Source organism: Lacibacterium aquatile (assembly GCF_042683105.1).
Lineage (GTDB): Bacteria > Pseudomonadota > Alphaproteobacteria > Elsterales > Elsteraceae > Lacibacterium > Lacibacterium aquatile.
Window position 1 is genome coordinate 70,436 of the sequence record NZ_JBHUIP010000005.1, and the last position, 55,371, is coordinate 125,806.

The following is a 55,371-nucleotide window of genomic DNA, read 5'->3' on the forward strand; positions in this document are numbered from 1 at the left end:
TCTTGTCCAGCTGGTCGCCGGTGTTGGTCAGGATGCGGGCAGCGGTCATTGCCGACAGGTTGGTATTAACGGAAATGGGCATTCTTGCCTCCAGTCAATTGCATACTTGCGATAAGACTTGCTACTTCATGTAGCCTTCCGACTATGCCTTTAGGGTATGGATGCGTCAACAGGATTCATGGAAGAATCCTTTGAACCTGTAAGAATCTGCAGAATAGAGATTACAAAGCGTTAAATAAAAAAACCCGCCCATTGTGGGCGGGTTTTCTCAGCAGGGTCCGGAAGGAACTGCGATATCGACAAAGCGCTCTTCGACTGCACCGTATTCTACCGCACGTCGAAACTACTTCACCCAATAGAGACAGTAGGCCTGAATAACCGCTCCGGCGGGAGGCGCGCGCTTTTAGCGCGCTTGCCCCGCCGGGACCAGATCCTTAGCCGCCAAAGAGGCTGAGCAGGATCTGCGGACGCTGGTTGGCGATCGACAGCGACTGCGACGACAGCTGCTGCTTAATCTGCAACGAGGTCAGGGTGGCCGATTCAACGGTCAGGTCGGCATCGATCAGCGAGGACAGACCAGCCTTGAACGCATCTTCGATGCCTTCGTTGTAGCGGATCTGATCGCTCAGACGCATGTTCAGGACGCCGATGCGGTTCAGCGCTGTGCCGATGTTCGATTCGGCAGTCGCGAACGACAGGGTCTGGTTCAGCATCGAAGCGGCCGACGTGAAACCGCCGGTGACGGCGATCGACAGGGCCGAGAAGGCTGCAACGACCTGGGTCGCAACGGCGGTGATCGCCAGCTGGTTGCCCAGAGCATCGCGGATGATCGAGTAGTTGGTGCCGTTGCTGACCAGGTTGGTACCGTTATAGTCGGCAGCATGGGCGAAGTTCACCAGCGACTGCATCTGTTCGGAATACTGCAGTTCGAGCTGGGTGCGGGTGTCGCCAGCGACGTTACCGTCGGCCAGCTGGGTCAGGGTCTTGCGCATGTCAGCCATCTTGTTCGAGATGCTGTTCACGGCAGTATTTGCGACCTGGATCGCACCCAGACCACCACCGAGCTGGCCATTGACGGCCGAAATGCCCGAAAGGTCAGAGCGAACATTCTGGGCGATCGCATAGATCGCGCCATTGTCGAATGCGTCGGCGATGGTGAAACCCGACGAAACGCGCTTCTGCGTCTTATCGAGAGAATCGTTGGTGTTCGTCAGAATACGAGCGGCGGTAAGCGCCGACAGGTTGGTATTAACCGAAATGGCCATTCTTGCCTCCAATTAGCGACGTCCGCTTTGGGACGGTTTGGTCTCTAACGCAACTCAGACAACATAAGTTAACGTAGCGCTTTAAGTTCGTCAAATAAAAATCCCGGTTCTCTTGACTTATCCCAGCGTATTACTTGTCTTACACTGGAGTTTCGCTTCGGACACGCGGGTCTTTATGGACGAACACCTTCTTCATTCTAAAGAAGGCTTAGAACTCAGCGAGCCAGCCCTGCCAAAGTGGCATACATGCTGTCCGCAGTAGTGATGATCTTGGAGTTCGCGTTATACGAACTCTGGATCACGATCATGTTCGAGAATTCTTCAGCCAGTTCGACCGTCGAATACTCCAGGGCTTCGGACTTCAAAAGTCCGGCGCCATTCTCTTCAGGATTGGTGACAACGGCCGCGCCAGACGCATCGGTCACGGAGAAAGTCGTCCCAGTCACAGCTTCAAGACCGGTCGGGTTGATCACATTGACCAACGGCACACGGCCGATCACATCGGTATAGCCACCCTGGAAGGTCTGACGCAGCACGCCATCCTCACCCAGCGCGACACCGGTCGGCTGCAGTTCGGGGTGGCCATTGCTCGAGGTGTTATACGGAGCAAAAGCCTGACCCAACTGAGTCATGTTCAAGGTTACGGCCGGAGACAGGACCCCACCGGTACCCGGCAAAGTCGCGGTACCCGGAGTAACCGCTGCCGGCGGAACCGGCGAAGTCACCTGGCCTTCGTCATTGAAAGTGACGGCAACCGGCGTGCTGGTCACGGTCGCGCCCGTCACCGGCGACCCATTCTGCGAAACACCAGCCAACTGAACGGTCCAGGAATTTGCAGCGGTCTTGGTGAAAGTGTATCGCAGGCCATAGCTGCCGCCTTCGGCAGAATATGCCGGGCCGGTCAGATCGAAGGTATCACCCACTGCGGCATTCGCAGGCAGGTTAGCCCCCATGTTCATGGTCGTCGTCGATGTCGGCGGCAGGGTCCGCGAGAGATCAATCCGCAGGGGCTGCAGGGAGTCATACCCTGCCCCATTGCCACTCGCCGCTGCGCCCATGACCCCCAGCAAGGTCATGCCTGCCGAATTCACCAGGAAGCCGTCCTTGTCGGTCACGAAATCGCCGGCGCGGGTCAAAAGCCGCTCCGCCGTGCCCGAAAGCCCCGTGGTGGTGACATCTGTGCGGGGAGCGACGGCAAAGAAGCCCCGCCCCTGCACCGCCATGTCGGTCGACCGCTGGGCCGAGATCAGCAGGCCCTGTGCGTCGCTGCGCAGCTGTGCCCGCGCCTCGACGCCACCCCAACCATAGCCGCTGGGGCCGGCCGGGTTGTTGGCGACGAGGGTAGCAAAGCGATTGACGCTGTCCTTGTAGCCGACAGTACCGGCGTTCGCGATGTTGTTCGACACCACGCCCATGGCAAATGACTGGGCAGTCATGCCTGTCACGCCGGTAATAAGGGTGCCGTTCAAGCTCATCTCTAAACCTTTCGCACGTATCGACTACAAGTTCAACGGGTTAGCGCTTCAGATTGATAACTTCGGCGAGCATTTCATCCGAAGTCGTAATCGTGCGCGCGTTGGCGCTGTAGGTACGCTGAGTGACGATCATGTCCGAGAACTCTTCGGCCAGATCGACGGTCGAGCCTTCAACCGCGTTCGGGGTGATCGAACCGACGCCGCCCTGGTAGGCGAAGTTGGTGGTCGCCGAGCCGCTGTCGTCCGTTTCGGCATAAACGTTGCCGGTACGGGCCTGAAGGGCGTTCATGTTGGCGAAGTTGACCAGCGGGATCTTGGCGACAGCCAGGCGCTGACCATTGTCGAACACTGCACGGACCACGCCGAACTCGTCGATCACGACGCCGGTGCGATAACCGAACTTGATGCCGTCCTGGTTGACGAAGGCAACCGCGAAGTCATCGGAGTTCTGGGTCACACCCGACTTGGTCCCGGCGATACCGAAGCTGATGTCCGGGTTGAAGTTAGCAGCACCGGTCGAGCCCAGGCCGTTCAGCGGAACACCAGCGGTGGCGCTGGCGGGATTGAGGATCGAGTCGCCATCCATCGTGAAGTTCGAGAAGGAACCATCGGTCGTGAAGCCCAGGCTGCCAAGGCGGGCGCTAAGGCCGGTGCCGGCGACGCTGCCCAGCGCGGTGGTATCGGTCTTCAGCGTACCGTCAGCATTCACAAAGCTGTTGGTGCTGGTGCCGCTGATCGAGTCGACCGGCAGACCATCCGAACCGACCTTACCGGCAATCGTCATCTTGGTGATGAAGACGTCCCAGTTGTTGGCCGAGGTCTTGACGAAGGCCAGCTCGACATTGTGAGCGACGCCCAGGGTATCATAGATCAGAACTGAGGTGCTGCGAGCCGCCTGCAGACCACCAGTGGTGCTGGACAGATCGAGGCGCGCATTCGTCGAGTTCGAAGCGGCGGTGCCGGTCGAGTTCGACATGCGGATGCCGGTAACGAGGTTGTTCGCCACGGTCGGCGCGGTGGTTTCGACGTAGGTCGCGGCCGGAACACCGGCACCAGCGACGATCACACCTTCGTGCGAACCGGCGAACTGCACGCTGCCGACGCCGCCGGCGAACTGCACCGTTGCCGAGAAGTCGAAGTTCGTGGCGATACCGTCCTGCGGGGTGAACGTGCCCAGCGCCACTTCGGCCGGACCGGTATAAGCCGGAGCGGTACCGGTCGCGGTGATGTTGGCGATGACGGCTTCATAACCCGTTGCCGTGTTACGGGTCAGGATGTTCGCCGTATAGACATCGCCGTTCTGCAGGGTGATCGAGATCGCCTGCGTGTCTTCGACGACACCGGCAGCCTGCTTATCGGTATCCATCGTGAATTCATAGACGCCGCCGGTAACGGTAGCAGCGCCGGTCGGGGACACGAGGTCGGTCGCAGGCAGGTTGGCGCCCAGCGAGATGGTGGAGGTGCCACGGGCCGAGCCGGTGATCGAGCCGACGTTGATCGCACGCAGTTCAGCGGTCGGCAGCAGTGCGACGGTCGCGGGATCCACACCGGTATCGACCGGCACACCCAGCAGATAGCCACCGGCGGTGTTGGTCAGATTGCCCGACTTGTCGATGGTGAACGAACCGGCACGGGTATAGAGACGCTCAACGCCCAAGGGCGGACGGCCGTCGGCATCGATGGCGGCGGCGGTTGCGAAGAAGCCGCGGCCGGTGATCGCCAGATCGGTACCCGAGGCCGAAGCCTGCAGCAGGCCCTGGCGGTCGATGTTCTGCACGGTCGTGGCCAGCACGCCGCCCGGCGAGTAGGAACCGCGCGAGGGCGGAGCCGTCACGAGGGTCGAGAAGGCGGCCGAATTGCCCTTGTAACCGACAGTGTTCGCATTCGAGATATTGTCGGAAATGATGCCCATGCTGGTGGACTGAGCCTTGAGGCCAGACACCGCAGAGTAGAGTGCACCGTAAACGCTCATCTTGGTTCTCCTAACTCAGGCTGGGCAATCAGCCGCGAATTGCAATGACATCGGCCAGCGTAACGTATGTCTCGCGGCCGATCTTGAGCAGGGCGCCATCAGACGAATTGCTGACGTCGCGCACTCGGTTAACTGTGGAAATCGCGGCTTCGATGGCTTCACCGCTGGTGTTCTTCGCTTCGGCACCGGCTTCGGTGAAGGCCTTGATCTGGACCTTGTATTCACCGGCGGCGACGCGGTTCCCGGAGGCATCCTTGCCATCCCAGGTCAGTTCATGGCGACCGGTTGACGGATCACCGGTCATGGTACGGATCGCAACGCCATCCTTGTCGAGGATCTTGATCTCGGCCTTGAAGGGCGCTTCGCTGAAGGCATAGGCAAAGCGCGGATTGCTCGGCTCGATCAGTTGCACTCTGTCGGTCGGCACATCGACGCTGATCGCGGTCGAGCTTTCGTCGGCAGCAGTGATCTGAAGCTTGTACGATCCAACAGGCATCAGCACGCCGGCATTGTTACGACCGTTCCAGGTCATCGTATGCTCGCCCTTGGTCTTATCGCCGGCGGCAACATCCAGGCTGCGGATCTCGGTGCCCGAACCATCGACGATCTTGACGTTCATGGTCTTGGCGGCCGAGGGCAGAGTGTAGGTAAATTCTGCCGGGGCATTTAGGCTCAGCATGGTCGAGGAAGCTTCGACTTCCTTGTCGAGGTAGCTTGCAGCAGAGAGCAGCTCGTTCGACTTCTGGAAGGCCAGCATGTCATCCAACTTGGAGTTCATGTTGATCTGTTGTTCGACCTGGCTGAAGAGCACCAGCTGATTGGTGAACTCCGCGCTTTCCATCGGGGAAAGCGGATCCTGGTTCTTCAGCTGCGTCGTGAGCAGCGTCAGGAAGTTATCGAAGGTCTTGGCGATCGAAGCGGCGGACTCGGCAGTTTTACCGCCGGTCGAACCACTTAGAGCATTCAGAGCTGCGACATCCATTTTCTTTTCCTTCGGCTCGCCGTCAGATCGTTACGTCAACTCGCCCCATGCTGGCGCGGGAGCGCCGGGCAACGGGGGCTTCATCCTCGACCACCGGGCTCAGGATATTTTCAGGATTGGCGCGATCGCCCCTACCCTGACCATTTCCTTCACCCTTGCCGCCTTGCCCATGATCCCGAAGGGAGAAGCTAAGCGACTGGTGATCCATCTTATATCCAGCCTCTTGCAAAGACCGTTCCAGTTGCGGCGCGTCTTTACGTAATACTTCAAGAGCCGTCGGATTTTCGGCCTGAATGCTGGCTTTCAGCTGCCCATCCTTCGTCGCTTCGACCTCGATGGTCACGCGGCCGAGGTTCTTGGGCATCAATTCCAGGGAAAGCTTGGACGGCGCGCCGTTATCGACCGCGCGGGCCAGGCCGATACGGACCTGTTCCAGCACCGGCATCAGACGCACGGTCGGACGTTCCGCCCCAGCCTGAGCGGCGTTGGTCGCCTCGGCGCTGGATCGGTGAACGATCTCGACAACCGTCACATCCGCGGCCTTGGTGACAGCCGTTTCTGCCGCCAACTCGGCAACATTCACGCTGACCGCAGCCGGAGCGGAAAAATCTGCCGGGCCAATATCGCCGCGTTCTTTTTCAGCCGGACGTGCACGCACCGGCTGCGGAGCGGCCTGGAGCTTCTCGCCTTCGCCACTTGCGGCCACATGCAACGGATTGACAGGAGCATCGCCCTCGCCGACCAGTGCATTTCCGGCATCGGCGGCAGGAGCGTCGGCAGCCTCTTCTTCGACGACGACACCGGCCATCAGACCAGCCGTCGAGGTCACGGGCGGCACGGTGCCCGACTGGGCTAGGGCTGCCTGCTGGGTCTGAACGATCACGGCAGGCGCATCAGCCTTCGCCGCACCGGCGGCAGCCTGCTTTACCTGGGGAGCCGAGCCTTCAGCCTGCGCGGCGGCATCAGCGGCCGTAGCGGCGATTTGAGCATCAAGGGCCGCCTGATCGGTAGCAGCCTGAGTATCGGCCTTATGCTTGGGCGCAGCAGCGGCGGCAATCGGGGCCTGCACCTGCGCTTGAACCTGATCCTGCGGCTCTGCTTCGACGACAGCGGCCAGAGCACTAGCCATATCCTGCTGAGCTTCAGAAGTCTGGACACCGCCAGCCAGGGTGAGGGCCGGAAGGCTCATCTCACCATCGCCGAACAGCGCAGAAGCAACATCCCCCTCCGCATTCACCGCAGGAGGCACAACCGCGTCTGCAACCGGCGGAACCACAACGGCTTCTTCTGCTGCGACAGCCACTGCGACCGGGGCAACCACCGGAGGCGGAACGGGTGTCGGCGCCGGAACAACCACAGGCTCGGCAGCCTGGGTCTTAGCCTCTTCCGGCTTCTCCACAGCAGCCTTGCCAGCCTCGGCACCTTCGGCCGCCGGATCGTTCTCGGGCTTCTTTTCGGTCTTATTGATCTCATCGATCAGCTTGTTGAACTGACCCTTATCAGCAGTATTCGCATCCGAGGCGACAGGCCCGGCATCGCGCGCCGCAGGCGGCGTCGCGGGGGCAGTCAAAACTAGCGGATCGAAACCAGAAACAGGCATGACGATACTCGGATGTTGGAAGCCACCCACACTTAAGCAGAATCCATGCCAGGATATTTTTCAAATTAAATCAATGAATTATAGGGAAACAAAAATGCCGCCCCTTCATTGGGGCGGCACTCGTTAACCATCACTTCGACCGAGCGGCAAGTTTTGCCTTCGGCGTCTTACCCTCACGCCACCCCTGGGCCGAATCGATCCCAGAAAGCCCGGTCGGCCCAGGGATCATATCGCTCGAAACGCTTTTCAGGGCAGTTCGGAATATAGACTTCCTTATCGTCGTCGCCCAGCAAGGCCCCCATGCGCGAGAAAGAGCTGTTGCACATGGCGAGCACCTTGGCACGGCGCATCACATGGAAATCAACCAGGAACGAGAAGGCAGGCTCCACCAACTGGGTTACCGGCGCGATCAACGGATTATACTCCGCAAAGCGCGGCGGAATATTCTCAGGATCGTCGGTCGCCACATAGAGCACCGGCTTTTCGATAGTGGACAGAACGCCCGGCAGCCATTCCAGGTACCATTCGACCGGGATGGCACGGAACCAGGGCGAATCGCCGTAGTTCAGATAGTCCCCCCGGCGCACATGCAGAGCCACCAGGGTCGATCCTGCCGGAACTTCCTCCGCCAGCCACTCGTTGATCGCCCCGGTGTAATAACCGCTGGGGGTCAGCAGGCGCCGTATAAAAGCCTTATGCCGGGTATGCTGGCTGGTCAGTTCCTGGAAGTAGGCAAAGAAATCCACCCCGATCATGGGATCGTCGAGATGCAGCAGATGTCGCTCGCTCCCATGGAACGGCGCGAAGGTCTGCTGGGGTAAGACCTCTGAGGGCGCGGGTAAAGCGACCGGGAACAGTTCCGCCTCTTCCCAGGCGGGAATTTCCACCCGGCAGCAACTGCGCAGACGATAGAGAATTAGATTCGAATACATGAACATGCGGTTCGCAAACCGCCCAAGATTCCGAAAGTAGGAAATCTGGACCACCGCATCTTCAGGCGGGTTGGCAAGCCAATCGAGACGCACCAGCAGGTCGGATCGGACATAAAGCGTCCCCTGCCCGGCCTCAGCACCTGCAGCCTCGGCAAATTCCGGCTTCAAGCGGATATAGCCAAGGTCGAACAGCTCGCGGTCGAACAGGGCCAATTCCGGCAGACGCCGACGTCCACCATCGAAGCCGTGCGGCACAAGAATTGCCGACGCTCCCCGCGCCGCAGCAGCCTTAGCCACATCGAAACTGTCGATGATCTCTCCCGCCGGCAGCCGTTCGATGCTGGCCGCCAGTACATCCCAACCCACCTGGTTCATCGCAGGACTAACCGTTTGTCTTCTGACTGGTGATGTGCTGCTGCACGAACTGGTTTTGGCGAATGTTGAAGCCAGTAACTCGGTTCGCTTCCTCCTGCCACTGCGCCTCGGGCTTCGAGAGAATATGCTCGCATAGCACCTCGGCCATCAGGTCGCGCTTGGAGGTGGCGAAGATATACATCACGTCGTCATTGATATAGACGCTCATCGGGTGGTGAGTCGAAATTGCCCGCATGATCTCGCCCATATCCGGCCATTGCTTGTAATCGTTGGGCGGCAGCGGGAAATCGAGGAACAGCCGGGCATCGTCGATCAGGATGAAATGCTGATCGGCATAAGGAGCGATCAGTTCCAGTTCCTTGATGAGCGGGCACTGATCGAATTCGCCAGCGGTATCGAACGTGCAGTAGTGCGCATCGAGCCAGAACAGCGTCGGCGGCAGAGTGTCGACCAGTTCTTCCATCACGCCACGTGAATCGCCCAGCAATGCCGTTACGGTCGGGCGGTCGCCGATGTTCGCAATCGACTGATTATAGCAGCTTTCCGAAAGCTCGACGGTAATCACGCGGGGAAACCTGTCGGCCGCCCAAATAGTGGTCTGGCCCCGGAAAGTACCGGTTTCGAAGAAGACTTCGAAGCCCACGCGCTGCTGCAGACGTTCGATCAGCGCGGTTGGAGCGCCAAAATTCACAATACCCATGGTCAGTCCTCTTTATTTCGGCCGTTAGGCAGCCGCCTTGGCCTCTTTATTTCGGCTGTTCAGGCAGCCTGCTTGGCGCACCAGTCATGCCACATCTTGATCAGTGCCTGTTCGAAATTCTCGGCGAACCGATCCGGATCGCAGAGCGGCGATGCCGCCATACGTTCCCGAATGCCGTAGCGGAAGTTGGCGAGCCGCTCTAGATCGTCGGCAAAGCCCTTGGCGATGGCGACATATTCCTCTTCGCTCGATGCGATACATTCGCTCGCCCCGGCGTTAGAGAGATGGCTGTAGGAATGACGACTGCAGAAACGATCCCCCGGCAAGGTTATGACCGGCGTCCCCATCCACAAAGCCTCACAGGTCGTAAGACCGCCAGAATAGGGCATGGTGTCGAGGCAGATATCGACCTTGTGATAGCCGAACAACATATCCATGGGCGACCCTCCCTCTTCCAGAATCAGCCGGTCGCGGGAGATGCCGTGCGCCTCGAAAGCGGCGCCGAGGCGCTTTATGTTCACATCCGACGCCATGCCTTTGTATTTCAGGAACAGCTTGGAATCTGGCACGGCCTTCAACACCCGTGCAAACAGGGCAACGCAGGCTGCGCTGAGCTTGCGGACGTTATTGAAGCTGCCGAAGGTCACATACCCATTGCCGAGTGCAGGCAGCGGACCAACCGTTGGCGAGCGCGGATTGGGCTCGTAGCAAATATAACCATCGGGCATACGCATGATGCGTTCTCGATGGGTGTGCTCCAATTCGGGAGGGATATGGTAACGGTCAGCGATGATCCAATCCATTTCGGCCATGCCGGTTGTCCCGACATAACCTGCCCATGTCGCCTGCACCGGCGCCGGACGCAAAGCCAGAACCTCCAAACGGTTACCTGCCGTGTGCCCGGACAAATCGAAGGCAATATCGATCTTGTCATCCAGGATGCGCTGACAGAGTTCCATCTGAAGCATACGGTCGGTCCGGATCCAGTGGTCGGCCGCGTACCGGATTTCCTTTGTGATATGATCTTCCCGGCGACGACCGGAATAAGCGAACACCTCGAACCGGTCGCGATTATGCCGCGCGAGCCAGGATAAGGTGAAGAAGCCGACCGGATGATGAGCAAGATCGGCCGTCACAAGGCCGATACGGATCTTACGGTTCGGATCTGGGACATTGGCGAACTCGCGCTTCAAGTCCGGATCGTAATTGGCGACGACCTGATGGAAGCCTTCATGACGGGCGCGCAGATCAAGCGCGGTCAAGGACGGATCATATTGCGAGGTGAAGAGGTAGTTGCTGTAAAGGATCGGTTCCTTGGCGGCAATCGATGCCTCGCGCATGTGCTCGGACCCGCGGGCAAAATCGCCCGTTTCAACCAACAGCGCCCCCAAGGAGTTACGCAGGGACGGATTTTCCGGCGAGGCTTCGGCTGCCCGCTCCAGGCTCTCAATCGCTTCGGCGGCCCGCCCGGCCCCTTCGAGCGCTCGGGCATAGAGATAGAGCACCACCGGCTCGTACCCCATGTCCTCCTTGTCGATCCAGGGCTTGAGAACCTCGAGCATCATCGGGAACTGACGCTTACCATCGAGCAGCCGGCAATACTGCAGGGCAATCTCGATATCGTCCGGATACCGTTGCCAGGCCGCCTGCAATTTGGGGATGGCCTGGTCGAACTGTTCCAGCACGATCACGCTGTCGGTGTAAGCCAGCAGCAGGCGACGATCATCGGGCCAGCGCTCTAGTGCCTCACGCGCGGCCGACATCGCACTGTCGATCTGCCCGGTCAGATTATAGGCCTCGATCAGCAGGACATGCAGATCGAAGTCGTCCGGGAAAAGCTTTAAGGCATCCTGCGCAGCCTCCAGCGCCTCATGCGGGATCTTGAAGGCCAGCAGCATCAGGGCTTTCTTGCGATGTGCCTCGATATAGAGCGGCGTATCCTTGATAATGCCGTTCAGGACCTCATAGACGCCCTTAGCCCGCCCCAGACGTTCCAGGCACAATGCCCAGTGATAACGGACCGTCGGATCGTTGGGCGCAAGTTCAAGCGCCCGCAGGAACAGCCCTTCGGCCTCCTCGGGCTGTTCGCGCTGAAGATGGATTAGCCCCAGATACTGCAGAGCATCCGGATTATCCGGATTGATCCCTAGCAGAGTCTCATAGGCATCAACGGCCTGATCAAGTTGGCCGGCCCGATGGTGAAGCTGCGCGATCTGGAACAGGGCAACGGCAGGATCCTGGTGTGTGGTCATCAACTCGCCATCTTCAAATATCGTTGTGTTCGTCTGGCCGGGATGTATCGACCGTGACGACGGCTCCGCTTTGGGTATAGCGGGTCATCTGCAAGCTCGCCTTACGCAGAGCTTTCAGGAAATTACGGATCTTGAACTGCTTAACATGGTAGGAGGCTGCAACCGTCTGCTCGAGGGTCTGCGCCTCCCCGCTCAACCCCTGAAGCGCCACCAGCACTTCGACCACGCCAAGATCTTCAAGTTCTTCAAAAGTCGGCCGGTCGCGCAGAATTGCCCGCAGCAAAGTATTGGCGCGATGCAGTCCTGGCAGAACACGCTCCTTGATACGCTCGATCTCGGCAACGGCTTCCATGTCACCCTGCTCGACCGCTGCGGCCTGCTCGGCGGTCAACTCGCTCAAGTCGAGAATCTGCTCGTGCAGCTCGTCCAGTTCGTCCAGAAGTTCGGTCCAGACTTCACTCATACCCGACGGGGTCCAATCTTATTAGTGTGCGCGCACGCCTTTAACTAGTAACGCGAGTGTATCGGAACGACCCCAATCGGTCCACACGGCGTTCCTGCCGGGGAGCTGGGAAAATCTGTTCCCCTGACCCGGCAATATCTGCCAAGCTGCGGCGACATCGCTCCACAAATCGCTGTTTTTCAAGGAAAGTTCCCTTGGCATTGGTCTTGCAGGATCTTATTCGCCTAATCATGTTTGCCGTCCGCCCCGACCGGGACGGGTCCGGCGATGAAGCGAGGGTATAGAGGGTATGCAACAGGTCACGGGCTACACATCGGCGCATTCGGTACCAGAGCCGCGCTCGATCGATGAACTGGGGATCGATATCGTCGCCTTTGTCGAGCAGGTCGACCTGCTGATCGAGCTGACGGAAATCGAGACCCAGGCCGTTGAGGCGCAGAGCTGGGAACAGATTGCCGAGGTGGCGGAAGCCAAGCGGCTGCTCCTGCCTTTGATCCAGGAGCTCTCGGGACTCTGGCCCGAGATGCGTACCCGCATGGACTGGCTCAATGGCCGCCCGCCCTCGCAACTCGACGAGAACGACCAATTAGAGCGCGACGGCCTGTCGCTGCTGCACGGCGTTCTAATCGATCTGGATGAGACCCTCGAGCGTAACGAAGCCGCCCTCTGGCGTGCCCACAGTGCCAATAAGCAGACGCTGGAAACCCTGGTCCGCATCTTCTCGGTTACCGGCGACTCGCCCGACCTCTACACCCGCAATGGCGCCCCGCCCGCGCCGCCGTCCGGCGTTTCGATCGTCGGCCAGACGGTCAGCATCTGACGCGCGGGAAGGAATTTAGGACATGACCTCACTTTTCGGCACACTTGGCGTCTCGCTCTCGGGTCTCAATTCGACCCAGAAGCTGCTGTCCACGACGACCCGTAACGTCGCTAATGCGCAGACGGTTGGCTACGTCAAGAAGCAGCAGCAGCTTCTCACCAATTTCGCGACCGGCGGCGTCAAGACCAGCGACGTGCTGCGTTACGTCGACGAAGGCTATCAGTTCAAGCTGCGCACCAACCGGGGTCAGTTGACCTATCAGGCGACCCTGTCGGATAAGATGTCGGGGCTGGACGGTCTGGCGGGCGACCCGACCAAGGGCACGACGGTTGCCAGCAAGATGGAAGCCCTGGCCAAGGCCTTCCAGGAACTGACGACCCGCCCGACCGACTCGACCGTGGCCCAGCAGATCATCGACCGTGCGAACGATCTGGCAGACAGCTTCAACGATCAGTTCACCGCGATCGAGAAGATGCGACGCGATACCGCGCTGCAGATCGAAGACACCGTTTCTGAAGTGAACCTCAAGCTGCGTGAGATTTCGGACCTTAACCGCAAGGTTCTGGAAGCCAACAGCATGGGGACGGATTCCACCGATCTGCAGGACGCACGCGACCGGGCCGTGACCGATCTTTCCGGCATGATCGATGTGCGCGCCTTCATCGATGATCGCGGCGTGCTGAACGTCTATAGCGGAACCTACAAGTTTCTGGCTGGCGAATATGCCGAGGTCCTGAGCGTCGATCCGACGACCAGCGATCTGGTTGGCGTCAACGGCTACATCGGCCCGGCCGGTGGCAAGCTCGGCGGCTTGCAGTCCTTTATCAAGGAAGAAGCCCCCCGCTACATGATGCAGCTGTCGGAAATCACCAAGAAGGTCGCCCGCACCTTCGCGACGACGCTCGACCTTGACCTCTTCATCGATGAAGCGACCGGCGCCCCGCCCACCACCGGTAACGCGCCCTATGATACGCCGGACTATTTTGCCGGTAACATCCGCGTCAACCCGGCCTACAACTCGTCGAATCCGGCTTCCTGGGAAGCGCTGCGTGTCGGCGACACCATTGCCAATACCTCCGCAGGTCTCGATAGCCAGCCGCAGGACATTCAGAATGCCCAGACCATTCAGGATTGGCTCCTGAACGGCACCCTGACCTTCGACACTACCTACACGACCTCGGGTACCAGCCCCTATACGCTCTCGAGCAATATCGCAGGCACCCGCACGATCCGCGATGCCGCCTCGACGATGACGGTCCGCACGGCACAGGTGGTCTCGCGTTCTGAAAGCAAGGCGAAGGAATTGACGACCTACGACACACAGTTCCAACAGGCATTGGCGTCGACGTCGGAAGTCAATATCGACGAAGAATTCCAGCAGATCATCACTCTGCAAAACCTCTATCAGGCAAATGCGCGCGTCGTTCAAACGACCCAGGCGCTGCTTGATGAACTTATAAACCTGGTGCGTTAGGGGATTTGAATCATGACGGCCATCAATAGCCTGTCCCAGGTCAACTACATCCGGAACCTGATCAATTCGCAGCACGACAAGCTGAACGAACTGACCCGTCAGTCCGCCAGCGGATACAAGTCCGAGCGGTTCTCGGGCCTGACGATCAACGACAGCCGCGTCTCGATCGCGACCCGTACCGAAATGCTGCGGGCCGAAGCTTATAAGAGCACGATCACTGCCGTGACCCCGCGCATCCAGCAGGCTGCGACCACTCTCGACAGCATCGAAGGCTCGCTGGTCGAGATCCGCGACACGCTGCTGGAGCTGAACTTCGAAGACGGCAACGTCGACGGCGCCCAGATCCGCGTCGCGGCGGAAGCTCGTTTCCGTCAGCTGGTCGACCGCCTGAACACCAAGGTCGATGGTGTGCAGATCTTTGCCGGTCGCGCAGGCGGCACCACGGGCGTCGGCGCCGACTACCCTATCCGCAATGCCGATACGCTGATCGCCAACTTCCAGGCAGCATTAGGCGGCCCGTTCGCCAATACGGCGGCTTTGAATACGGCCGTGGACGGCTTCTTCGGCACCACCGGCGCCGCCCTGACCAACTGGTTCCTGCCCGGCGCCGTCAATGGCCAGACCGCCGATCCGATCAAGATCGCCGACGGCCAGACTATTGAAACCGGCCTGACCGCCTTGCCCGATGCTAGCGAACCGAACGGCACCACGGCCTTCCGCGATGCTCTGGCCTCGCTGGCGGCCATCATGACCGTCGAGCCGGCCGATTTCAGCACCGGCGGTGAATACAATCGTTTCCTCGTCGATCAGATCACCAAGCTGAATGGGGCCATCGAGGGCGTCAATACCGTCGTCGCCAAGGTCGGTGAGATCGGCGAAGTTCTAACCGAACAGAAAACCATGTATGCCGACAATGATGTGAACTTGAAAAAAGCCTTGGCCTCGGCCGAGGAAGTAGACCACGTACAAGTTCTCTCTGATCTCGAAGCTCGGACTACTCAGTTGGAAGCAACCTACAAGGTTACCTCCCAGACACGCGGCCTTAATTTGTTCAATTTTATCTAAAAATTAACTCGGCATCAGAGCATAGGTTTACGCTCTGCGGTGTGTTACAGTGGTTTATGGCAGGGGCGGACCTTCAGAAGAAGGTCCGCCAATCTGTCAGGTGTGACATACGAGATGTCACTGTAAAAGTGGTGGGCCCGAGAACGGAGATGCATCATGGCTGGTATTAATAGTATGACCCTGAGCCTGCTGAGCGGTGGACGCGCAGGCAAGCTCACGGCCGAAAATATGATTACGCTCGATACGACTTCGCTCCTGTCGGGCGGGTCCGTCGGCAATGCGATGTCGACCTACCAGCTGTATCAGAAGAACAATGCCAAGCTGCGCGAGAACGCTCTTAAGGACCCGATGGTCAAGAGTGAGGTCGCCTATTTCAAGTCGCTGATGAATGCCGGCCTTAAGGACACGGCAAGCCTCGACAAGGAAACTGCCTATTTCTACGAGAAGATGCCCGGCATCAAGACCGTGGATCAGCTTTTCCAGGACAAGCGTCTGACCGATTACATCGCCCAGGCGATGGGCATCGGTTACATGAAGGACAATGTGGCCGCCCTGAAGCAGGTGCTGACGACGAAACCGGTCATTGTCGGCGGCAACGTTTCGGTTGCCGGTCCCTTGAGCGAGATTGTCAACAGCGCGGGCGGCACCACGGCGACCGTGACGAAGATCGTCACCGGCAAGGTCACCAATATCGTGACCGATCCCGTCACCGGGACCATGGTCGGCACCATTGACGACCCCCTGCTCGGCAAGATTACCGGCACCATCAGTGGCGCGACGACGGACCCGGTCACTTTCGTGACCACGGGTTCCCTGACCGCGCGCATCAACGGCACCGTGACCGACAAGAAGGAGACCTCACCGGGGGTCTTCACCGGTACCGTGACCGGAACGGCCAATGGCATCATTACCCGCGTCCAGACCGGCCCGGTCTACGGCGGCGTCACCGGCAAGCTGACCGTCAATCTGTCGGGCCCCGTGACCGGCGTGCTGACCGACGTCTATACCGACCCCGTGACCTCAGTCACGACGGGCAAATATACCGATCCCGTGACCGGGCTTGTGGTTGTCGGGACGGTTACCGGCCAGTCGACCAACCCGATCACGAAGAAGATCACCGGCACCATCACGGCGGCGACCGGTACCATCTCGAACGAGACGATCAATAATCTGGCGGGCGGCGCACCGCTGACCGGTTCGGTCACCAAGACCCTCACCGGCACCTTGACGGGCCAGACCACCGATCCGATCACCAACATTACGACCGCGACGATCAACGACCCGGTCCTGGGTCCGATCACCGGCGTTGTCACCGGCGCAAACTCGATCCTTGGCGTCATCAACGGCGAAGTGACCGGCGAAGTGCGCGGCACGACCCGCACCGACTTTATCGGGACGATTTCCGGCACCTTCACGGGCGAATTCTTCAGCAGCGGCGTCAGCTCCGGCACGATCACCGACCCGACCACCGGGGCGGCTATCACAGGCAAGCTCGTCAACAAGCGGTTTGACCCGCTGACCGGTAAGATGATTGCCGATATCGTCGGCACCGCGATGGATCCTGCAAAGGCGTCCGTCACTGGCGTGCTGTCGGGGATCACAGTCGATCCTGTGACTTTCGCCGTCACCGCGACCTCCACCTCGACGGAATATCGTCCGGCGAATTCGAGCATGGTAGATGACGGTAGCGACCCGTTCGCCAAGGAAGTGGCCCGCAGCCTCGTGCTCTACGAAGGGCTGACGGTGGTGCAGAACTCCGCCCAGATGGCGAAGTTCAAGACCGAATATTATCAGGCGCTCGCCACCGATACGAAGGTGCGCGATGAGGTCGATTATTTCGAGCGCAAGATCCTGACCCTCACATCCGTCGATGATCTCTTCAAGGATCAGCGGATGGTCGATTATCTGGTCGGCGCCTATGGTCTCGATGCCTACAAGAACAATCCGCAGGCCCTGAAAGCCGCGCTGATGACGCCGCCGAAGTCGGTCAATCCCGATGATCCGTTCAATTTTGCGGGCATCATCGTCGACCCGAAGCTGCGCAAGGCAACCGAAGATCTGAAGCTCTATACAGGCACCCTTGGCGCCATCAAGACCACCACCACCATCGATAAGCTGGAAAATGCCTATCTGGCAGCCAATGACAAGAGCACGATCAAGAAGGTCGACGATATCTTCAACAACCGTCGTCTCTTCAATTTCGTCCTCACCTCGCTTGGCCTGGAAGATCAGCAGAACAGCTTCGCGCTGGTGAAGAAGGCCCTGCTGAGCGATCCGAAGGATCCGACATCGCTTTCGGCCAAACTGTCGGATACGCGTTTCAAAGATGCTGCCGGTACGATCCAACTCTATAGCGGTGTTGAGGTCTTCAAGTCGCCCGAGATGGTTGCCCAACTGGTCGCGGGTTACGAGAACGTGTCCTACGAAGGCAAGATCGCCCAAGAAAACGAGGCCGTCTTCTACGCCCGTTATGCCGAACAGCGCCTTGGCAAGATCACGAATGTCTACGAGCTACTGTCGGACAAGAACCTGCGTACTCTGGTCAGCGGCGCCTTTGGCATCCCGACGCAGATCGTCAACCAGGGCATCGAAACCCAGGCAGCCTACTTCACGCAGCGTATTAAGTTCGACCAGCTGAAAGATCCGAACTACGTTAAGAAGATCATCAGCAACTACCTGACCAAGAGCGACCTGGGTCAGATCGTGTAACGAACAGTGGGACAAAGATGGGACTGAAGCTTAATTTGAAGGCAGGCGAACGGGTCATCATCAACGGCGCCGTGATTACGGCCGAGAAGGCGACCTCCATCATCTTGCACAACATGGCTTCAGTCCTATCTGAACGTCACGTTATCCGGCCAGACGAGGCCACAACTCCGGCACGGCGTCTCTATTACGCCATCCAATGCAGCTATGTTTCGACCCCGGATGAGCTTCCCGCCTATCTGCGTGATGTCGAAATCCTGCTGAACGATTATGAAGCGGCGACCACCATCGCTGAGACCCACGCAAACCTGCGTGCCATGCGTTCGATGGTTGAGGGTCACCGATATTATGATGCGATGCGGCTCTGCCGCGACCTCATAAAATATGAGGATATCATTCTGGGCATGTCGACAAAGCAGAAGCCAGCTCACAGCTTTATGCCCGATTAGGTTCTCCTCTTCTTTGGATCCTCGGATCCAGGCAGAGATGTAATACAGCCGAAATCGAATGTTTCGGCCCTTGTGCACCGAAAGCGTGCCAATTCGCGCCCAATAATGTTGACATATTATGGGCTTGGTGCAATTTGTTGAGATGTCATCTGATTTGGCGCTGCCAGATCGATCCGACAATAGAGAAACGGGGCACCCGTGATGAGTGAAGCGATGTCGAATCCCGATCCGCGTTTGGTCCGTGCATACGGAAAGACGAAAGAAGCAACCACCACGCCGCGTAGCGGTGAGCGCGATGTGATGGCGTTGGTTACGCGTCGTCTGCGTGCCGCCCTGGCGGACCCCAGCGATACCATGCTGTTCACCCGTTCGATCTCGGACAATATGACCCTCTGGTCCGTCCTTGTGTCCGACGTGATGATGCCGGAAAACGCATTGCCCGAAGAATTGAAGGGTCATATTGCGTCGGTTGGTCTGGCCGTGATCCGCGAATGCCGCAAGGTTTCGAGCACGACCGAAAAGGTCAATGTTCAAGCGCTGATCACGATCAACGAGTCGATCATCGACGGCTTGAACTGATCGCTGGATCTAGTGGCAGCCCTTTACCGTGAACACACCATACAATCTCGTCTCCATGACGCTCCGACCGAACGTCTCGGTTGTTCACTATGGGCCTATCGACAATCAATTCGTCGATACGCTTGAGAAGGGGATCAGTGTTTTCAGTGAAACACCCCCTTCGGCTGGGGGCGCCACTCCAGACACCCTGTATCGGACCAAAAAGCTTCAGCATGTAGCGCTGCTGACCATCGCGTCCATTTCGGATGTTCCCGAAGTGGCCGAAGGCTGCAAAAGCCTGCTGAAGCATGCCCGGATTGACTGGCTCCTCCTCCCGGATGCCTGTTATCTGCCGGGTATTCTTCCCGATCCCACAGCTCAACTACTCCATCAGAATTTTGTGCGCGTCACGGTCGACCCTAATGGTGGCCTCCTGGCGATGAATCGGATGTTCGATCCTCTGATCGCGGGTCACCATATTCTGGTCAATACGCGCATAGCCATTCTGCTCCATAGCCCGGAAACACGGCTGGCGCAGCGCCCGATCCTTGATGAGGTCATGGAGGCCTACGGGCTGAAACCCACTGGGGTCATGCATGTGGGCGCCAACATGGGTCAGGAAGTCAGCTATTATCGTGATCGCAACTATGGTCCGGTTGTGCTGATTGAAGCCAACCCGGATCTGGCGGGCTATTTGTTGGACAAAGTTAAGTCCGATGCCGGTTACTATGCCGTGAATGTGGCTGCAACCGATCAAGACGGCCCGATCACCCTGAATATCACCGGCAACTCGCAAGGCAGTTCGATCCTCGCGCCATCGGCCGAAGGCATTGCCGAATGGGGCCAGGATTTCAATGTCCAGCGCCAGGTTACCGTACCCGGCCGCCGCCTTGACGGGGTCGTGGACGACCTCAAGCTCGAACTCGGCGCCTTCAGCCTTTTGCATTTGGATATCCAGGGCGCCGAAGGCATGGCGCTGCGTGGCTCGAAAGCTCTTCTGCAGCATGTCGAGGTTGTTCTTTCCGAGATCAACTTCACCGAAAATTACGAGGGCTGTTCTCAGATCGAGGAAATCGATGACCTACTGGAGGCCGCCGGCTTTACCAGAGTTGCCATCGACTGCACTTACAGCGCGTCCTGGGGAGACGGGATCTATGTCCGCAACTCCCTCCTCCCGGCCTGATCCAAGCCCCTATCGATAGAAAGTCAGGGATATGTCGCAAGCACCCGCCCCCACTCCCGCTCAGCCCGCCGAACGTCGCGCGGCAAGCCATGTCGCGGTCGCAAAACTGCTCAAGCGCCAACGCCGGTATGCGCAGTCACTTGTGGAATGGAATTCGGCCATCGCCCTCAAGGACGATGAGACGGACTGGAAAGCCGAGCGCGCTGAAGTTCTGCTTGCATTGGGCGATATCAATGGCGCCCTTGCCGACATCACGGAATGCGTCCTGAGCGATACGGATAATGCCTCCTACGCCTTGACGTTGGGCAAGGCACTCGTCAAGGCACGCCGCTTCGATGAGGCTATCGTTACCTTGGCGGATATGTTGCGCCGCAACCCCAGCAACCTCGATACCTATCTGGCTCTGGCCGAGGCGTTTGAAGGTTCGGGTCAGATGGATGCTGCGCTTCAGGTTTATGATAGCTTAGTCGAAGCCATGCCCGAGGACACCTTCAGCCATGGTGAACGTCTGCGTCTGCTGGTCCTTCTGGGCCAGTTCGATGCCGCTATCGCCGCTGGTGAACAGGCCTATAACGCACTTGGCAAAAGCGCCTTGGGTCTTCGCCTCTACCTGAACACCTTGATTGCCGCCGGCAATAACGAGAGCGCCAAGGAGCTGGTGGAAAAAAGCCTATCTAGCGCGCCGGATGACGCCTATCTCCAGCATATGGTCAAGGCGCTTGGTGGAGCAGACATCGATCGCGTCGACCCAGCTGCCTCGAGCGCTTATTTCGACGGTATCGCCGCGACCTACAATACGCTGATGCCGACGCATTATAACTATCGCGCCCCGGTGCTTGTGGCCTCGGCTATCTACGAGGCCCGCCCGCGTCTTTGGCCGGAGCATCCGAACCGGCAGACGGCGAGCCTTCTGCTCGACCTGGGTTCGGGCGGCGGTCTTGTCGGCGTCATGCTTTATGGCATCTCGTTCGAGATGGTCGGCGTCGATGTCTCCAAGGAAATGAACCGCGCAGCCGAACAGCTGCAGGCTTATTCTGCCCTGGCAACCGACGATGTCATGAAGTTCTTCAGCCAGGATCGTCGCCTCTATGAAGTCATCACCGCCAGCCAGCTGCTGCCGTATTTCGGCGACCTGAAGCCGGTGCTGGAAGCCGTCTACGCGCATCTGCTGCCCACCGGCGTCTTCAGCTTCACGGTCGAGACCACGGATGCCGCCGGTTCGAAGGGCTACCAGTTGGATCCGATCGGCCGCTTCCGTCACAGCGGCGATTATGTCCGCGAACAGCTGAAGCAGATTGGCTTCAACGTGGTTTCCTCGCAGGAAGAAACCTTGCAGAATGACGATCACGGCCGCCCGGTGAAGGGTCTGGTCATCGTCGCCGAGAAGCCCGAAAAGAAATAACGCCGACCATACTTCAACCAAGTTGAAGGCTGAAGACAGAGGCGAGATGTCATAGAGACATCTCGCCTCTCGCGTTTCAGTACCGCATTTGGATAGAGTGCCGCCATGACCGCACCGACCGCCGCTTCCCTTGCTTTCAGGTTGGCACAGATTGCCGATGCCGATGTGATTGCGCGCATCCAGACCGATGGTTGGCGCGATGCCTATCGCGGCCTTATGCCTGACAGGCTTCTGGACGGCCCGCTTCTGGAAGATCACTGCCTGCTCTGGCGGCGCCTGCTGGCCAGCGGCAGCGATCCGATGCCGCTGCTGGCTCTGGGGGGGGGGGCTGAGGTCGGCTTCTGCGCCATGGGCAAGTCCCGCTCTGGCCTGCCCTATGAGACAGAGGTTTTTGCGCTCTATATCGACACCGCCTGGCACCGCGTCGGCGTTGGCCGCCGTCTGATGCGGGCCAGCGCCATCCGGGCGCGCGAAGCCGGATCCGGCTCCCTGATGCTCTGGACCCTGGCCCGGAATGCCCGGGCGCGCGCCTTCTATCAGCGCTTAGGCGGAATTGCCGTTGGTGAAGAGGAGCATTGCTTCGGCGGCACCTGGCTGACCGAAGTCGCCTATGCCTGGGCCGACATCGACCGTCTGATCACCCATGCGACCCGGCCCGAGGATACTCCATGAGCCTGACCCTCTCCCGCCCTACCCTTGCCGATTGCGCGATGATCTGCGCCGATCTGCATATCGCCAGCTGGAATTCGGCCTATCGCGGCATTCTGGCGGATACATGGTTGGATGAGGAGATGCCAGAGAACCGGCGCCAGCATTGGCGTGCCGCCCTGGTCTCAGACCAACCTCGCCACGTCATCCTGGCCAACATCAATGGCGTGCCGGCTGGCTTCCTGTGTCTCGCTCCGAAAATGGAACCGGAATGGGGCGGTTATATCGACAATCTCCACGTCCGCCCGGACGTCAAGGGCCAAGGTATCGGCCGACGCTTAATGGCCGAATGCGCCAAGGACTGGCTCGCCAGGGGCGAAACCCAGCCACTCCATCTCGGGGTCTTTGCGAATAACGCCCCTGCCCGCGCCTTTTATGAGCGCATCGGCGGCAAGCTGGTCGCCGAATGGGACGAAGACTTCTATGGAAACCCGGCCAAGGCTGTCCGCTATCAATGGCAGGACGTCCATGCACTCAGCGCATCTTGCGATGTTGCGTCGGTTTCACCATGATCCGCCCCCAATTCCGCAGCCTCAACTGCCCCGCTTCCAACTGATCGAGTTGCCATGACCGCCGATTTGCACGCCGAAAAGATCCTGATCCTTGATTTCGGGAGCCAGGTGACCCAGCTCATCGCCCGCCGCGTCCGTGAGGCTGGCGTCTATTGCGAGGTTCACCCCTTCAACAGCGATCCGGCGAAGCTGAAGGCCTTCAATGCCAAGGGCATCATTCTTTCAGGCGGCCCGGCATCGGTCACCGGCATCGATACCCCGCGCGCACCGACCTTCGTCTATGACGCGGGCGTGCCCGTGTTCGGCATCTGCTATGGCGAGCAGACCATGTGCGAGCAACTCGGGGGCAAGGTCGAAAGCGGCCATCACCGCGAGTTCGGCCGCGCGCAGATCGAGATCAAGAAGGGTTCGGCCCTGTTCGACGGCGTCTGGGAAGCAGGCAAATCCTATGAAGTCTGGATGAGCCACGGCGACCGCGTCACCGCCCTGCCGGACGGGTTCGAGGTGGTGGGCGTGTCGGGCAATGCTCCCTATGCCGCAATTGCCGACGAGAAGCGTCGCTTCTATGCCGTGCAGTTTCACCCGGAAGTCGTCCATACCCCCGATGGCGCCAAGCTACTGGAAAACTTCGTGCGCAAGATCGCGGGCTGCCATGGGCAATGGACCATGGCGGCGTTCCGCGAGCGCATGATCGCCGATATCCGCGCCCAGGTTGGCGACGGCAAGGTGATCTGCGGGCTTTCGGGCGGTGTCGACAGCTCGGTTGCTGCCGTGCTGATCCATGAAGCCATCGGCGACCAGCTGACCTGCGTCTTCGTCGATCACGGCCTGCTGCGTATGGGCGAGGCCGAGCAGGTCGTATCGCTCTTCCGTGACAGCTACAATATTCCGCTGATCCATCGTGATGCGTCGGACATGTTCCTGAGTGCGCTGGCGGGCGAGATCGACCCGGAAGTGAAGCGCAAGACCATCGGCAAGCTGTTCATCGATGTGTTCGAGGAAGAGGCAAAGAAGGTCGGCGGCGCGCAGTTCCTGGCGCAAGGCACGCTCTATCCCGACGTCATCGAAAGCGTCAGCTTCACCGGCGGCCCGTCTGTCACCATCAAGTCGCACCACAATGTCGGCGGTCTGCCCGCCCGCATGAACATGAAGCTGGTCGAACCCCTGCGCGAGCTGTTCAAGGACGAGGTCCGGGCTCTGGGCCGCGAGCTTGGCCTTCCGGAAAGCCTCGTCGGTCGCCACCCCTTCCCCGGCCCCGGCCTTGCCATCCGCATTCCCGGCCAGGAGATCACCCGCGAGAAGCTGGATATCCTGCGCGCCGCCGATGCCGTCTATCTGGACGAAATCCGCAAGTCGGGCCTTTACGACAAGATCTGGCAGGCCTTTGCCGTGCTGCTGCCGGTGCGCACCGTCGGCGTGATGGGCGACGGGCGCACCTATGATTTTGCCTGCGCCCTGCGCGCCGTCACCTCGACCGACGGCATGACCGCCGACTACTTCCCCTTCCCCCACGACTTCCTGGGCCGGGTTGCCACCCGCATCATCAACGAAGTGCGCGGCATCAACCGCGTCACCTACGACATCACCAGCAAGCCGCCTGGGACGATCGAGTGGGAATGAGTGTAATGAGGGGCGCCATCTGGCGCCCCTTTCGTTTCAGGCAGTCACCTGCCGATGTAAGCCGCCGGACCGATGAATAGGCTTGGCGGCTATTCGCTGCCATCCCCTGCTGGGCTGACGGACCAGCCGCCGACATGGCTGTAGATGGCGTCCCGCAGGTGCCTGACATCCCGATTGAGATCCCCCAATTGCCGGGGCGATTGGCCTGAGGCGGCGAGCAGGGAGTCGCCCAGGCACCCGGCCTGCGGTTTCACATTCCGGCCCTGCTCGGTCAGTTCGACGATCACCTGGCGTTCGTTTTCAGGATTGCGCGTGCGCCGGACCAGCCCACCAGCCTCCAACCGCTTAAGCAGCGGCGTCAGCGTGCTCGATTCCAACGCCAGACGATCCGCGATGCTGCCCACCGTCTGACCGTCCTTATTCCACAGCACATTCAGCACGAGATACTGCGGATAGGTCAGGCCCAACCCATCCAGCAGCGGCTTATAGACCCGTTGGATGGCGATGCCCGCCGAATAGATCGCATAACAAAGCTGATCATCGAGGGGCACCGGCCCCCTGCTCTCTTCCGACATGGCGATATCCCTCTCTTAAGGTCCAACCAAGAGCGCGATTTTCATCGCCTCCTCGCAAAAACAATTATCGCGATAATTTTTTTCTGGACAAGCCCGTCGACTCGAATTATCAAACATATATCGCGATAACAATTATCGCGAAATCAAAACAACCTTTGAGAGGAGCCATCAAATGTCCAACAGCATCCGCACATCCATCGCCGCCGCCGCTGCCGCCACGCTGATCTCCGGCGCCGCCCTCGCCCAAGCGCCGCAAGCCGTGAAGAATGTCGTGCTGGTCCATGGGGCCTTCGCCGATGGTTCGGGCTGGCGCGGCGTCTATGACGATCTGACCAAGCGCGGCTACCGCGTCACCATCGTGCAGAATCCGCTGACCTCGCTAGCTGACGATGTCGCGGCAACCAAGCGGGCGCTGGATCGCCAGGATGGCTCGACAATCCTGGTTGGCCACTCCTGGGGCGGCACTGTCATCACCGAGGCAGGCGTGCATCCGAAGGTTTCCGGGCTGGTCTATGTCTCCGCCCTGTCGCCCGATGCCGGTGAGACGACGGCACAGCAATATGACGGCTTCACGACCCCGCCGGAATTTGTGATCGACGCCCATTCGGATGGCTATGGGTTCGTGCTGCCGGAGAAGTTCAAGGCCGGTTTTGCCGCCGATACCAGCGACGCCGATGCCGCTTTCATGCGGGACTCGCAGGTCCCCATCAACCTGTCGACCTTCGCAACCAAGCTGGAAAACGCCGCTTGGCGCAGCAAGCCCAGCTGGGCGGTGATCGCAACCGAGGACAAGGCTTTCGATCAGAAGATGCTGCAGTCGATGGCCAAGCGTATCGGCGCGAAAGTCACGAATGTGAAGGCCAGCCACGCGCTGTTAATGACCCAGCCCAAGGTGGTGTCCGACGTGATCGACAGCGCGGCCCGTGAGGTCGCAACCAAGAAGAACTAGGGTTGAACATTATCGAAGGCGGCAGGAACCATCGCCCCTGCCGCCTTCGCGCTATTTCAGCGGCAGAAATAGCTCCGCCACCGCTTCGTGTTCCGGTACTTCCGGGAAGAAGCTCAAGCGCTGGCAATAAAGCGGGAAATCGCGCGCTTCCTCGCCGCTGGCCGGGAGCCAGTCGCGGTAGAGATAGAGGGCGGCGGGCTCCAGATTGTCGGTATGGCCAACCACCCGCAGTACCGCGCAACGCCCGCCCGGAATCTCTCCGACCTTGATCTGCTCGCCGTTCGCGTCAATCGGCCGGTCGGTGCCGACACAGAGATCGATGGAGTAATCGGCTGGTGAGGTGGGGCGCCGCTCGGACCGCCAGACATTGAAGGTCGGGCTTGTTTTGGGATGAAGGCCCGCCGCTTTGCGCCAGGCGATGAAGCGCTGGATGGTGGCGCCCAGCATCGCCGGTTCGCCCCGATGTTCCAGGATCGCCACCCGCGTTGTGGGCACATCGCGGATGATCACATCGTCACTCGTAAAACGCGTCTGCATAAGCTTGCTCCTCGCACTGTCGAGAGGCCCGAAGGCCGCAAGCCACGGCTCCCAATCGGGAGATTTCCGGAAGGACGACGGCGATTGCCCGAACCTTTGCCGAAAGGCGCGGGCAAAGGCATCGGGCGCCTCGTAACCGGCATCCATCGCGATATCCGTGACGCGCTCGCCATCCCGATAGGCCAGCCGATAGGATGCGCGCTTCAGGCGGGCAAGCTGGATATAGCGATAAACCGACAGACCAAAAGCCGCCGTGAACTGCCGGTGGAAATGGAACTTCGAGAAGGCCGCGACACCGCTCAAACCATCAAGATCGAGATCGTCATTGAGGTGCCGGTCGATATACTCCAGCACCCGCTGCATCCGCTCATGATAGGTCCGAAGCGCTGCGGTCATTCGTCTAGGTCTCCCGTGGCCCGCTCAACCTAGGTCTGTTAGTCACCGCAGCGCTCGACCGATCTTGCGCTTCTGCTAAGCCTCCCCCACCTGCGGCACCAGCGCCCGCTGGTAGAGCGCCATCAACTCCGGCGGATGATCATAGATGATCCGCTTCCCATCGCGCAGATCGCGGCGCATCAGCCGCACCATGCGCTTGGTCACCTCATCCGGGAAATTGCTGGCCGGTTGGCCGGTTACTTCGGCAAGGCGCCCAGCGATCACGGCCGGATCGCTGACGACCGGACAGATGCGATAGCGGTAGGTACCGCCGATAGCCTCGGGCGTCAGATCCATGAAGCGGTCCGGTACCTGCCGGAAGAAGCTGAGCGGCAGCCGGTAGGCATTATGGCCCAGGATCGGCAGATCGTCCGGAACCTGTTCGATCTCATCCAGGACCTGGAAGCCGGTCGCGAGCGGCAGCAGCCGGTCCAGCTTATAGTCGTTCATATGCGGATTGCCGACGCGCACGAGGTTCGAGATCAGCTCGCCCAGGGAGGCATGACCGATGATCGCTGCGCGCTTGGCCAGGCCACCCCAGGCACCGTCGGCACCATTTAGCAATGCCTCGATGACGCTGGAATTCTCGAAGCCGCCACCACTGTGCATATGCACCAGCAGTTTGAAGGGTGGCGGCAGGAACTGGCGCGCTGCCGCCACATAGGCCCCGACCTGGAACGGCATATAGGTGCCGCGGTCATCCTCGAAGCTGATGCCTTCGATGAGCTGCTGCGCCAGGAGGGCCAGGATCTCGAAAGTCCGGTCGGGGTTCTGGGCGAAGGCATCGCAGCCATCGACGATATTGATCAGAATGCGCGGCTTGCCGCCCTGCTCGCCTTGGATGTTATCCATCAGCCATTGGATGCTGACCGGCAGGCTGCGGCGCAACTCCTCGAAGCTATATTGGCCATCCATGCCGAAGTCGCTGAGATATATCTCATGCAGGGTGTTCGGCACCTTATAGTCCCGCAGCTTCTGCATGGAGGTGCTGGGCTGGAACGTGCCGTCCGTGCCTACAAGACCGATATCGGTGAAAGCAAAGCAGCCGGTCATATCGTAGTTCTGATCGCGCAGCAGCATCATGAAGTCGTCGTCGACCTCCAGCGCTTCGGGCTGGGAATAGTCGAGCGTGCCCAGCAGGATATTCTGGAAACCGAAGTCCCGGACCTGCGGCAGGATCGCCAGCTTATCGGCCAGAGTCTGCCCGACGCGCGCGCCCACCGGATTTTCCCGCAGCGACAGATCGATGAAAAACGGCTCGATATTTTGCAGATACGCGATCTTGCTGTCCGCCGTGGCGAGATGGGCACGGGCGGCAGCCATGGAGTCAGGGACTGAACTCATCGATCAAAGGCTCCCTCGGGATGCAAGCGGATGCGAGAAGCGGTTTTGACCGCCTAGCCAGGATGCTACCGAAGCTCGCCCGGGAGTGCCACTGCTTGCCCCGCGAAATCGATTCGCTGCCTAGTTCGCGCAGTGCTTAGTCCGCGGATTAGCCGGGCCGGTCGATATCCACGATCAGCCCGGCTGAAGCGGCTGTCAGCCAAACTCTCACCCCGTCAGGCGGGGCATATCAAGCCGCCGTAGATGACCGAGGCAATATGGGGCACGACATCACGGCGGTTGCGGCCAAAGGGAACACACAGAAAATACTAACGCGATATTCCTCGATCTATAAAGTATCCCAGTAGGAAATAAGGCCTGCGCAATAGGTCTTCCCGCGTGGAACGGCTCCCGTGCCGCCCACTGCTTTTTTAAGGTCAGCGGCCCGTTGTCCCACTGCAACAGACTTTTCCTTCGGCCATTGGTGACGCGCATAAAAGCGCACAGGCTCAAAATCCCCTATGTGATTCGCCAAAAGATGCCGATCCAGTTCCCGAGCAACTCGCCCTGCGGTAGCTTTGAGACGAATAGCTCTCTCATGGCTAACTCTTTCAATAGGGATGACTTCCCGCAGCCCGTGTTCTCGAGCAGCGTCAATGTCGCGACCAAATGCGTGACCAAATCGGTTCCTGATCTGCCGCATGGCCTCCAAGTCCGATAATCGGGAGAAAATAACAGGGGGCAATGGGCTAAACAGACGTTGCAACGCAGCAAGGCGACTATTCCAATCTCCCCGCGTACAAGCCATTACATAAGTTTGATAATCAATTCTTGAAGATCTATTTTTTAAGAGTGTGCCTCCATCAACCGCCTTGGGGGCGCCGACCACGACGCCAGGATCGGACTCGATAGCAAGAACAACGACCGCAGCCAGATACGTTTCGAGATTCGAAGCAACAGTCAGAACAGTGCTTAAATTAATCCAATTATCAAATTGATGATAAGTATCGGACCAGTGTTTCAAATCTTTAAAATAATTAAAAAATTGATTACTTACCCCCATTGCCGACCTAGCATTATCGGACCATTTTGCACCATTCGCACCAAGCATCCGATATGTATATTCTAGAGCTCCTTGATGAGCGGTCCCCATAATACCCAGCTCACTATCGTAACGATTAAAAATCTGCAGCGACCATGTCGACGGCTCGTGCGCCACCCAGCGGTTAAAATTTGTGGTGCTTCTAACCATTACCCCTCCGAATAGGAAAATAGGACACAATCAAAAATTACGACAAAAAGGAGAATATAAAACCCATAATCCACAACCTGAAGCTACAAACAGCTATTGAAATCGCATGGTGGTATTGCCACCGGTCGAAATTTCACTCCTAAGATTTTTCGTATTTCCGAATCACAGGATCTACCCTCGCATCCCTTTCCAAGTCGCGCTAAAAGACCCAGCATCTCCCTCTGCCCGCGCCCAATGAAAGGCCCCACCATGACCGCCACTGCCAAGATCCTGCTGCTCGGTTCGGGCGAGTTGGGGCGTGAATTTGTGATCTCCGCCAAGCGTCTGGGGGCCCATGTGGTCGCCTGTGACGCCTATGCAGGGGCGCCTGCGATGCAGGTGGCGGATGAGTTCGAGGTCTTCTCGATGCTCGACGGCGAGGCACTTGGTGTCGCCATCGATAAACATAAGCCGGACTTCATCGTGCCGGAGGTCGAGGCGATCCGTACCGAGGTCCTGAAGGAGTATGAGGATCGCGGCCAGAATGTCGTCCCCTCGGCCCGCGCCACCATCATGACCATGAACCGCGACCGTATCCGTGAGGTGGCGGCCAGCGAGCTTGGCCTGCCGACCTCGAAGTACCTCTATGCCGAAACGCTCGAAGAGATGCGGGCAGCGGTCGAAAAGGTCGGCATTCCCTGTGTGGTGAAGCCGGTCATGTCCTCCTCGGGCAAAGGGCAGAGCACGGTCAAGGCGCAAGCCGATGTGGATACTGCCTGGAATTATGCCGTCGCCGGCATGCGCGGGGATCGCAAGCGTGTGATCGTCGAAGCCTTCATCGCCTTCGATTACGAAATCACCCTGCTGACCATCCGTACCCGCCAGGGCGTCATCTTCTGCGATCCCATCGGCCACCGACAGGAACGCGGCGACTATCAGGAAAGCTGGCAGCCCACCGCCATGGCACCCGCCGCCGTTGCCGAAGCACAGCGCCAAGCCAAGGCCGTCGTCGATAACCTCGGCGGCTACGGCCTGTTCGGGGTCGAGTTCTTCGTGAAGGGCGAGGATGTAATCTTCTCCGAGCTGTCTCCCCGCCCCCATGACACGGGCATGGTGACGCTGATCTCGCAGAATCTGACCGAATTCGATCTGCATGCCCGCGCGATCCTGGGTCTGCCGATCCCCAGCATTACGCAGTTCGGCGCCAGTGCCTCCGCCGTCGTGCTGGCCGACCGCGACTCCAGCGATTTTGTGGTGGAAGGTGTGGCCGAGGCTTTGCAAGCCCCGGCATCCGACATCGATATCGACGTGCGTGTCTTCAACAAGCCGACCACCCGCCCCTACCGCCGCATGGGCGTGACCCTGGCATTGGCGCGCAATGGCGATACGGACCAGGCACGCGAGGCTGCCCGCGCCGCCGCCGCCAAAATCAAGATCACCTACCGGGACTGAGGCGCGCCATGAGCTATAAAAACAGCCTGCCTTCGTTGGAGCGCCGCGTCAGGCGCCTTGCCGTCCGCCAGGGCTTGAACCTCCTCACGCCCCAGAAGCCGACCAAGCAGGTCTTGGCCCATGGCGGCTATATGCTGCGCGATGTGGCGAGCTTCGCCATCGTCTTCGGTGATGCCGACTATCAATTTTCGGCAACATTGGACGAGGTGGAAGAGTTTCTCTTGAAGCAAATCGAACAGCCAGAAGAGTAAATACCCGGCGCCCTCCGAAAACTATTATTTAACCAAACCCAGCTTTATGACTGAGCTTTTTTTAAGCAAAACCGCACTGACATAATACTGTAACCTAACAGACACATTGCGCTGTTATGCAAATCACAGAAATGTCATTGCGGTGCTTCCGTGCGCGACGGTTGCCCCGACCTCAAGGGGATTTGCATGAAGTTTTCCAAGTCTGCACCGGCGATCCTGATCACCTCGATCATCGTCGTCGTCGCCACCATCTCGATCATCAGCAACATCATCTCTCACCGCATGGCCGCTTCGTTCGAAGAAGGCACCTTCGCGATGATGAGCGAGATCGTGCAGTCAAAACTTCGTGAGGCCGAGAATAAGGCCATCGCATCGGCCGAAATCATCGCGGCCATGCCAGACGTGAAACGCGCTTTTGCCGCCCACGACAAGGCGGCTCTCGTGGCCGCGACCAAGGACGCCTACACCATCCAGGAGGAAAAATACGGCATCAGCCAGGCACAGTTCCATCTGGCGCCCGCGACCTCCTTCCTGCGTGTCCATAACCCGGATCGCCCCGCCGAGGATCTGTCGAAATATCGTCAGATCGTGCTGGAGGTGAACCGTACCGGCGCTATCCGCAAGGGCATCGAAGTCACCACCTCGGGCATCGGTATCTTCGGCACACTGCCAATGACCGATGAGACCGGCAAAGCCACCGGCAGCTTCGAAATGGCGCTGGAATTCGGCCCGCTGCTCGACGAGACCAAGAAGGCCTATGGCTTCGAGATGGGCCTCTATATCGAAGAATCGATTCTTCGCGATACAGCGACCTCCCTGAAGGCCGAATTCTACAGCGACCAGAACCGTGTCGGGAAATTCATCAAATTTCATGCGACCCACGAGGCGCTGATGCGCACCTTGGTGACCAGTGACACCATCAACATCACCGACGAAGCGACGTACCTGCGCGAGGCGGGCGACACCCCGTACGGTGTACTTCTGCAGCCTGTCTATAATTACGCAGGCAAGCAGATCGGCGTTCTCGCCATCGCCAAGAACTTCAGCGATACCCGCTCCGCTGATGGACAGGCAATGATCCTGCAGGCACTGCTGGGCTTCATCTCCGTCGTCCTGCTGATCGGCATTGTGCTGATGGTGGTGCGCGGCCTGTTGCTGCGTCCGCTCCAGGCCCTGACCGCGCGCATGGAAGCCGGTGAAAGCACCGAGGATCTGGCGACCGTCAGCACCGAAGTCCAACAGATTGCCGACTATTATGAACAGCGGCGCCCCACTAAAGGTCGCGACACGGAAGGTGCAGCATGACCGGCGGCTCGTTTCTGCGGACTGCCTGCCTCACCCTACTTATGGGGTTGGGCCTGTTTAATGCCCAGGCACAGGACCTGACCTCCATCCCCACCGGCAAAGGTCTGCCGGTCGTTGTTCGGGCCGCGGTTTACTATAACGAGGTCGCTTCCTTCGGGGAGAATGAGGAGCAGTTCGAAGCCACCACCGACCTGCGCCTGACCTGGGAAGACCCCCGCCTGCGTTACCCGCGCGAGGAAGGCCTGCACGGCTACAAGGAATGGACGATGTCAGCGGCGGAGGCCGAGATCGCCAAACTCTGGATGCCGAAGATCCGCGTCGTCAACCGGGTCGGCGAGCCTTCTTATGCGGTCCGGCGCCTGCGGATTTATCCCGATGGCCGGGTCGAGACGATGACCCGCACGACGGCTGCCTATAAGACGCCGGTCGATGTGGCGAAATTCCCCTTCGATCATCAGTCGCTGGAAATCCAGATCGCGGTCGAGGAAGACATCATCGAGAATGTCGATCTGGATTTCTCCAGCCAGGATGTCGAATTCAGCCGGGCTGCCGCGAATGCCAAACTGGGCGGCTGGACGCTGGGTTTCGTCAACCTGAAGCGCGACATTATCAAGGGCTGGAACGGCGACCGCTACGCCACGCTGACCGCAGCCCTCGACGTCAAGCGGGTGGCCATCGGCACGCTCGCAACGATCTTCATTCCGCTCTTTGCCTCGCTGCTGATCCCCTTCTTCGCCACCTGGCTGAACAAGGTGGAAGACGGCGAGTTCGCGGTGGATAGCTTCGAGCTGGCCAATATCATCATCGGCGGCCTGTTCGCGGTCATCGCCCTCAGCTTTACCGTCAGTTCCTCCTATCCGATCCTGGCGGAGGGGGATAATACCGTCACTCGACTGATCGGCCTCAACTACATCGCCTTGAGTGTCGGTCTGCTGATCACCGTCGGGCTCTATCGCTACAATATCCCGAAGCGGATCTTCGGGCCCTATGTACAGGAGCAGATGTTCCTGTTCCTGATGTGGGCCTTCCCCCTGGTGTTTATTGTCAGCGGGATCGCCTTCGTGTTCCTCGCGGCGGTCTAAGGATATCGAAGGGCATCCGTTAAGGCGCGATGCCCTTCGGCCTTTTTAAATCTCAGCTTCCACTAGCGCCGCCAACTGCGCCGCGACGGTTCCCCAGCCATCGTGGAAGCCCATCTCCTCGTGCGATTTCCGGTCAGCGTCGGTCTTATGCATGACATGGGCCGAATATTCCGTCCCCTGCGGATGATCCTGGAAGCTGAGGATCGCGGTCATGAAGGATTGTTGCGCCGGTCGCCAACCAGCCCTCAATGCATCGGTCACGACCAGTCGGCTGCCCTCTTCCACCGCCAGATAACAGAAATCGACGTGAGGAAGGAACGGACCGCCGTTCTCGCTCATATGGGTCACCAATGAGCCGCCCGGGCGCACCTCCATCCGCTCCACCCGGCAGAGGGCGGGCGCCGGAATCCACCATTTTTCGAACCGGGCAGGATCCGTCCAGGCCTTCCAGACAGACATGCGAGGGGCTTTGATGATCCGCGAAATAGTCAGATCGCGGGCCGGGTCGAAGGAAGCGCTCATGACTCTTGTCCTGTTTCCTGAAAACTGGTGACGAACTGTTCCAGCCGGTCGGTGCGTTCCTCCCACAGGGTCCGCTGCTCTGCCAGCCAGGATTCGGCAGCGGCAAGCCGCACCTTATCGAGGGTGCAGGTCCGCACACGGCCTTGCTTCTGCGTGCGGATCAGGCCGCTCTCCTCCAGGAAGCGGATGTGCTTTATGAAGGACGGCAGCGCCATCTCGAAAGGCGCCGCGAGATCGCTGACACTGGCCGCCCCCCGCCCAAGCCGCCGCAGGACGGCACGCCGCGTGGGATCGCCCAGCGCCAGGAAAGTTCGGTCGAGCTGATGTTGATACTGATCCATAAGGCTAAGTATCACGGCACGATACTTAGCTCAATGGATAAGTTTTTATCAGAGGCTTTTGCTGAGGTACTTCATTCCCGTGTCGCACATTACCGTCACGATGGTGGCGTCCGCCCCCAAGTGCTCGGCCAGCCGTAGAGCCGCAACGACATTGGCACCGGTGGAAGTTCCGGCGAACAGGCCTTCTTCCCGCGCCAGTCGCTTGGCCATGGAAGCGGCCTCTTCGGTTGAAACAGGCTCGATCGAGTCGGCGATCTCCGGCTGCCAGAGCGGCACCACATAACCAGCACCGATGCCGTCGATCTTATGGGCGCCGCTGATCCCGCCGGACAGCACCGCGGATTCCGCCGGCTCCACGGCACAGATATGGATCGCGTCGTGATGGCGGCGCAAACCGTTGGCGACACCCCGTATCGAGGCGGCTGTGCCGACACTCTGCACAAAGCCATCGATCCGCCCGCCAGTCTGATCCCAGATCTCGTCAGCCATGGCGTGATAGGCCGCCAACTGATCACGGTTATTCATCTGATCGGCCCAGAAGCTGCCGGTCTCGCGAGCGATTTCCCCGGCGGCAGCGATCATGTCCCGCGTCAACTTCTCGGTCATCTTACCGCTGTCGCTTTTCAGGACCTGAAGCCGAGCCCCAAGGATCCGCATATGCTCCAGCTTCTCCTTGGCGAAGGCGTCGGAGGTCACGATATGCAGCGGATAAGCTTTCACAGCGCAGACCAGCGCCAGCGAAACGCCCGTGCTGCCGCCGGTATATTCGACGACCGAACCGCCGGGCTTCAGGCGGCCATCGGCCTCGGCCGCTTCGATGATCGCCAGCGCCATGCGGTCCTTCATACTGCCGGTCGGGTTTTCGCTTTCGATCTTCAGGAGGATTCGAGCGCCTTTCGCGGGCGCGACCCTGCGCAGCGCCAGCAGCGACGTCTTGCCGATACGGTCCAGAATAGTGGTCATGCGGTTTCCTCCAGCCAGAGTTTCAGCGCCAGGGCATTGTTCTTCTGCTCGTCCTTGGCGGCGTACAGCAGCGTGACCGGCGTCGGCAGCGCACGAAGTTGCGCGACCGCCGCCTGCGCTGCTGCGCCCAAAAGCTCTTCCGCGTAGGCACTGCGAAACGCCTCCCAATCCTCGGGATGTCCATGGAAGCGTTTACGCAGCGCGTCGCTGGGCGAAAGATCCTTGAGCCAGAGGTCGATCCGCGCCTTGTCCTTTGTGATGCCGCGTGGCCAAAGGCGATCCACCAGCACCCGCGTACCGTTCCCCGGTTCCGCAGGCTCATAGATACGTTTCAATCGCCAATCGCTCATGATCACCATTTCCATGCATCTACAAATTATGTATATGCATAGATCTATGGAAACGAAGGCGCAATCTCAAAAGACTCTGCTGACCGATGCCCGGGAACTGGTGGCGGACTGCCCCTCCTGGAACAGCCGACTGGCGGCCCGGCGAATCACGGCCTTTCTGGACAAGGCGCTGGCCGATCTTGACCTCAGCGCGGCGCAGATCGGGCTGATGGCCCAGATCGCGGCCCTGAGCGACGATACGCTGGGTGCACTGGCGGCGCGCACCGGCCTTGACCAATCGACTCTGTCCCGCAACCTGCGCACCCTGGAGCGGGCCGGCCTGATCGAGATCGTGGTGGCGGAGAAGGATCTGCGGCGGCGGGCCGTCTGGCTGACGGAAACCGGCGCGCGGCGGCTGGAGGCGGCAATCCCGGTCTGGCGGGCGGCCAATGCGCAGCTCGCGGCAATGATCCCGCCCGATCTGACGCGCCAGTTGGCGGATCTATCGGCGGACCTAGAAACCCTCTGAAAAGATTGCCGCCCCCGGTTCGGTGTGAGGGAGGTCCCCGGGGGCGGCACTGAGGAGCGTCAGACCGCCTAGGGAGCGGTCAGCACCACCTGCAGATATTCGCTCGGCACGATCATGGTGTCGTCATTCGAGCGGTTGAAGCGCGCGATCAAAGCAATCAGATCATTGTTCAACGCCAATCGGCCGCTGGCGTCCAGGGCATCGAAGGCCTTGAGCATCGGACCGTAGTAGGTCTTGAAGATCTGAATGAAATGATCGGGCGAGCGATAACGCAGTGCGAAATGTTTGGTCGCCAGTTTCGCCGTGAAGCCCTTGCTTTCGAATAGTTCGGAGATGCGCGCACGGGTACCCCAGAGCGCGGGCGACTTGACGCCTGCGGGCGGAGGGAGATGCTTGCCGATAGTCTTGAAGATCTGGCCGATAAAGCTTTCCGGCGTCCAGTTGGCGAGGCCGATCTGACCGCCCGACTTGCAGACGCGCATCATCTCGGCCGCAGCCTTGTCCTGATCCGGCGTGAACATCACACCGAAGGTCGACAGCACCACATCGAAGCTGGCATCGCCGAACGGCAGGGATTCCGCATCGGCAACCTGGATATCGATCCGCAGACCGTCCGCCTTGGCGCGGGCCTGACCACGCTCCAGCAGGGCCGGAACATAGTCGGTGGAGACGACATCACACCAGCGACGGGCGGCCGCCAGCGAGGCATTGCCGTTCCCAGCCGCCACATCGAGGACTCGCTGCCCGGCGCGCAGGTCAAGCGCCTCGCATAATTCTTCGCCGACCAACTGCAGGGTCGTGCCGACGACGGCGTAGTCGCCCGACGACCAGGCGCCATGTTGACGGGTTTTCACTGCCCCAAGATCGGGGGTCACGTCTGTCACACTCATATCAATCCCTCATTAAGTCATTATGGCTGCTCATTATTCAGCCACCAGAGGGGTGCAGAATGAGGAATGCCTCAAAGCAAGTCCTTGAGAAAGGCTTGATTCTCCCTCCAGAAACGCGTCATTTTTACCTCTCGTTAATATTTCGCCAGTGGTCGGGGGGCCGGAGCGATGCGGATTCTGTTTGGTGATTGTGTGCTGGATACCGCCCGGCGCGAGCTGTTGCGCGGCGACGAACCGGTGCGGATTGAACCGCAGGTCTTCGACCTTCTGCTGCATCTGATCGAGAATCGCGACCGGGTGGTCAGCAAGGACGATTTGCTGGAGGCGGTCTGGCAGGGCCGCATCGTGTCCGAATCGACCTTGAGCAACCGCATCAATGCCGCCCGCGTCGCCGTGGGCGATAATGGTGACCAGCAAAGCCTGATCCGCACTATGGCCCGGCGGGGCTTCCGCTTCATCGGCGAGGCGCTGGTCGAAGGCGTGGCCCCCGCTCCTACGCCCAGCAGCGACGATCCCCGTCCCCGCGTCGCCGTACTGCCCTTCGTCAATATGAGCGGCAGCGAGGAACAGGAATATTTCGCCGATGGGCTGACCGAGGATGTGATCACCGATCTGTCCCGGGTCTCGGCGCTGTTCGTCGTCGCCCGCAACACGGTCTTCACACTGAAAGGCAAAGCGGTCGATGTTCCCGAAGCCGCCCGGTTGCTACGGGTCGACCATGTGCTCGAAGGCAGCGTGCGCGCAGCCGATGGGCGGGTGCGCATCACTGCCCAGCTGATCGACGGCCAGACCGGGGGGCATCTCTGGGCCGAACGCTATGATCGCGAGATGCGCGAGATATTCAGTCTGCAGGACGAGATTTCCCACGCCATCGTCGCCGCCCTAAAAATCGCCCTGCTGCCGCAGGAAAAAACCGCCCTCGACTATCGGCCGACCAGCAATTCCGAGGCCTACCAATATTATCTGATGGCGCGCTCCTATTTCCTGCAGCCGGGCTATGCCGAGCAGGCTTTCCGGACGGCCCGCCAGTTCTACGCTAAGGCCATTGCAGCCGACCCGACCTATGCCAGGGCCTATGCGGGCATCGCGAATTGCGACAGCTATCTGATGTGCATGGGCGCGCCGGACGTCACCTATCAGCAAATCATGGCGAATGCCGCCCGTGCACTGGACCTGGAGCCGGAACTGGCCGAAGCCCATGCCGCGCGGGGCCTCGCGCTCTATGCCGCCGGTCAGCATAGTGACGCGGACACGACGCTGGAGCGTGCGGTGCGCCTGGGATCGCTGTCCTTCGAGGCCCATTTTTTCACGGCCCGCAATTGCCGCGCCCAGGGCCGTCACCAGCAGGCCGCCGCCCTGTTCGAGCGCGCAGGAGAACTGCAGCCGAACGATTTCCGCTCTATTGGGTTGGCTCTCGACTCCTATCGGGCGCTCGGTTGGACGGAGAAAGCACAGGACGCCGCTCATCGCTGCCTGGAGCGGGCGCGGGCCGAGGTATCGGTTCATCCGTCGAACGCCCTAGCCCTGGCCTTTGGCACGGGCGTCCTGGCCTATCTCGGTCAGACCGAAGAGGCCAATATCTGGGCGGATCGGGCGGCGGCGCTCGATACCAACGACGTCTTCGCCAGCTATAATCTCGCGACCGCGCTTGTCACCTTGAAGCGGTTCGACATGGCGATGGAACGCCTCTATCGCGTGTTCGACATTCCTCCGCCCGCGCGCAAATGCCATGTGGACTGGCTGAAAAGCGACCCCTGCTTCGTGCCGATGCGCGGACATCCGCCTTTCGACGAGCTGGTCAGCCGACTGGAAGCCGAAAAACTCGCTCCGGCAAAAATTGAGGATCTGCGGGTAGCCTCCTGACAAGCGGGATCTGAAGCCCCACCTCTGCGTTGACGCTTCAGAACCCCTTTGCCCGGAGTTTACCTATGCGCCGCGCCCTGCCCTTCGCCCTGTTGCTGCTCGCCACCCCGACGCTCGCCCAGGAAATGGTCTCCACCCAGGCTGGCCCGGTAAAGGTCGAGACGATCACCCGCGACCTTAAACGGCCCTGGGCGCTCGATTTCCTGCCCGATGGCCACATGCTGGTCAGCGAGAGGGACGGTTATCTGCGGATCGTCGGCAAGGATGGCAAGGTCTCGGCGGCCCTGACCGGCACGCCGGAAGTCTTTGCCCAAGGCCAGGGCGGTATGCTCGACGTCGGTGTCGCCCCGGACTTTGCCAGCAGCCGACTGATCTATTTCACCTTCTCCGAGAAAGATGACCAGGGGCTGGCAGGCACAACCCTGGCGCGCGGAAAGTTGTCGGCGGATAGCACTGCCCTTGAGGATCTGAAGATCGTTTTCCGCCAGTCGCCCAAGGTTGACGACAGCAAACATTTTGGCTCGCGCATCCTCTTCGCCCGCGACGGCACGATCCTCGTCACCCTGGCCGACCGCTTCCAGTTCGATCCGGCGCAGGATCTGACCGGGCACCTGGGCAAGATCGTGCGCGTCAATCCCGATGGAACGGCGCCGAAGGACAATCCCCTTCTGGGTCAAAGCAACGCGAAGCCGGAAATCTGGTCCTATGGCCATCGCAATATCCAATCGGCCGCCCTCGACAAGGATGGCGCCCTCTGGATTGCCGAAATGGGACCGCTGGGCGGGGATGAGCTGACGCGGGTAGAAGCAGGAAAGAACTATGGCTGGCCGCTGGTCAGCTATGGCCGCCACTATAATGGTCGCGATATTCCCAATCCCAAGACGCGCCCGGAATTCCAGGAATCCACCTATCAATGGACCCCGGTCATCGCCCCCTCCGGCATGGCGATCTATTCCGGCAGCCTGTTCCCCAGCTGGCAGGGATCGCTGCTGATCGGCGGCCTGCGCGCACAGGCTATCGTACGGGTCACGGTGAAGAATGGCGCCTATGACAGCGAGGAACGCATCAAACTCGGCGCCCGCATCCGCGATGTGGTGCAGGGGCCGGATGGCGCCGTCTATGCCCTGACCGACGAGAGCAGTGGCAGGCTTCTAAGACTGTCTCCGGCAAGCTGATCGTTGCTCCCCGGCCCTGGGTGTTCTATGTCCTGAAGCAAGACTTCGGAAAAGGACATGGAATGACCGCATCAGCCCCTGCCAAAGGCACGCCCCCCCTGCTGAAACTGGCACTGGAACTGGGGCCGCTGGTGGTATTCTTCCTGGCCAATGGACGTTTCGGTCTGCTGAACGCCACAGCCGTCTTCATGGTGGCGGCCTGTATCGCCTTCGTGGTGCTGTGGCGCCTGGAGCGCAAGCTGCCGGTCATGCCGCTTATCAATATCGTGGTGGTGCTGGTCTTCGGCGGGCTGACGCTCTACCTGAAAGACGAAACCTTCATCAAGATGAAGCCGACCCTGGTCTATATCGTCTTGGCCAGCCTGATCGGCTTTGGCACGGCCTTCGGCGCGCAGCCAATGAAGCTTGTGATGGGTGCGGCTATCGCTCTCGATAATAGCGGCTGGCGCAAGCTCGCCCTGCGCTGGACGATCTTCTTCCTCGCCCTAGCCGCCTTGAATGAAGCTGTCTGGCGCCATGTCGATACCGACACGTGGGTTGCCTTCAAGACTTTCGGCGCCCTGCCCCTTACGATAGTATTTGCGCTCGCGCAGACACCTCTGATCATGCGCCACAAGCTGCCCGAGGAGAATTGACACCATGCCGGTCATCAATCGCATTGCCGAATTCCATGCCGAGATGACCGAGTGGCGTCACGATATCCACGCCCATCCTGAAACGGCGTTCGAAGAAGAACGTACCGCCGAAGTGGTGGCCAAGCGCCTGGAAGGTTTCGGCATCCAGATCCATCGCGGGCTTGCCAAGACCGGCGTTGTCGGCTCGCTGAAGGTCGGCTCGGGGTCACGCGCCATCGGTCTGCGCGCCGATATGGATGCCCTGCATATCCATGAAGCCAACAGCTTCGGCCATGCCTCCCAGAACCCCGGCCGCATGCACGCCTGCGGCCATGACGGCCATACGACGATGCTGCTGGGCGCCGCGAAGTATCTGGCGGAAACCAAAAACTTCGATGGCACCGTCCATTTCATCTTCCAGCCTGCCGAGGAAAACGAGGGCGGCGGGCGCGTGATGATCGAGGATGGGTTGTTCGAGAAATTCCCCGTCGAAGCGGTCTTCGGCCTGCATAACTGGCCGGGCATGGATATCGGCACCTTTGCGGTGATGCCGGGGCCGATGATGGCCTCCTTCGATATCTTCGAGATCACCGTCACCGGCAAAGGCTGCCATGCCGCCATGCCGAACATGGGCGTCGACCCCATCGTGACCGGCGCGCAGATCGTTACAGCGCTGCAGACCATCGCCAGCCGTTCGACCCATCCGCTGGAAGCGGCAGTCGTGTCGGTGACCCAGATCCACGCGGGCGATACCTGGAACGTCATTCCCAATTCCGTCGTGCTGCGCGGCACCACCCGCTCCTTCAAGCCCGAGGTTCAGGATCTGATCGAAAGCCGCATGCGCGCCATCTGCAAAGGCATCGCGGAAGCTGCGGGCTGCACGGTCGATGTCCGCTACGAGCGTCGTTATCCGCCCACCGTCAACAGCGCCCCGGAAGCCGTTATGGCTGCCGATATCATGGCCGAGATCGTGGGCGACAAGAATGTGCACCGGCAGGTGACGCCGACCATGGGCGGCGAGGATTTCGCCTTCATGCTGCAGGCCAAGCCCGGTGCCTATGGCTGGATCGGCAATGGCCCGACCGAGGGTGGTTGCCTGCTGCATAACCCGAATTACGACTTCAACGACCAGATCCTGCCCATCGGCGCCAGCTATTGGGCGCGCCTCGTCGAAACCTATCTGCCGAAAGCCGCCTGAGGATGAACCACGCCGTTACCGTTGCGAATGACGCCGCCGAAATCACCATCACCGGCCGCCTGACCTTCAAGTTTCATAAGGAATACAAGGACTTCCTTGATGATCTCCTGAAGAACGAGGTCGAACGCTTCATCTTTGATCTGTCGGGCGTCGAGTTCATCGATAGCGCGGGCCTCGGTATGTTACTGATTGCCAAGCAGAAGGCCCAGGGCCAGAACGCCCAGGTCATCCTGCGTAAGCCGCCGGAGAACGTGAAGCGCATGCTTCAGGTGGCGAAGTTCGACAAGATCTTCGAAATCGAGGCATAAGGGCAGCAGGCGTGCCGTCCCTTTTAACGCTGGCAACAGGCCCGACCGCGCTTGCCGAGCATCCCCATCAGGCCGAAGCCAGCCTCGCGCCCGCCGACCGACAGGCGGCCCAGGCGGCTGCGGCAAAACCTGGGGCCCTGATTACCCTCGCCCTCACGACCGTGACCGCCTATCAGATCGATATCGTGGCGGATGTGTCGCGGGAGCTGACCCGGCAATTATCGCTGGACGAAGAACACCTCTGGAAGATCGAGACGGCGCTGTCGGAGGCGGTCGGCAACGCGCTGATCCATGGCAATCTGGCCCTGGGCTCCGCCGCCCGCGAGATCGGGGATTTTGCAGCCCATGACGATGCAGTGGCCGAGGCGTTGGAAGATCCCGCCAAGGCATCGCGGCTGCTGCTCCTGTCCGTCAGCCGCACGTCGGACGGGATCGACATCATCGTTCAGGACAGCGGCGAGGGTTTCGATCCAGGCCCCACCCCCGAAAATCCTATCGAGGAAGCGGCAGGCGGTTCCGGTCGCGGCGTGGCGCTGATCCAGGCCTTGAGCGATAAGGTCACCTTCGCGGATCACGGCCGCAGCATCTGCATGAGCTTCCAGCTTCAAGTATAGCGCGAGAAAAGGTAGAGTAAGCTCCTGATCAGTCGTGCTGCTTCGAGTATTGCCATGTCCGTGCCGTTCCGCATTGCCTCTTTCGTCGCTATCGCGATGGCCTTTCCGGCTGTTGCGCAGCAGACGCCGACTCCTCTGACGGCTCCCGGCGCGCCTGCTCCGGCGGTGACACCGGCCCCCGCTCCCAAGCCTGCCCCGGCATCGGCAAACAAGCCCAAGCCAGCGCCCAAACCTGCGGCCACGAAGCCGACGGCAGCCAAGCCTGCGCCGAAGCCTGCAACAGCAGCGGCAGCTTCTGCGACCGCCGCGCCAACTATCGGCAGTGTCCTGACAACAGAACAGCAGCGCCAGGAAGCCGCCGCCGCCCAGGTGATCGAACAACGCGTCGCCTATCGCCAGACCGTGCAGGCCGACCTTGCTACCCGTGAGGGACTGCTGAAGCAGTACGAGACGAATTATCAGACCAACGAAGCCAAGATGAAGGCGACGCATCTGAAGCTGCTGAACACCGCTAAGGCCGTACAGGATGCACGTGCCGCCGAAGCCGAGGCCGCTGCAAAGCTGGCCGCTGGGGAAGCCCCGCCCGAGGGCGAGGAAGGCGCAGCAGAAGCTCCCGCCGCCCCGGCTGTCGATCCAGCCCAGGTCGCCACCCTGTCGAAAGCGCTTGAGCAGCAGTCCTTCGATCTGATGGTTCAGCGCCGCCAGATGGACAGCCTGCGCTCGGACGTGACCCGCCTCAAGGAACTGCTGGCTCGCCTCTCGAAATAAGGCCAGGCGGCTTCGGCCTTAGCGCACCAGCACCAGCTGCTTTTCGATGCGGGTGAACACGTCGTCGAGCGTGCGCCCCTGGGCCAGCTTTTCCCGACCGCTGAACAGCAGATAGTCTCCACGCTTGCCGCCCGGCTGCTTCACGATGGAGAACAGCGGCTTTTCGAAGCTGGATTTGAAGATCGAGAAGACAGCCATGCCGGGCAGGCTGTCGATGGCATAATCACGCCATTCACCGCGGGCGACCCGCTGGCTGTAAAGATTGAGGATCGACATCAACTCGCGCCGGTCGAAAGCGACCTGCTTGGCGCTGCGGCGGTAATCTGACAGGCTGATCAACGACATGTGCCCAGCATCCTCCCCGGCCGAAGCCGTACCGTCATCAGGACGTCACGAATCATTACGCAAGAGCGCGCATCCGTCCAGCCTTGATGCCTCCCTGACCTGGGCAAGCCGCGTCTTGGGTCGGTCCGCCGACCTGCGTGAGATCAACCGCGAGGGTACCAGCGTCGATGTGCTGATCCTGGAGGGCGGTCACGTGGTGCGCGTTGCCCGGACCGACGCTGCTGCCGATGCATTGGCCCGCGAAACCGCCCTCCTGACCCGGATCGCGCCGCATCTCCCTGTGCGTGTGCCCGACGTAATCGACAGCGCTCCCGGCCTTGCGTTGCAGGTCTACATTCCAGGGGAGCCGCTGACCCGCAGACGCCTTGCGAATCTTCCTCCCGCCCGTCGCGAAGCGGTTCTGGCCGACACTCACAATTTTCTCACGGCGATGGGCGGCCTTGCGCTCGATGTTCCAGCCGCCCCCGCCCCCCATGCGCCAAGCGACTTTGCCGATCTGCGTAGCCGCGCCGAGCTCACGCTTTTCCCTCGCCTCTCCCGCAGCTTGGCGGAGGAGATGCGGGGATTCCTGGATGAACAGGCTGCGGAACCGCTGGACAGCGCACGCCCCGGCCTCATCCATGGCGATCTACACCCGAGCCACCTACTGATCGACACTGAAAATCAAACGCTTACGGGCATCATCGATTTTGGACTCGCTGGTCGAGCAGACACCGCCATCGATCTGGCAGGCCTCTGGTATAACTGGGGGGATGGCGCGATTGCCCATCTGACCGATGATCTCGCCAAACGGGCCCGCGCCTGCCGCTATGCCCGAACCTACGAGATCCAGTGGGCTCTTACAGCCCTGGAAGAAGACCGGCCGGACTGGCTGCTTTATGCCATGGGGGCCGCAAAAGCGATCGGCGCCGATGTCTGGTAAGACGGATCGCGCGTGACGGGGAAGGCCGCACGCTATAGAGTGGTGTCATGGCTCGCACCACTCCTCGTCCGCGCGATCAGGCGCTGGAAATCGCCCGTCGCCTCCGCGAACGCTTCATCTCGCCCGAGGCGCAGGAAGTGGCTCGCTCGGCCTTTGCCAACCTGATGGAAACGGCTGCTCAGCCCGAGGAGTCGCGAACCTCCAAGATGCTGTGGGGCAAGTCCGAGGGGAACACCCTGGCCGAGAAGATCCGCCTGCGGGAAGGCATCGAGTTGCCGACGGACGAGAAGCCCTTCTCTGCCGAGGAAAAGCAGAAGGCGCGCGCCATTCTGGAACTTTTCCGTCAGCAGACCGGGCTTAAGCCCGAACGCGAGAACTAAGAGCCACCTAAGCTTACAGGACTCCTAGGCTTCCGGCTCCGTCGGGGGCGCGACACTGCGCGCTGCCGCAGCCTTCAGCTTGGCAACGGCCCGGATCGAGAAGGGAATCGAGGCGACGTAGATCGCAGCGATCACCAACAGCGTCTTCCAGGGTTCGGTCGTCAACCCTGCCGCCAAGGCCCCCACCGCCAACAGGATCGGTAGGACCATCACGTTGGGAATGCGCACCTTCTTGAAGGCGAAGGTGGGGATCCGGCTGATGGCAAGGCCACCGATAACCAGCATCCAGACCGCAACGAAGCGCGGATCGCGCAAGAAGACCTTGCCGAATTCCGCTTCCGCGACAACCGGCACCAGGACGAGCGCCGCCGCCATCGGGGCTGGAACCCCGGTGAAGAAATTATAGGTCCAGGGCGGACGCGTCTCATCTTCGAGCGCGGTATTGAAGCGGGCAAGACGCAAGGCCATGCAGACAGCATAGAGCAAAGCGACCGACCAGCCGATCCGCCCCAGCTCGTCCAGACCCCACTGATAGATCAGGATTCCCGGCACCACACCGAAGCATACGAAGTCCGACAGGCTGTCGAGCTCGGCGCCGAATTTGGATGTGGCGCCCATAAGGCGCGCCACCCGTCCATCGAGGGCATCGAATACAGCGGCTGCGATGATCGCCAGGACAGCCGCCTGCCAACGCTCTTCCAGGGCAAAACGGATGGCCGTCAAGCCTGAGCAAAGCGCCACCAACGTGATGATGTTGGGGATCAGCTTGTTGATCGACTGCGCCTTAACCCGGCGCAGTCGCGAAGGACGACGTGGGATCATCGCTTATCGCTGCCCCGCTCGATGCTCACTGCGCGACGCCCTGACGGGCCGCTTCGCCATTGCTCAGATCGGCGAGCACAGTCTCGCCGGCAATAGCCTTCTGACCCAGGCACACGGCGGGATTGACGCCATCGGGCAGATAGACGTCGACACGGCTGCCGAAACGGATCAGGCCGAAACGCTGACCGGCTGCCAGCCCATCACCTTCCTTGACCCACCAGAGGATGCGGCGCGCGACCAGACCTGCGATCTGCACGACCAGAATGTCGCGACCGTCTTCAAGGCCTAGCTGCACCGAATTACGCTCGTTATCGTCGGATGCCTTGTCGAGGGCGGCATTCAGGAACTTGCCCGGACGATAAGCGATCCGCTTGATCGTCCCCGGCATGGGCGAGCGGTTGATATGAACGTCGAAGACATTCATGAACACGCAGACACGCATCCGCGGAGTATCGCCGAGGCCCAGTTCAGGCGGCGGCGCGGCCGGACCGATGGAGGTGATGACACCGTCCGCCGGGCTGATGATCAGACCGGGGCGCGTCGGCGTGACACGCACGGGATCGCGGAAGAAATATGCCGACCAGGCGGTCAGAACGATACCGACGAACAGGCCCCAGTCGCCGGCGAGCCAATAGAGCACCAGCGCGACAACGGCGAAAATACCGACATAAAGCCAGCCTTCGCGGTGAATCGGATGAAGAATGGTCGGACGCACGGTTCTGCTTACTCCTGTTATTCAGGCGGCGATCATACCGATGGTGCCTGCCGGTTACTAGAGCAAAGCGTTTGACCGAAACCGATCAAACGCGCAGTTTTGCTTTAGTTTCATATCGTTGAGGAGTCTTTGACGATCAAGGGTTTCTGCAAAGACTCTTAGGAACTTTGCCATCGGCCCGGCGGCCTGTTATCAAAAGAGGGTCAGCTATTGATCGGACCTGCGCCATGCCCATTACACCGGAAACCATCCGCAGCCTTGCCGATCAGGATATCCCCTTCCCGGTCAAGAATCTTGCCCTGGGGGATGACGGGCTGATCACCCATGAAGCCGCCAGCACCCTTGGATTTCATTTCACCCTGCACGGTCGCCGCTGGGATGCTGATGTGGCCGTACAGGCCGATAAAGGTGGCATCGTCACCGTCTCGCACCTCGCTGGGCCTATGCCCTACAGCATCGATGGAGTGGATCGGCGCCAAGCCGTGCAGCAGATCCTCCAGGCTTGCCCTGCTCGCGGTGGACTGGCCATTCGCATCACCCGCAAGATGGAGCTTTGCGTCGAGGTCAGCGCCCCCCTGAGCGGCCCATTGGATGATAGCGGCGTGCTGAGTGGCGCGATTGCCCTGGCGCTTAAAGGGGAAGACTGGCTGCCCGTCATCGAGCATTTCACCCGTAAGCGTTAGTTCTTCAACGGAACCTTCAGGATCTGCCCCGGATAGATCAGGTCCGGATCCTTGATATGGTCCGGGTTTGCCTGAACGATTGTCGTATATTGCACCCCGCCGCCATAGAGCCTGCGGGCGATGCGCCACAGGCTGTTGCCCGGCTGAACGACAACGCGATCATCACCGCTCATCAAGAGATCGCGTGAGGCCTTGGCAAACGGCAACTCAACCCGCTGCGCAACTTTTCCGGCGGTATCCAGCCGGTCGACCCGCAGTTTATGCGTTCCTTCGGTGATCTCTTCCGGCGGGGTCAGGCGCCAGACGCCCTTGGCATCGGCTTCTGCCTGACCGGCGGGTTGATTGTCGATATAGATCCGCAGGCTGGCCCCCGGCTCCGACCGACCGGTAAGATTGAGCGTGCCGGAGGAATCATAGTCGATCACATCGACCGTAAGGCCCCCGGAGGCGCCCTGCGTCGTCGTCGGCCCCTGCAGCAGGGTCACAGGCCCCTTGCCATCACGTGGCACAGCAATCGCGATGCTCGTTTCGTTGGTCGCAACGGGCGCCGGTGGGGCAGAGGTCTCAGAAGGTTCGGCCACCGGCTTAGCACCGGGAACGGCCAGCACGACCACTTTTTCCGAAGGAACGTCGGTCCCGGTCGAGGGGTCTTTGGCAACTAGCGACAGTTCGCGATTGCCCGGCGGCAGCGGTTCGGCAGGCAGGAGCACCCATTCACCACGCTTGTCGGCGGTGACCGTACCAACCGGCTTTTCGCCGTCCATAACTGTGACCGCGGCATTGGGGGCGGCTCGCCCGGCAATCACCGCATCACCCTTGGGATTGACGCGAACCACATCGAACCCGGGCGCAACAGGTTCAGGGGCAGGCTGTGTCGCTGCGGGAGGCGCAGCAGGGGCGGCAGGCGGGGGCTCTTCGGTCGCAGCTGTGACGACTGCTTCCGGCACAGCGGCATCCTGATTGGCGACAATCGCTACCAGGACGGCGGCCAGGACCAGCATAACGCCCAATCCCCCTGTAATCGTCGACCGCCTCATTCCCCTCCCCTTGGCTCTGCGACAAATCGGCATGAAGAAAGTAATGGTCGGGACCCCGCTGCGCAATGGTGGCGGCCTATGCCCAGCGATTTTGCGAGTTTTCGGGGCTTCGGATGCAGCCTAACCTTCTGAAACTAGAGCGAATTCGAGCCTTCTAATGTTTTCAATTGATGCTGTTTTGCTCTAGGGTCCGAAGTGTAAAAAGGATTCTCAAGGAGCTCGGGATGGCCCGGATCGGTTCTGTGTGTGTTTATTGCGGGTCTGCAGGCTCGGTTGACGAAAGATATCGTGCAGGCGCGACGGATCTGGGGACCGAACTCGGTAAGCGTCAGATCGGCCTCGTCTATGGTGGCGGCCGGGTCGGCCTGATGGGGCTGGTCGCGGACGCCACAATGGCGGCAGGAGGCCATGTCACCGGCATCATCCCGCAGTTCCTCCAGGACTATGAAGTCGGTCATCACGGGATCAGCGAACTGCTGGTGGTAGACACCATGCATACCCGTAAGCAGGCCATGGCCGACCGCTCGGACGCCTTCATCGTCCTACCCGGCGGCTTCGGCACGCTGGAAGAATTCTTCGAGGTACTCACCTGGCGTCAGCTGCGTCTGCACGACAAGCCGATCATTATCGCCGATATCGGCGGCTACTGGGGACCGTTGGTCAGCTTGCTCGATCATATGATGGCGGAAAAATTCGCCCGACCTGAGATGAAGAACCTCTATTCGGTTGCCCATAGTGTCGAAGAGATCTTCGAAGCTCTCGCTGCCGCCCCTGCCCCAAAGGTCGATCCCGCGACAAAATGGGCCTGAGCCTGCTTTAAGCCTTGCGAGCCTGTTGCACCGCGCATCGCGTCTGATATGGTCGCGACCATAATAACCTTGCTGCGGCTTCAAACCGTGGCGCCTGCATGAAACGCCCCTTCAGGAGAGAACCCTCATGAGCAAGATCAAGGTCGTCAATCCGATCGTCGAACTCGATGGCGACGAGATGACCCGGATCATCTGGAAGATGATCCGCGAACAGCTGATCCTGCCGTTCCTTGACGTCGATCTGAAGTACTACGACCTCGGCATGGAACATCGCGACGCGACCGACGATAAGGTCACGGTCGAAGCTGCCGAAGCGATCAAGAAGTACGGCGTCGGCGTCAAGTGCGCGACCATCACCCCGGACGAGGCCCGCGTTGCCGAGTTCAAGCTGAAGAAGATGTGGAAGTCGCCCAACGGCACCATCCGCAACATCCTCGGCGGCACCGTCTTCCGCGAACCGATCATCGCCAAGAACGTTCCGCGTCTGGTGCCGGGCTGGACCCAGCCGATCGTCATCGGCCGTCATGCTTTCGGCGACCAGTACAAGGCGACCGACTTCAAGGTGCCGGGTCCGGGCAAGCTGACCATGACCTACACCCCCGATGGCGGTGGCGAGCCGGTCAACTTCGAGGTGTTCCAGTTCGAAAGCTCGGGCGTTGCCATGGGCATGTATAACGTGGACGAGTCGATCCGTGGCTTTGCGCGCGCCTGCATGAACTATGGCGTTTCGCGCGGCTGGCCGGTTTACCTATCGACCAAGAACACCATCCTCAAGGCCTATGACGGTCGCTTCAAGGACATCTTCCAGGAAGTGTTCGACGCCGAGTTCAAGGACCAGTTCGCGGCAAAGGGCATCGTCTACGAACATCGCCTGATCGACGACATGGTCGCCTCGGCCCTGAAGTGGTCCGGCGGTTTCGTCTGGGCCTGCAAGAACTACGACGGCGACGTGCAGTCGGACACCGTGGCACAGGGCTTCGGCTCGCTGGGCCTCATGACCTCGGTTCTGCTGACCCCCGATGGCAAGACCATCGAAGCCGAAGCCGCCCATGGCACCGTGACCCGTCACTATCGCGAGCATCAGAAGGGTCGCGAGACCTCGACGAACCCGATCGCCTCGATCTTCGCCTGGACCCGCGGCCTCTGGTATCGCGGCCAGTTCGACAATACCCCGGAAGTGCAGGAATTCGCCCTGCTGCTGGAAAAGATCTGCGTTCAGACCGTCGAAAGCGGCTTCATGACCAAGGATCTGGCCCTGCTGATCGGTCCGGACCAGCCCTGGCTGACCACCACCCAGTTCTTCGACAAGATCGCCGAGAACGTACGGGCGGCCATGAAGGCCTAACGGTTTTCAAAGCTGAAAAATGGAAAGGCGCCGGAAACGGCGCCTTTTCTTTATCTCGGAAATCCAACCAGGGCAGCCGCCACGCATCAGGAGGAAGGTGTGCAGTTTGGAAACTTGAAATCCCCTGCCACGCGCTTGGCATCGAAGCTGTTCCCTGTCCGCAGACTTTTGTAGTTCATCGTTTCCGCCGTTAGCGACAGCATGGTGTAGCGGGCGGATGGCCCCCCAAAACGTCCATCGACATAGTCCGCATCGGTGCTAAAGACGCCATCCTTCAGACTCCAACGTCCCTCATGAGTAGCCCGGCGCATCAGGTCGCAGCCCCGGTACCAGTGGTATTCCATGACGTATCGACCATCTGAACCGAATTTCCCGAACCAGCTTGCCCTGGTGCCATCGATTTGCTGCGCATCGGCACCATACCAAGCACCCGTCAAACCAGGATCAGCAGCCATCGCGGCCCGAGGCCCAACAAAAGCAAACGCCAGCAACAGCAATAGGCGGATCTTACTCAATTTCAATAACTCCTAGCTGCAGTCCGGCATGAGAAAGTCAGCATCCACTCGCCTTGAGCTATATTCGACATTGTAGCGCAGGCTTCGATAGCGTTGCTGATTCTCGGTGAGTTCCAACAGCTCGAATCTGGTACTCGAACCGTTGGCCTGGCCGTTATAATAGTCGAGCTTTAGAACCTGAATATTCCCCTCCAGACTCCAGTGACCTTCATGGAGCGAGCGGGAGAATAGTTTACAGTCCCGAAGAGACTCGAAATTGATTTTATAGCTACCGTCCTGGTTAAATTGCGCAATCCAGCGAATGCGTTCTCCTGCCTGCTGCTTCTCGTCGACCCCATACCAACGACCGACGAGACCGGAGGCATCCTGGGCCAAGGCACCACCCGAAGCCGCGCCCAATACCAACAACAGAATCCCTAGCCTCAAGATCTCCACCTTCTACCTGAAATTGCCAGATCAGCGACTATATCCATTTTCTGACCAAGAGCCAGCGCAGCTCAGAGGTCAGCTAGGCGCTATCTTCTTGTCAAAAGAAGCTCCGACCGCCAAGGTCTGCGCACCATGAATTCACTCCCCCTCATCATCGGCATTTCCGGCGCCTCAGGCGCCATCTATGGCGTGCGCCTGCTGCGCCACCTGAAAGAGGCCGGGATCGACACCCATCTCGTGCTGACCAAATCGGCAGAGATGACCCTCGCCTACGAGACCGACATTGCCTCGAGCGAGGTCAAGGCGCTGGCGACCAAGGTCCACTCCCCTGCCGATATCGGGGCGAGCATTGCTTCAGGCAGTTTCCGTACCCGCGGCATGATCGTCGCCCCATGCTCGATGAAAAGCCTTGCCGAAATCGCGAATGGCGTCACCTCGGGCCTGCTTACCCGCGCAGCCGATGTGGTGCTGAAGGAGCGCCGCCGTCTGGTGCTGCTGCCGCGCGAGACGCCGCTGCATCTGGGCCATATCCGCAATATGGCGGCCGTGACGGAGATGGGGGCTATCTGCCTGCCGCCGGTTCCGGCCTTCTATACGAGGCCCCAGACCATCGAAGAAATCGTCGACCATACGCTGTCCCGTGCGCTCGATCTCTTCGATATCGATCTTGGGATCGCGAAACGCTGGGGCGATGGCCCGCGCAAAGGCGAATAAAAAAGGCCCGTCGCAGGACGGGCCTTTTTTTATGATATCGCGAGCCTCTTAGAACTCGAAAACCATGCCTTCGCGGGCAACGATGGCCGAATTGCTGCAGGCCTTGACCTGCTCTTCGACCGCCGCCATGACATCGTCGGTATGGTCCGGGTCATGGTGATAGATCACGGTCTGCTTGACGTTCGCTGCTTCAGCGATGCGCAGAGCTTCCTGCCAGGTCGAATGGCCCCAACCCACCTTGCCGTTGGCATATTGCTCGTCGCTGTAGGTGCTGTCGTAGATCATAAGGTCGGCGTCTTTGACCAGCGCCATCACGTGGGGGTCGCGCTCGCCCACCACATGCTCGGTATCGGTGATGTAGCAGATCACCTTGTCCTTGACCTCCAGGCGATAGCCCGTGCAGCCATTGGGGTGATTGAGCGTGCCGGTCTTGGCGAAAATAGCACCCGGCAGGATCAGGCTTTCACCCGCGACAAAATCCTGGAAGCGGATGCGCGACGGCATGGCCGAGAGCTTCACCGGAAAGACCGGATCATGCATCGCCTGCTGGAAGATCGCCTCGACCCCGCCATTGTCGGTCAGATGACCCGCGAGAATATCGAGATGAAAACGCCCGACCCAGGCCGGGGCAAAAAACGGAAACCCGATGATATGGTCGGTGTGGGAGTGGGACAGCAGAAGCGTCGCCTGATCTATCCCCTTCTTGAGGATATATTTACCGAGCTGCCAGAGCCCGGTACCGGCGTCCAGAATCACCATAGCATCGCCCACTTCGACCGACACGCAGCTCGTGTTGCCGCCGTAGATCATGTGGTTGGGCGTAGCGCATGGAAAGCTCCCTCGAACCCCCCAAAGAGTGACCTTGACTGTCATACGTTCCCGCACTCAAACATGCTGTTATTTCTACATAACATCGGTACAGGCACTTTCGAAAGCCACAACCACGCCATGTTTGTAAGATTTTAGCTATTAGCTTGGCAATGTGGCGAGCGCCCATCCTATAAAATAGGCATGAATAAAAACAATGCGACTGTGGGATATTACACCTCCGCTTAAGCCGGGCATGCCGGTTTGGCCCGGCGACACGCCCTATCAGGCGGAAAGAAGCTGGAGTATCGGGCCGGGTTGCCCGGTCAATGTTTCCCGCCTGACCCTATCCAGCCACACCGGCGCCCATGCCGACGCGCCCTTGCATTATGACACCAAGGGAGCAGGTGCCGAGGGCTTGCCGCTCCCTCCTTATCTCGGTCCAGCCCGTGTGATCGACGTCTCGGGCGTGCGGCCGCTGATCCTGCCCATCCATGTCGCCGATGCTCTTGCCGATCCGGACTGTCCTCCCCGGCTGCTGTTCAGAACCTATGCCAAGGCGCCGCTCGATGAGTGGGATCCGAACTTCTGCGCTGTCCATCCGGACGTCATCCATCTGATGGCTGCCCGCAACATGATGCTGATCGGCCTCGACAGCCCGTCGCTCGATCCCGAAACCTCCAAGACGCTCGATTCCCACAACGCGATCCGCGAACATGGGCTTGCCATTCTGGAAGGGTTGGTGCTCGACAATGTTCCTGCCGGGGACTACGAGTTGATCGCCCTGCCTTTGAAGCTGCAAGGGATCGACGCGGCCCCCGTGCGCGCGGTCCTGCGCTCGCTCTCCCAAGACACTGTGTGAGAGAAATCGATGCTGACCCGTGAAGCCTTGCTGAACCGTGACGCCGCAGACCCCTTGCGCAGTTTTCGCGACCGGTTCGATCTGCCCGACGGGATGGTCTATCTCGACGGCAACTCCTTGGGCGCCCTGCCCAAGGACACGGCCGCTCGCCTTGCTGATGTCGTCGCCCGCGAATGGGGGCAGGATCTCATCACCTCCTGGAACAAAAACGGCTGGTACGAGCTGCCGCTGACCCTGGGCAACAAGCTGGGGCGGCTGATCGGCGCTGCCGAGGGTCAGGTCGCGATTGCCGACTCGACCTCCATCAATCTCTTCAAGGTGCTGGCCGCCGCCATTGCCCTGCGGCCAGGCCGCAAGGTCATTATCTCGGACAGCGGCAACTTCCCGACAGATCTCTATATGGCCCAGGGCCTCACGACCTTTCTGGGTGGGGTCGATCTGCTGGTGGTCGACGAGACCGAGGTCGCTCAATCCCTGAACGAGAATGTCGCCGCCGTCTTCCTGACCGAGGTGAACTACCGCTCCGGCCGTAAACACGACATGGCCGCCCTGACCCAGAAGATCCACGAGGTCGGCGCGCTTGCCATCTGGGATCTTGCCCATTCGGCAGGCGCCTTTCCGGTGCATCTGGATGCCGCCGGCGCCGATTTCGCCGTCGGTTGCGGTTATAAATATCTCAACGGCGGCCCCGGAGCCCCGGCCTTCCTCTATATCGCCAAGCGCCATCAACATCAGGCCATGCCGATCCTGTCGGGCTGGATGGGCCATGCCGCGCCCTTCCTGTTCGATCTCGATTATCGCCCGGCGGATGGCATGCGCCGCGCCCTGGCCGGAACGCCAGCCATCTTGAGCATGCGGGCGCTGGAGGTCGGCATCGATCTGATGCTGGAGGCCGATCTCTCTGCCCTCGCCGCCAAATCGACCGCTCTGACCGAGGTGTTCATGAGGCTGGTTGAGCAGGAGTGCCCCGGCGTCTTCGGCAATGTCACACCGGCCGATCCGGCCCGGCGCGGCAGCCAGGTCTGCCTGACCCATGCCCAGGGCTATGCCATCGTCCAGGCGCTGATTGCCCGCAAGGTCATTCCCGATTTCCGCGCGCCGGACATTCTCCGGTTCGGCTTCGCACCGCTCTATGTCGGCTTTGCCGATCTCTGGGATGCCGTCGCCCATCTGAAAGCCATCATGGATAGCGGCGAGTGGAAAGAATCGCGGTTCGCGG

57 protein-coding genes (1 of these 57 running past the window's edge) are annotated in these 55,371 nt (G+C 60.1%); 32 read left to right on the forward strand and 25 right to left on the reverse strand.

Going from position 1 to position 55,371, the window contains the following annotated elements; translation table 11 throughout:
* Positions 1-434: 434 nt before the first annotated feature.
* The 9 genes from ACFSM5_RS07355 to ACFSM5_RS07395 all read right to left on the reverse strand — a co-directional run bounded on the left by ACFSM5_RS07355 (position 435) and on the right by ACFSM5_RS07395 (position 12,016).
* Positions 435-1,265 (reverse strand): flagellin, encoded by an 831-nt coding sequence (locus ACFSM5_RS07355; protein ID WP_379875664.1) that lies wholly within the window; start codon positions 1,263-1,265, stop codon positions 435-437.
* Between the two features lie 215 nt (positions 1,266-1,480).
* On the reverse strand, positions 1,481-2,740 hold the full coding sequence (locus ACFSM5_RS07360) for a flagellar hook protein FlgE (protein WP_379875665.1): 1,260 nt from the start codon (positions 2,738-2,740) through the stop codon (positions 1,481-1,483).
* 40 nt (positions 2,741-2,780) lie between these two features.
* Positions 2,781-4,712: a flagellar hook protein FlgE gene (locus tag ACFSM5_RS07365; protein WP_379875666.1), complete on the reverse strand. Its 1,932-nt coding sequence runs from the start codon at positions 4,710-4,712 to the stop codon at positions 2,781-2,783.
* Positions 4,713-4,740: 28 nt separating this feature from the next.
* A complete protein-coding gene (locus ACFSM5_RS07370) occupies positions 4,741-5,694 on the reverse strand; it encodes a FlgD immunoglobulin-like domain containing protein (RefSeq protein WP_379875667.1) in 954 nt (317 codons plus the stop codon).
* A 22-nt stretch (positions 5,695-5,716) separates the two neighbouring features.
* Entirely contained in the window at positions 5,717-7,294 is a 1,578-nt protein-coding gene (locus ACFSM5_RS07375; RefSeq protein WP_379875669.1) for a flagellar hook-length control protein FliK, read from the reverse strand.
* Between the two features lie 173 nt (positions 7,295-7,467).
* Complete coding sequence (locus tag ACFSM5_RS07380; RefSeq protein ID WP_379875670.1) at positions 7,468-8,601, reverse strand: O-fucosyltransferase family protein; 1,134 nt, start codon at positions 8,599-8,601, stop codon at positions 7,468-7,470.
* Between the two features lie 7 nt (positions 8,602-8,608).
* Positions 8,609-9,301 (reverse strand): hypothetical protein, encoded by a 693-nt coding sequence (locus tag ACFSM5_RS07385; RefSeq protein WP_379875671.1) that lies wholly within the window; start codon positions 9,299-9,301, stop codon positions 8,609-8,611.
* A gap of 59 nt (positions 9,302-9,360) precedes the next feature.
* Complete coding sequence (locus ACFSM5_RS07390) at positions 9,361-11,553, reverse strand: O-linked N-acetylglucosamine transferase, SPINDLY family protein (RefSeq protein WP_379875672.1); 2,193 nt, start codon at positions 11,551-11,553, stop codon at positions 9,361-9,363.
* A 13-nt stretch (positions 11,554-11,566) separates the two neighbouring features.
* Positions 11,567-12,016: a hypothetical protein gene (locus ACFSM5_RS07395; protein ID WP_379875673.1), complete on the reverse strand. Its 450-nt coding sequence runs from the start codon at positions 12,014-12,016 to the stop codon at positions 11,567-11,569.
* Between the two features lie 289 nt (positions 12,017-12,305).
* Here ACFSM5_RS07395 and ACFSM5_RS07400 point away from each other — a divergent pair, with 289 nt between their 5' ends.
* From ACFSM5_RS07400 to guaA, 11 genes are all read left to right on the forward strand, one after another.
* Positions 12,306-12,836: a hypothetical protein gene (locus tag ACFSM5_RS07400; RefSeq protein ID WP_379875674.1), complete on the forward strand. Its 531-nt coding sequence runs from the start codon at positions 12,306-12,308 to the stop codon at positions 12,834-12,836.
* Between the two features lie 22 nt (positions 12,837-12,858).
* The gene (gene flgK / locus ACFSM5_RS07405; protein ID WP_379875675.1) at positions 12,859-14,310 is read left to right on the forward strand and encodes a flagellar hook-associated protein FlgK; all 1,452 of its coding nucleotides are present in this window, start codon (positions 12,859-12,861) and stop codon (positions 14,308-14,310) included.
* Positions 14,311-14,322: 12 nt separating this feature from the next.
* Positions 14,323-15,375 (forward strand): hypothetical protein, encoded by a 1,053-nt coding sequence (locus ACFSM5_RS07410; protein WP_379875677.1) that lies wholly within the window; start codon positions 14,323-14,325, stop codon positions 15,373-15,375.
* Between the two features lie 156 nt (positions 15,376-15,531).
* Positions 15,532-18,084 (forward strand): DUF1217 domain-containing protein, encoded by a 2,553-nt coding sequence (locus ACFSM5_RS07415; protein WP_379875679.1) that lies wholly within the window; start codon positions 15,532-15,534, stop codon positions 18,082-18,084.
* Between the two features lie 17 nt (positions 18,085-18,101).
* A complete protein-coding gene (locus ACFSM5_RS07420) occupies positions 18,102-18,530 on the forward strand; it encodes a flagellar biosynthesis repressor FlbT (protein WP_379875680.1) in 429 nt (142 codons plus the stop codon).
* A gap of 201 nt (positions 18,531-18,731) precedes the next feature.
* On the forward strand, positions 18,732-19,109 hold the full coding sequence (locus tag ACFSM5_RS07425; protein WP_379875681.1) for a flagellar biosynthesis regulator FlaF: 378 nt from the start codon (positions 18,732-18,734) through the stop codon (positions 19,107-19,109).
* Positions 19,110-19,164: 55 nt separating this feature from the next.
* Positions 19,165-20,271 carry an FkbM family methyltransferase gene (locus ACFSM5_RS07430; protein ID WP_379875682.1) on the forward strand — a complete coding sequence of 369 codons (1,107 nt, stop codon included), beginning with the start codon at positions 19,165-19,167 and terminating at the stop codon, positions 20,269-20,271.
* Between the two features lie 31 nt (positions 20,272-20,302).
* Positions 20,303-21,673 (forward strand): tetratricopeptide repeat protein, encoded by a 1,371-nt coding sequence (locus ACFSM5_RS07435; protein ID WP_379875683.1) that lies wholly within the window; start codon positions 20,303-20,305, stop codon positions 21,671-21,673.
* Between the two features lie 105 nt (positions 21,674-21,778).
* Positions 21,779-22,345 carry a GNAT family N-acetyltransferase gene (locus ACFSM5_RS07440; protein ID WP_379875684.1) on the forward strand — a complete coding sequence of 189 codons (567 nt, stop codon included), beginning with the start codon at positions 21,779-21,781 and terminating at the stop codon, positions 22,343-22,345.
* Positions 22,342-22,893, forward strand: coding sequence for a GNAT family N-acetyltransferase (locus tag ACFSM5_RS07445; RefSeq protein WP_379875685.1), 552 nt, complete (start codon positions 22,342-22,344; stop codon positions 22,891-22,893). Before ACFSM5_RS07440 ends, ACFSM5_RS07445 begins: the two co-directional genes overlap by 4 nt.
* Positions 22,894-22,947: 54 nt before the next feature.
* Entirely contained in the window at positions 22,948-24,513 is a 1,566-nt protein-coding gene (guaA, locus tag ACFSM5_RS07450; RefSeq protein WP_379875686.1) for a glutamine-hydrolyzing GMP synthase, read from the forward strand.
* 89 nt (positions 24,514-24,602) lie between these two features.
* On the opposite strand, the gene ACFSM5_RS07455 is transcribed toward guaA, so the two are convergent.
* A complete protein-coding gene (locus ACFSM5_RS07455; RefSeq protein ID WP_379875687.1) occupies positions 24,603-25,088 on the reverse strand; it encodes a MarR family winged helix-turn-helix transcriptional regulator in 486 nt (161 codons plus the stop codon).
* Positions 25,089-25,260: 172 nt separating this feature from the next.
* Between ACFSM5_RS07455 and ACFSM5_RS07460 the strand changes: the two genes are divergently transcribed.
* The gene (locus ACFSM5_RS07460; protein ID WP_379875689.1) at positions 25,261-26,037 is read left to right on the forward strand and encodes an alpha/beta fold hydrolase; all 777 of its coding nucleotides are present in this window, start codon (positions 25,261-25,263) and stop codon (positions 26,035-26,037) included.
* Between the two features lie 51 nt (positions 26,038-26,088).
* On the opposite strand, the gene ACFSM5_RS07465 is transcribed toward ACFSM5_RS07460, so the two are convergent.
* The 3 genes from ACFSM5_RS07465 to ACFSM5_RS07475 form a co-directional block, all read right to left on the reverse strand.
* Entirely contained in the window at positions 26,089-26,970 is an 882-nt protein-coding gene (locus tag ACFSM5_RS07465; RefSeq protein WP_379875690.1) for an AraC family transcriptional regulator, read from the reverse strand.
* 75 nt (positions 26,971-27,045) lie between these two features.
* Positions 27,046-28,353, reverse strand: coding sequence for a hypothetical protein (locus tag ACFSM5_RS07470; RefSeq protein WP_379875691.1), 1,308 nt, complete (start codon positions 28,351-28,353; stop codon positions 27,046-27,048).
* Between the two features lie 328 nt (positions 28,354-28,681).
* Positions 28,682-29,584 carry a hypothetical protein gene (locus ACFSM5_RS07475; RefSeq protein WP_379875692.1) on the reverse strand — a complete coding sequence of 301 codons (903 nt, stop codon included), beginning with the start codon at positions 29,582-29,584 and terminating at the stop codon, positions 28,682-28,684.
* Positions 29,585-29,833: 249 nt separating this feature from the next.
* Between ACFSM5_RS07475 and purT the strand changes: the two genes are divergently transcribed.
* From purT to ACFSM5_RS07495, 4 genes are all read left to right on the forward strand, one after another.
* Positions 29,834-31,015 carry a formate-dependent phosphoribosylglycinamide formyltransferase gene (gene purT / locus ACFSM5_RS07480; protein WP_379875693.1) on the forward strand — a complete coding sequence of 394 codons (1,182 nt, stop codon included), beginning with the start codon at positions 29,834-29,836 and terminating at the stop codon, positions 31,013-31,015.
* Positions 31,016-31,023: 8 nt separating this feature from the next.
* Complete coding sequence (locus ACFSM5_RS07485) at positions 31,024-31,266, forward strand: hypothetical protein (RefSeq protein WP_379875694.1); 243 nt, start codon at positions 31,024-31,026, stop codon at positions 31,264-31,266.
* A gap of 186 nt (positions 31,267-31,452) precedes the next feature.
* On the forward strand, positions 31,453-32,571 hold the full coding sequence (locus tag ACFSM5_RS07490; protein WP_379875695.1) for a cache domain-containing protein: 1,119 nt from the start codon (positions 31,453-31,455) through the stop codon (positions 32,569-32,571).
* Positions 32,568-33,653 (forward strand): ligand-gated ion channel, encoded by a 1,086-nt coding sequence (locus ACFSM5_RS07495; RefSeq protein WP_379875696.1) that lies wholly within the window; start codon positions 32,568-32,570, stop codon positions 33,651-33,653. The genes ACFSM5_RS07490 and ACFSM5_RS07495 overlap by 4 nt, the downstream gene beginning before the upstream one ends.
* Positions 33,654-33,698: 45 nt before the next feature.
* Here ACFSM5_RS07495 and ACFSM5_RS07500 read toward each other — a convergent pair whose 3' ends face one another.
* From ACFSM5_RS07500 to ACFSM5_RS07515, 4 genes are read right to left on the reverse strand one after another with little or no spacing between them, the layout of a single operon-like run.
* Positions 33,699-34,175 carry an SRPBCC family protein gene (locus tag ACFSM5_RS07500; RefSeq protein WP_379875697.1) on the reverse strand — a complete coding sequence of 159 codons (477 nt, stop codon included), beginning with the start codon at positions 34,173-34,175 and terminating at the stop codon, positions 33,699-33,701.
* Positions 34,172-34,516 (reverse strand): ArsR/SmtB family transcription factor, encoded by a 345-nt coding sequence (locus ACFSM5_RS07505; protein ID WP_379875698.1) that lies wholly within the window; start codon positions 34,514-34,516, stop codon positions 34,172-34,174. The genes ACFSM5_RS07500 and ACFSM5_RS07505 overlap by 4 nt, the downstream gene beginning before the upstream one ends.
* 48 nt (positions 34,517-34,564) lie before the next feature.
* Positions 34,565-35,479, reverse strand: a complete 915-nt coding sequence (locus ACFSM5_RS07510) for a PLP-dependent cysteine synthase family protein (protein WP_379875699.1) — start codon at positions 35,477-35,479, stop codon at positions 34,565-34,567.
* On the reverse strand, positions 35,476-35,829 hold the full coding sequence (locus ACFSM5_RS07515) for a DUF488 domain-containing protein (protein WP_379875700.1): 354 nt from the start codon (positions 35,827-35,829) through the stop codon (positions 35,476-35,478). Before ACFSM5_RS07515 ends, ACFSM5_RS07510 begins: the two co-directional genes overlap by 4 nt.
* Positions 35,830-35,875: 46 nt before the next feature.
* Here ACFSM5_RS07515 and ACFSM5_RS07520 point away from each other — a divergent pair, with 46 nt between their 5' ends.
* Positions 35,876-36,337, forward strand: a complete 462-nt coding sequence (locus ACFSM5_RS07520) for a MarR family winged helix-turn-helix transcriptional regulator (protein ID WP_379875701.1) — start codon at positions 35,876-35,878, stop codon at positions 36,335-36,337.
* A 68-nt stretch (positions 36,338-36,405) separates the two neighbouring features.
* Here ACFSM5_RS07520 and ACFSM5_RS07525 read toward each other — a convergent pair whose 3' ends face one another.
* The gene (locus ACFSM5_RS07525; RefSeq protein ID WP_379875702.1) at positions 36,406-37,227 is read right to left on the reverse strand and encodes a class I SAM-dependent methyltransferase; all 822 of its coding nucleotides are present in this window, start codon (positions 37,225-37,227) and stop codon (positions 36,406-36,408) included.
* Positions 37,228-37,395: 168 nt separating this feature from the next.
* Here ACFSM5_RS07525 and ACFSM5_RS07530 point away from each other — a divergent pair, with 168 nt between their 5' ends.
* The 7 genes from ACFSM5_RS07530 (at position 37,396) to ACFSM5_RS07560 (ending at position 43,767) form a co-directional block, all read left to right on the forward strand.
* A complete protein-coding gene (locus ACFSM5_RS07530; protein WP_379875703.1) occupies positions 37,396-39,090 on the forward strand; it encodes a winged helix-turn-helix domain-containing protein in 1,695 nt (564 codons plus the stop codon).
* A 65-nt stretch (positions 39,091-39,155) separates the two neighbouring features.
* Positions 39,156-40,265: a PQQ-dependent sugar dehydrogenase gene (locus ACFSM5_RS07535; RefSeq protein ID WP_379875704.1), complete on the forward strand. Its 1,110-nt coding sequence runs from the start codon at positions 39,156-39,158 to the stop codon at positions 40,263-40,265.
* A 62-nt stretch (positions 40,266-40,327) separates the two neighbouring features.
* The gene (locus ACFSM5_RS07540) at positions 40,328-40,900 is read left to right on the forward strand and encodes a septation protein A (RefSeq protein WP_379875705.1); all 573 of its coding nucleotides are present in this window, start codon (positions 40,328-40,330) and stop codon (positions 40,898-40,900) included.
* A 4-nt stretch (positions 40,901-40,904) separates the two neighbouring features.
* On the forward strand, positions 40,905-42,077 hold the full coding sequence (locus ACFSM5_RS07545; protein ID WP_379875706.1) for a M20 aminoacylase family protein: 1,173 nt from the start codon (positions 40,905-40,907) through the stop codon (positions 42,075-42,077).
* Positions 42,078-42,079: 2 nt separating this feature from the next.
* Positions 42,080-42,385, forward strand: coding sequence for an STAS domain-containing protein (locus ACFSM5_RS07550; RefSeq protein WP_379875707.1), 306 nt, complete (start codon positions 42,080-42,082; stop codon positions 42,383-42,385).
* A gap of 11 nt (positions 42,386-42,396) precedes the next feature.
* Positions 42,397-42,999: an ATP-binding protein gene (locus ACFSM5_RS07555; RefSeq protein WP_379875708.1), complete on the forward strand. Its 603-nt coding sequence runs from the start codon at positions 42,397-42,399 to the stop codon at positions 42,997-42,999.
* A 54-nt stretch (positions 43,000-43,053) separates the two neighbouring features.
* The gene (locus tag ACFSM5_RS07560; RefSeq protein WP_379875709.1) at positions 43,054-43,767 is read left to right on the forward strand and encodes a hypothetical protein; all 714 of its coding nucleotides are present in this window, start codon (positions 43,054-43,056) and stop codon (positions 43,765-43,767) included.
* Between the two features lie 18 nt (positions 43,768-43,785).
* Here ACFSM5_RS07560 and ACFSM5_RS07565 read toward each other — a convergent pair whose 3' ends face one another.
* Positions 43,786-44,112, reverse strand: coding sequence for a DUF2794 domain-containing protein (locus ACFSM5_RS07565; RefSeq protein WP_379875710.1), 327 nt, complete (start codon positions 44,110-44,112; stop codon positions 43,786-43,788).
* A gap of 115 nt (positions 44,113-44,227) precedes the next feature.
* Between ACFSM5_RS07565 and ACFSM5_RS07570 the strand changes: the two genes are divergently transcribed.
* Together ACFSM5_RS07570 and ACFSM5_RS07575 are read left to right on the forward strand one after the other, a co-directional pair.
* Positions 44,228-45,034, forward strand: a complete 807-nt coding sequence (locus tag ACFSM5_RS07570; RefSeq protein ID WP_379875711.1) for an aminoglycoside phosphotransferase family protein — start codon at positions 44,228-44,230, stop codon at positions 45,032-45,034.
* 47 nt (positions 45,035-45,081) lie between these two features.
* Entirely contained in the window at positions 45,082-45,414 is a 333-nt protein-coding gene (locus ACFSM5_RS07575) for a hypothetical protein (protein WP_379875712.1), read from the forward strand.
* Between the two features lie 24 nt (positions 45,415-45,438).
* Here ACFSM5_RS07575 and pssA read toward each other — a convergent pair whose 3' ends face one another.
* Both pssA and ACFSM5_RS07585 read right to left on the reverse strand, forming a co-directional pair.
* On the reverse strand, positions 45,439-46,236 hold the full coding sequence (pssA, locus tag ACFSM5_RS07580; protein ID WP_379875713.1) for a CDP-diacylglycerol--serine O-phosphatidyltransferase: 798 nt from the start codon (positions 46,234-46,236) through the stop codon (positions 45,439-45,441).
* 25 nt (positions 46,237-46,261) lie between these two features.
* A complete protein-coding gene (locus tag ACFSM5_RS07585) occupies positions 46,262-46,951 on the reverse strand; it encodes a phosphatidylserine decarboxylase (RefSeq protein WP_379875714.1) in 690 nt (229 codons plus the stop codon).
* Positions 46,952-47,178: 227 nt separating this feature from the next.
* On the opposite strand from ACFSM5_RS07585, the gene ACFSM5_RS07590 reads away from it, so the two are divergent.
* On the forward strand, positions 47,179-47,634 hold the full coding sequence (locus ACFSM5_RS07590; RefSeq protein ID WP_379875715.1) for a hypothetical protein: 456 nt from the start codon (positions 47,179-47,181) through the stop codon (positions 47,632-47,634).
* On the opposite strand, the gene ACFSM5_RS07595 is transcribed toward ACFSM5_RS07590, so the two are convergent.
* Positions 47,631-48,671 (reverse strand): LysM peptidoglycan-binding domain-containing protein, encoded by a 1,041-nt coding sequence (locus tag ACFSM5_RS07595; RefSeq protein WP_379875716.1) that lies wholly within the window; start codon positions 48,669-48,671, stop codon positions 47,631-47,633. The two genes, ACFSM5_RS07590 and ACFSM5_RS07595, sit on opposite strands and share 4 nt — an antisense overlap.
* Before the next feature lie 224 nt (positions 48,672-48,895).
* Between ACFSM5_RS07595 and ACFSM5_RS07600 the strand changes: the two genes are divergently transcribed.
* Both ACFSM5_RS07600 and ACFSM5_RS07605 read left to right on the forward strand, forming a co-directional pair.
* Positions 48,896-49,480, forward strand: a complete 585-nt coding sequence (locus ACFSM5_RS07600; RefSeq protein WP_379875717.1) for an LOG family protein — start codon at positions 48,896-48,898, stop codon at positions 49,478-49,480.
* A gap of 127 nt (positions 49,481-49,607) precedes the next feature.
* A complete protein-coding gene (locus ACFSM5_RS07605; RefSeq protein ID WP_379875718.1) occupies positions 49,608-50,825 on the forward strand; it encodes an NADP-dependent isocitrate dehydrogenase in 1,218 nt (405 codons plus the stop codon).
* 86 nt (positions 50,826-50,911) lie between these two features.
* Here the strand turns inward: ACFSM5_RS07605 and ACFSM5_RS07610 are convergent, their stop codons facing one another.
* Together ACFSM5_RS07610 and ACFSM5_RS07615 are read right to left on the reverse strand one after the other, a co-directional pair.
* Positions 50,912-51,340 carry a hypothetical protein gene (locus ACFSM5_RS07610; protein WP_379875719.1) on the reverse strand — a complete coding sequence of 143 codons (429 nt, stop codon included), beginning with the start codon at positions 51,338-51,340 and terminating at the stop codon, positions 50,912-50,914.
* A gap of 12 nt (positions 51,341-51,352) precedes the next feature.
* Positions 51,353-51,766: a hypothetical protein gene (locus ACFSM5_RS07615; RefSeq protein ID WP_379875720.1), complete on the reverse strand. Its 414-nt coding sequence runs from the start codon at positions 51,764-51,766 to the stop codon at positions 51,353-51,355.
* A 135-nt stretch (positions 51,767-51,901) separates the two neighbouring features.
* Between ACFSM5_RS07615 and ACFSM5_RS07620 the strand changes: the two genes are divergently transcribed.
* Complete coding sequence (locus ACFSM5_RS07620) at positions 51,902-52,483, forward strand: UbiX family flavin prenyltransferase (RefSeq protein WP_379875721.1); 582 nt, start codon at positions 51,902-51,904, stop codon at positions 52,481-52,483.
* Between the two features lie 48 nt (positions 52,484-52,531).
* Here the strand turns inward: ACFSM5_RS07620 and ACFSM5_RS07625 are convergent, their stop codons facing one another.
* Positions 52,532-53,293 carry an MBL fold metallo-hydrolase gene (locus ACFSM5_RS07625; protein WP_379875722.1) on the reverse strand — a complete coding sequence of 254 codons (762 nt, stop codon included), beginning with the start codon at positions 53,291-53,293 and terminating at the stop codon, positions 52,532-52,534.
* A gap of 214 nt (positions 53,294-53,507) precedes the next feature.
* Here ACFSM5_RS07625 and kynB point away from each other — a divergent pair, with 214 nt between their 5' ends.
* Both kynB and kynU read left to right on the forward strand, forming a co-directional pair.
* Positions 53,508-54,152 (forward strand): arylformamidase, encoded by a 645-nt coding sequence (kynB, locus tag ACFSM5_RS07630; RefSeq protein WP_379875723.1) that lies wholly within the window; start codon positions 53,508-53,510, stop codon positions 54,150-54,152.
* A gap of 9 nt (positions 54,153-54,161) precedes the next feature.
* A protein-coding gene (gene kynU / locus ACFSM5_RS07635; RefSeq protein WP_379875724.1) for a kynureninase crosses the window boundary here: on the forward strand, positions 54,162-55,371 show its 5' portion. It continues 20 nt past the right edge of the window; the window shows 1,210 of its 1,230 coding nt (coding positions 1-1,210); it begins with the start codon at positions 54,162-54,164; the stop codon falls past the right edge of the window.

What these genes read in the sequence shown, in the direction of transcription:
- ACFSM5_RS07485 (WP_379875694.1), top strand. Translation starts at nt 31,024, where the DNA reads ATGAGCTATAAAAACAGCCTGCCTTCGTTGGAGCGCCGCGTCAGGCGC.
- ACFSM5_RS07620 (WP_379875721.1), top strand. Translation starts at nt 51,902, where the DNA reads ATGAATTCACTCCCCCTCATCATCGGCATTTCCGGCGCCTCAGGCGCC.
- ACFSM5_RS07355 (WP_379875664.1), bottom strand. Translation starts at nt 1,265, where the DNA reads ATGGCCATTTCGGTTAATACCAACCTGTCGGCGCTTACCGCCGCTCGT.
- guaA (WP_379875686.1), top strand. Translation starts at nt 22,948, where the DNA reads ATGACCGCCGATTTGCACGCCGAAAAGATCCTGATCCTTGATTTCGGG.
- ACFSM5_RS07530 (WP_379875703.1), top strand. Translation starts at nt 37,396, where the DNA reads ATGCGGATTCTGTTTGGTGATTGTGTGCTGGATACCGCCCGGCGCGAG.
- ACFSM5_RS07455 (WP_379875687.1), bottom strand. Translation starts at nt 25,088, where the DNA reads ATGTCGGAAGAGAGCAGGGGGCCGGTGCCCCTCGATGATCAGCTTTGT.
- ACFSM5_RS07380 (WP_379875670.1), bottom strand. Translation starts at nt 8,601, where the DNA reads ATGAACCAGGTGGGTTGGGATGTACTGGCGGCCAGCATCGAACGGCTG.
- ACFSM5_RS07510 (WP_379875699.1), bottom strand. Translation starts at nt 35,479, where the DNA reads ATGACCACTATTCTGGACCGTATCGGCAAGACGTCGCTGCTGGCGCTG.
- ACFSM5_RS07625 (WP_379875722.1), bottom strand. Translation starts at nt 53,293, where the DNA reads ATGATCTACGGCGGCAACACGAGCTGCGTGTCGGTCGAAGTGGGCGAT.
- ACFSM5_RS07465 (WP_379875690.1), bottom strand. Translation starts at nt 26,970, where the DNA reads ATGACCGCAGCGCTTCGGACCTATCATGAGCGGATGCAGCGGGTGCTG.
- ACFSM5_RS07410 (WP_379875677.1), top strand. Translation starts at nt 14,323, where the DNA reads ATGACGGCCATCAATAGCCTGTCCCAGGTCAACTACATCCGGAACCTG.
- ACFSM5_RS07470 (WP_379875691.1), bottom strand. Translation starts at nt 28,353, where the DNA reads ATGAGTTCAGTCCCTGACTCCATGGCTGCCGCCCGTGCCCATCTCGCC.
- flgK (WP_379875675.1), top strand. Translation starts at nt 12,859, where the DNA reads ATGACCTCACTTTTCGGCACACTTGGCGTCTCGCTCTCGGGTCTCAAT.
- ACFSM5_RS07500 (WP_379875697.1), bottom strand. Translation starts at nt 34,175, where the DNA reads ATGAGCGCTTCCTTCGACCCGGCCCGCGATCTGACTATTTCGCGGATC.
- ACFSM5_RS07540 (WP_379875705.1), top strand. Translation starts at nt 40,328, where the DNA reads ATGACCGCATCAGCCCCTGCCAAAGGCACGCCCCCCCTGCTGAAACTG.
- ACFSM5_RS07400 (WP_379875674.1), top strand. Translation starts at nt 12,306, where the DNA reads ATGCAACAGGTCACGGGCTACACATCGGCGCATTCGGTACCAGAGCCG.
- ACFSM5_RS07590 (WP_379875715.1), top strand. Translation starts at nt 47,179, where the DNA reads ATGCCCATTACACCGGAAACCATCCGCAGCCTTGCCGATCAGGATATC.
- ACFSM5_RS07525 (WP_379875702.1), bottom strand. Translation starts at nt 37,227, where the DNA reads ATGAGTGTGACAGACGTGACCCCCGATCTTGGGGCAGTGAAAACCCGT.
- ACFSM5_RS07385 (WP_379875671.1), bottom strand. Translation starts at nt 9,301, where the DNA reads ATGGGTATTGTGAATTTTGGCGCTCCAACCGCGCTGATCGAACGTCTG.
- ACFSM5_RS07375 (WP_379875669.1), bottom strand. Translation starts at nt 7,294, where the DNA reads ATGCCTGTTTCTGGTTTCGATCCGCTAGTTTTGACTGCCCCCGCGACG.
- ACFSM5_RS07445 (WP_379875685.1), top strand. Translation starts at nt 22,342, where the DNA reads ATGAGCCTGACCCTCTCCCGCCCTACCCTTGCCGATTGCGCGATGATC.
- ACFSM5_RS07430 (WP_379875682.1), top strand. Translation starts at nt 19,165, where the DNA reads ATGACGCTCCGACCGAACGTCTCGGTTGTTCACTATGGGCCTATCGAC.
- pssA (WP_379875713.1), bottom strand. Translation starts at nt 46,236, where the DNA reads ATGATCCCACGTCGTCCTTCGCGACTGCGCCGGGTTAAGGCGCAGTCG.
- ACFSM5_RS07495 (WP_379875696.1), top strand. Translation starts at nt 32,568, where the DNA reads ATGACCGGCGGCTCGTTTCTGCGGACTGCCTGCCTCACCCTACTTATG.
- ACFSM5_RS07390 (WP_379875672.1), bottom strand. Translation starts at nt 11,553, where the DNA reads ATGACCACACACCAGGATCCTGCCGTTGCCCTGTTCCAGATCGCGCAG.
- ACFSM5_RS07520 (WP_379875701.1), top strand. Translation starts at nt 35,876, where the DNA reads ATGGAAACGAAGGCGCAATCTCAAAAGACTCTGCTGACCGATGCCCGG.
- ACFSM5_RS07560 (WP_379875709.1), top strand. Translation starts at nt 43,054, where the DNA reads ATGTCCGTGCCGTTCCGCATTGCCTCTTTCGTCGCTATCGCGATGGCC.
- ACFSM5_RS07565 (WP_379875710.1), bottom strand. Translation starts at nt 44,112, where the DNA reads ATGTCGTTGATCAGCCTGTCAGATTACCGCCGCAGCGCCAAGCAGGTC.
- ACFSM5_RS07460 (WP_379875689.1), top strand. Translation starts at nt 25,261, where the DNA reads ATGTCCAACAGCATCCGCACATCCATCGCCGCCGCCGCTGCCGCCACG.
- ACFSM5_RS07595 (WP_379875716.1), bottom strand. Translation starts at nt 48,671, where the DNA reads ATGAGGCGGTCGACGATTACAGGGGGATTGGGCGTTATGCTGGTCCTG.
- ACFSM5_RS07600 (WP_379875717.1), top strand. Translation starts at nt 48,896, where the DNA reads ATGGCCCGGATCGGTTCTGTGTGTGTTTATTGCGGGTCTGCAGGCTCG.
- ACFSM5_RS07490 (WP_379875695.1), top strand. Translation starts at nt 31,453, where the DNA reads ATGAAGTTTTCCAAGTCTGCACCGGCGATCCTGATCACCTCGATCATC.
- ACFSM5_RS07475 (WP_379875692.1), bottom strand. Translation starts at nt 29,584, where the DNA reads ATGGTTAGAAGCACCACAAATTTTAACCGCTGGGTGGCGCACGAGCCG.
- ACFSM5_RS07550 (WP_379875707.1), top strand. Translation starts at nt 42,080, where the DNA reads ATGAACCACGCCGTTACCGTTGCGAATGACGCCGCCGAAATCACCATC.
- ACFSM5_RS07395 (WP_379875673.1), bottom strand. Translation starts at nt 12,016, where the DNA reads ATGAGTGAAGTCTGGACCGAACTTCTGGACGAACTGGACGAGCTGCAC.
- ACFSM5_RS07425 (WP_379875681.1), top strand. Translation starts at nt 18,732, where the DNA reads ATGAGTGAAGCGATGTCGAATCCCGATCCGCGTTTGGTCCGTGCATAC.
- ACFSM5_RS07505 (WP_379875698.1), bottom strand. Translation starts at nt 34,516, where the DNA reads ATGGATCAGTATCAACATCAGCTCGACCGAACTTTCCTGGCGCTGGGC.
- ACFSM5_RS07415 (WP_379875679.1), top strand. Translation starts at nt 15,532, where the DNA reads ATGGCTGGTATTAATAGTATGACCCTGAGCCTGCTGAGCGGTGGACGC.
- ACFSM5_RS07370 (WP_379875667.1), bottom strand. Translation starts at nt 5,694, where the DNA reads ATGGATGTCGCAGCTCTGAATGCTCTAAGTGGTTCGACCGGCGGTAAA.
- ACFSM5_RS07435 (WP_379875683.1), top strand. Translation starts at nt 20,303, where the DNA reads ATGTCGCAAGCACCCGCCCCCACTCCCGCTCAGCCCGCCGAACGTCGC.
- kynB (WP_379875723.1), top strand. Translation starts at nt 53,508, where the DNA reads ATGCGACTGTGGGATATTACACCTCCGCTTAAGCCGGGCATGCCGGTT.
- purT (WP_379875693.1), top strand. Translation starts at nt 29,834, where the DNA reads ATGACCGCCACTGCCAAGATCCTGCTGCTCGGTTCGGGCGAGTTGGGG.
- ACFSM5_RS07575 (WP_379875712.1), top strand. Translation starts at nt 45,082, where the DNA reads ATGGCTCGCACCACTCCTCGTCCGCGCGATCAGGCGCTGGAAATCGCC.
- ACFSM5_RS07535 (WP_379875704.1), top strand. Translation starts at nt 39,156, where the DNA reads ATGCGCCGCGCCCTGCCCTTCGCCCTGTTGCTGCTCGCCACCCCGACG.
- ACFSM5_RS07515 (WP_379875700.1), bottom strand. Translation starts at nt 35,829, where the DNA reads ATGAGCGATTGGCGATTGAAACGTATCTATGAGCCTGCGGAACCGGGG.
- ACFSM5_RS07360 (WP_379875665.1), bottom strand. Translation starts at nt 2,740, where the DNA reads ATGAGCTTGAACGGCACCCTTATTACCGGCGTGACAGGCATGACTGCC.
- ACFSM5_RS07545 (WP_379875706.1), top strand. Translation starts at nt 40,905, where the DNA reads ATGCCGGTCATCAATCGCATTGCCGAATTCCATGCCGAGATGACCGAG.
- ACFSM5_RS07605 (WP_379875718.1), top strand. Translation starts at nt 49,608, where the DNA reads ATGAGCAAGATCAAGGTCGTCAATCCGATCGTCGAACTCGATGGCGAC.
- ACFSM5_RS07420 (WP_379875680.1), top strand. Translation starts at nt 18,102, where the DNA reads ATGGGACTGAAGCTTAATTTGAAGGCAGGCGAACGGGTCATCATCAAC.
- ACFSM5_RS07365 (WP_379875666.1), bottom strand. Translation starts at nt 4,712, where the DNA reads ATGAGCGTTTACGGTGCACTCTACTCTGCGGTGTCTGGCCTCAAGGCT.
- ACFSM5_RS07440 (WP_379875684.1), top strand. Translation starts at nt 21,779, where the DNA reads ATGACCGCACCGACCGCCGCTTCCCTTGCTTTCAGGTTGGCACAGATT.